A 56,336-nucleotide genomic window follows, 5' to 3' on the forward strand; every position below is an offset into this window, starting at 1 on the left:
TGACCGCTTGCTCTGGAAAGAAACCCTCGAACCAGAGGAAGCCGTCCTGCTCGAACGCTTCCAGTTGACGCCTGTCCAGCGGGCCACATTCCCGGCCCGGGCCCGAGCGGTGAACAACCGGCTCGCGGCGGGGAAACATGTCGGGGACAAAATCGTCCCGGGTTGGGTAGAAATCGGTTCTTTGTAGCATGGTGACCACTCCACATTCCCTGATGAATAAATCCGGCGCCCGAAGTCGGGGTCGGGCCCGGAAGAATGTAAGGGAACGTAACACCGACGGAATCAAGGTATTCATAACACAGGTTATGACGCCCCTGATTCACCAATAAAAAACGTCGATATTTCAAAAGATTAATGAGGCGGCAGACGCCCGGTAAATGTCAGTAGGGTTAACGGGAGGAAGTACGCCGGACCCTGGATGACCCGGCTCAGGATGCCGACTGGGCGGAAGGGGCGAACGTTCGATCGAGGATATTGCCGGGCTCTTCCGCCACCCGTTGCCGGATGTAGAAGTCCACCAGTTTTTCGATAACAAATCGGCGCACCGGCTTGTGATAGCAGGCCTGCATTCCGGCCCGCAGACACTGTTCCCGGAATTCCGGCGTATCATTGGTGGTAATGCCGATAATCGGAACATCCGCCGGCAACAGCTCCCTCAGACGAATTTCCAGGGCCGTCTCGGGGCCATCCAGCCGGGGCATCTGGCCATCCATCAGGATCATGTCCCAATGCCCCCGCTGAACGGTATCCAGGGCCTCCATGCCATCAGCGGCGCTCACCGGCTCCACGTTGAGCCTTAGCAGTTGCTTGCGCAGAATCATGCGATTGATGGGGTCGTCATCAACCACCAGCACACGTGGCATGCCGCCATCGGCAGGCTCCTGCTCGGCAGGATCCGGCAGGTCGTGGCCATGGGGGGAGACAGGAGCGGGAGATGGGAACGGACTCGATGGGTCGCCGGCTTTACGGCGCCGCCATACCCGCTCGTTGCCGAATTGCAGCATCTTGACCCAGAAGATCAGCGCCGTCTCCAGTACCAGGATACCACCAATCAACACCACGGGGCCGTGGAACGGCAGCGCTGGCTCATTCCAGGTATCACCGGGCACGCTAAGGCTGTTCCAGACCAGCGCCGGCATCACGGCCGCCAATACCACAACCGAGTAACTGACCAGCCGAAATCCCCGCGCGCCCCTGACCCAGGGGAGTCGGCGAAACAGACGCCAGAGATGCTCCGGCGCGAACGACTCGCGAGGGGTGCCGAGCTCGGATTTTCTGCGTGCCATACCCATCACTGTCCTCCGGGTCGGTCAGGGAGTGCGTCAAACCGCAGCATCCCTGACCACTCTCGACAATGGAGGAGCTATCTGTCTGAACCGGAGACTATCGGTGGGAATCCCACTCTTCCTGGGGCAGATAACATGTCCAAACCATGAAAAATGTTCCACACAAACTAACACCCCCACTCAAGGTGCGACATAACATAGGTTATGGTGACGGCTTTTCGTGGTTCTCCTTCCGGGATTATGGACCGTTTGTAATAGAGTGTGGAAGAGGAACTCTACAGAATTATGAAATCGGTGGACCATTCAACAACCAGAACGGGGTTACCATGACAACAAGCTGCATAATCCGCCACTTCCAGCATTACGCCGAGCTATCCCCGGAAGACCAGGAACTACTGAACTCACTCGAGAAAAGCCCCCGTGACTACGCCAGGAATACCGTGCTGTGGCAGCAGGGCGAGGTGACCGACCACTTTTACACCGTGCGCCACGGCTGGGCCTGCACATACCGTAACATGGCCGACGGCTCCAGACAGGTGCTTGATGTATACGTACCGGGGGATGTGATCGGCCTGCGGGAGTTTGCCTTCCGCAGACGGGTATCCAATCTGCTGGTTATCACCGATGCCAGTCTGTGTCCCTTTCCGAAGTCACGACTGGCGGAGGTCTTCGAGAGCTCGAAATTGCTGTGCAACCTGTTTTTCATGATCTCCGCCCGTGACCAGGCCATCCTGGTGGAACGGCTCATCAACCTCGGCCGCCGGACAGCAAGGGAGAAAGTTGCCCACTTCCTGCTGGAAATGGCACACCGGCTGGACAAGGCCTGTATCGATGTTCATGACTGCAACCACCTCCCACTGACCCAGGTATTGCTGGCCGACGCCCTCGGCCTGAGTAGCGTTCACATCAACCGGACCCTGAGCGAGCTCAAGCAGGAGCAAAGGGTGTCCATGGGTCCCGGTGGGGTTACCCTGCTTGATCGCGACAGCCTGGTGGAGGTAGCCGGGTTCGATCCCGAGTACCTGGAGGAAGACGTGGACGGCATGCTCAGGATGCTGGACACGGCGGATCCGACACAACTCGCCTGAGCCGATTTTATGAATTTATACATCAAGTGCCTTAATCAGACGGTAATGGCTTTTAAAGTCACACCCCTGTATACAAACTGTTACCTGGTCATTACTTTTATCAAACAGACGCGAGACGAGACTGCGTCTAGATTTTACCCATATACAACAACAATAGGCCGGAAATAACCACCATCCGGCACGGGAGCAGTTACACATGTCAGCACCTGTCGATCATCTTCAGGAGCGTGTTGTCGATGCCAGCGAACACCTGGCCGACATCATGCCTTCAGCCATCACCCTCGCAATGATGCTGCGCCACCGGAACATCGCCACCTGGCTCCGGGCGGAATTCGAAGGATACGACACAACGGCGGAATTGCCCGCCTACCGCCACGACGTCAACGGCCATATCGTCGCCAGGTCGCCCCAGTATGGCTGGATACCGGCACCCATCGACCAGCAGCAGGTGCGTCAGTTCGGCCACCTGGACCTGCGGGATGACATCACCAACCTGGAGCAGACCTGCCTGAACTGCAAGAAGGGCAACGGCCACCGCATTGCCCTGCCGGGTGACCAGTTACTGGACCTGCAACAGAAGATCAACCTGTCGGCGGAACTTGCCATCAACATCAGCCGCAGCACCTATTGCGAGGTGCTGAAAACCATCCGTGGCAGCCTGTACCTGTGGACCCGGGCGATCCTGGACGCCGGCCTGACCGGTGACCACAACACCTTTACCCGGGAAGAGAAGGAAAAGGTCGCCTGCCTGGACAATCCGGTCCGGTTCTGGCGCGAGGCCATGGACTCCCTGGAGTCCCTGCCCGTTCCCAATGTCCGTGAGGCCGGGTTCCTGGAGAGGATGTTCGGTCGGGCGGGTTAGCCAGGTTCGTGTCGCCACGGCGGGAACGGCCTCATATGAAATGTGATAAAGGTGTCAAAAGCCTTACCAAAAGGCTGCGGTTTTGCATTTCATGACGATTTGCGGGCATTCGCCACCTATACTGGGGACATATTTGATCGTATAGGTGGCCGCATAATGCGCCTGCAAGGGAAGATGTCACCAACGGTTGCCGGATCCCGTTCGGTACCCACAACACGAAAAGTGGATATCCCCGCCGTCCGGGCGACTGTCGGTATGCATGTGGTAGGACTCGACAGGCCCTGGGAGGAAGTGCCGCTCCTGTTCCAGAACTTTGTGATCGAAAGCGAGGAACAGGTGGATATCCTGTGTGACCACTGCGAGTGGATCACCATTGAGGAAACCGGTTGCGTGGACATGCCCTGGGAGCCGGCACCAACGCCCCGGTCCGCCAGTCCGGCACCGGGTTTCCGCGTCAGGCGCCCGCTGTCGGAAGAACTGCCCCAGGCATCCCGGCGTTACCACCAGGCCCGGGACTACGTGGATACCCTCCTCCACGATGTCGCCAACAACCGTGACACCTCCCTCGGGGAAGTCCGCGAGATCGTTCGCAACTGCGTCAGCAGCATCGCCAACAACGCCAACGCCATGTTCTGGCTGACCCGCATCCGTGACCAGCATTCCTATACTGCCGAACACTGCGTGCGGGTGGGGCTACTGGCCATTACCTTCGGGCGTTACCTCGGGCTACCCGGTAAAGATCTGGAAATCCTCGGGTTGAGCGGCATGCTGCACGATGTGGGCAAGATGCGCATTGCCCCGGAAATCCTCAACAAACCCGGGGCCCTGACGCGGTATGAATGGGCGCGGATGCGACGTCATGCGGAGTATGGCTTCCAGTTGCTCGGCTCGGACCATGAGCTGGAACCGGAAGTTCGTGAGGCAGCCCTGTCCCACCACGAACGACTGGACGGCCGTGGCTACCCCCGCGCCCTGCCGGCGGCGGACATCGGCAGGACTACCCGCATTATCACCATTGTCGACGCCTACGACGCCATGACCAGTGACCGGGCCTACCGCAAGGGAATACCCGCGTCCGATGCCCTGCGGGTGCTCTACCGCTACCGGGACATCCAGTTCGACAAGGCGCTGGTGGCGGATTTCATTCGCATGATCGGCATCTATCCGCCCGGCAGCCTGGTGGAACTGGACACCGGCGAAGTGGCCGTGGTGCTGGCCACCAGCCCGCAGCACAAGCTGCACCCATTGGTGGAGGTGGTACTCGACCGCGACGGCCAGTTGTGTGAACCACGCCCCATTGACCTGAGTGAACAGCCCACCGACGGCAGCCAGGGTGCCTGCGCCATCAATCGCGCCTTACCGGACGGCAGCGCCGGTTTCAGTCTGGCGGAGCACATCCGCCGCCTGAGCACCGCGAACAGCAGCGCTACACCAGTGCCCCGTTGACCATCGCCCGCAGCTCCTCCCGTATCGGATAGGAGGATGAGGGTATCAGTTGGGTCATGAATACCATGACCATCTCCTCCACCGGATCCACAAAGAAATTGGTGCTGGCCAGACCGCCCCAGCCGTATTCCCCGGCGGACCCGTTGGTGCGGGACTTGGCCACATCCGTCTTCACCGAGAAGCCAAGGCCGAAACCGTTCCCCTCATAGGGTGTCTCACTGAAGGCGCCAATGGACAGGCCGGGCAGGTCCTGGTTTCCGGGCAGGTGGTTGGTGCGCATGAACTCCAGGGTCTTGCGACCGATGATCCGCTGCCCGTCGAGGGCCCCGCCCTGGCACAGGGCCTGGGCAAACCGGAAATAGTCATCCACGGTGGACACCAGCCCCGCCCCACCGGACAGGAAGCTGGCCTGTTGCCGGTAGCGGGAGGTTTCCGGGTCATCCTGCAGTTTCATGGTATCACCGGGCTGGTACAGGTAGCAGGCCGCGAAACGGTCGATCTGGTCATCCCGTACCCGGAAACCGGTATCCGACATCCCCAGCGGCTCGAAGATATGCTCCCGGAAATAATCGTCCAGGGGCTGTCCCGACAGTTTCTGGACCAGGTAGCCCAGCACATCGGTGGCCACGGAATAGTTCCAGGCGGTACCCGGGTCGAACTCCAGGGGCATCTCCGCCAGGTGTTCCACCAGTTTGTCCAGGGTCAGGTCCTTGCCGCCATCCAGCTTCAGGGCCCGGTAGGCCGCGTCCACATTACTGCGGAACAGGAACCCATAGGTCAGCCCGGACATGTGGGTGAACAGGTCCCGGATGGTCATGGTGGTGGCCGCCGGGCGGGTGACGAAGTTCGGGTGGATGCCACTGTCGTAGACACCCAGGTGTTTCCAGGAGGGAATATACTTGTGTACCGGGTCATCCAGCAGAAACCGCCCCTGTTCGTAGAGCTGCATCATGGCGATGGAGGTCACCGGCTTGGTCATGGAGTAGATCCGGAACAGGGTGTCCCGCCGGGCGGGTTTGTTCCGTTCCACATCCATCATTCCCTGGGCATTGACCCAGGCCACCTCGCCCTTGCGGGCAACCAGCGTCACCGCCCCGGGAAGCTTGCCGGGGCGGATGTAGTTCTCGTCCAGGTGGTGACTGATATTTTCCAGGCGGTCCAGCGAAAGGCCTGCTACAACATTGGATTCTGCCATGAACGGTTCCTGTTGTTGTTGAGATGACGTTGAGGGATAGGCGGCGTTGAACCGACCCGGATCCGCCACCATAGTCCAGACTAAAGGCAGCTTATTCCATACCACCTGACAGGAGAAGCCCTTGCGCGTTGTTCTTACCCTCCTTTTGCTGGTCGTCACCCTGGGTGCCGCCGGCTACGCCCACAGGCAACTGTCCCGCCAGGTGCCCTCTCCCCGGCGATGGGTCGGCCATGGGCTGCTGGTCCTGGTGGCGGTGGCCTTTGGCTGGGTGGTATCCGGGGTCTACATGGGAGCCGAGGAAGGCGGTGGCCTGGCGGCCTTCCTGACCGCCTTTGGCGTGGCCCATATGCCGCCGGCGATCGTGCTGTTCCTGAAACAGAAGCAAAACGAATAACGCCGGCATTGCGGGGAAACGGACCTGCGCGTACCATCGAACACTGTATATATAGACAGTATCAGGTACCCCCATGAAAACCCGTGGCACGGCACTCAACCCCCACAACCGTTTCCAGCCCCTGGCCTCCGACAGGACCCGTGACGACGACTGGTACCGGGACCCGGAGGACGACCTGAACCCGGACTCCCTGGCCACCGAGGTGAGGGACGAGCAGGTCCGAACCATCATCAGCCGCAACCAGTCGCCGGATATCCCGTTTGACCGTTCCATCAACCCCTACCGGGGCTGTGAACATGCCTGTATCTACTGCTTTGCCCGGCCCACCCATGCCTACTGGGACATGTCACCGGGGCTGGATTTCGAGACCCGGCTGATCGCCAAGCCCAACGCCGCCCGGCAGTTACGTCGCGAACTGGATAAGCCAGGCTACACGCCTTCGCCGATCGCCCTGGGCATTAACACCGATGCCTATCAACCGGTGGAACGGGAGCGGCGGATTACCCGTGAGCTGCTGGAAGTCCTGCTGGAATACCGGCACCCGGTATCCATCATCACCAAGGGGGCGCTGATCCTGAGGGACCTGGACCTGCTCACCGAACTGGCAAGACTGGGGCTGTGCTCCGTCCGGGTGAGCCTGACCACCCTGGATAACCAGCTCAAACGGGTCATGGAACCCCGCACCGCCGCGCCCGCCACCCGGCTGAAGATGCTGCGGGAACTGTCCGCGGTCGGAGTTCCCACCGGGATCATCATGGGCCCGGTGATTCCCTTCATCAACGATCACGAGCTGGAACACATTCTGGCATCGGCCGCGGACGCCGGGGCAACGAGGGCAAGTTGGGTCATGCTGCGATTACCCCTGGAGCTGGACGGACTGTTCCAAGACTGGCTGCAACGGCATTTCCCACAACGGGCGGAGCACGTCATGAATCGCATCCGCGACCTGCGGGAAGGCAAGGTGTACCAGAGCGAGTTTGGCAAGCGCATGACCGGAACCGGGCCCTACGCGGACCTGATCCGCCAGCGGTTCAATCGACAGGCGCGGGCCGTCGGGCTTAACCGGGAAGCGGAACCCGCCCTGAGGACCGATCGGTTCCGTCGGCCATCGGGGGAGCAGATGGGATTGTTTTGAAACGCCTCCCGGCGCGGGGTGCGCCGAGAGGCCTGTCGGCGGGTTACCAGCGGTAGCTCAGGCTACCGATAACGCTGCGGGATTCGCCGTAGTAGCAGTAGTAATCACAACTGGCGACATACTCCTTGTCGGTTATGTTGTTAACGTTAAGCTGCGCACGCCAGTTGCGAGCAAAATCATAGCGGGCCATCAGATCAGCAACGGTGAATGAGTCAACCTCAAGGGTATCGCCCGCAAACGAATGGCCAACCGACTCACCGTTGTACCGTACGCCACCACCGACTTTGAGCCCCGGAACCCAGGAGCTCAGGTCATAGTCTGTCCAGAAAGCCGCCCGGTGTCGGGGAATCAGAGGCAATTGGTTCAGGGTATCGTCTTCCTTGTCCTCGGCATCAGTGTAAGTATAGGCCAAGGTCACTTGCCAATCGTCGGTGAGGTAGGCGTTACCCTCCAGTTCGAAGCCCTGACTCTCCTTTTCACCAGTCTGAACCGTCTGCGGACCGTCCTGGACAAGGCTGTTCTTCTCTTTCAGATCGAAAGCGGCGGCTGAAAGGTAACCATCGAACCAGTTCGGAGCGTATTTAACGCCCACTTCCCATTGCTTGCCTTCCAAGGGCTCGTACAGTTCACTATCAGTATCAGTTGCAAGCAGAGGTTGGAACGACTCGCTGTAGCTAACATATGGGGCCAAGCCGTTGTCCGCCAGGTACATCAGGCCACCGGACAGTGACCACTGATTGTCGTCTGACTTCTCGACTGTAGTGCCACCAGCGGCGGCAGTCGTCTTGGCCTCGGTCTCTGCCCAGTCGTGACGAGCGCTGGCAAGGATTACCCAGCGATCAACAATTCGCAGTTGGTTCTGGACATACAGGCCGACCTGTTCCTTGTCGGTTTCGATATCGTCAAGTTGAGCATCCGTCACAGGCGTGTAATTCCCGTACACGGGATCGAACATATCGACCATACCGAAGTCCAGGAAGTTATCGTATTGATCGCCCTCCCCCGAGAGGTTCTGGTAGTCAAGGCCCACCAATACCGTATTCTCCGTATGCTCGGTGAAAAAGTGGCCGGTAAAACGGTTGTCTACCGTCAGCCCGTCAGTTGTCCCCTCTCGATATACAAGTCCCTGGACCGCAATCCGAGGGTCGGCAGGGTCCTGATAGGACACGTAGGAGCTGCGTAGCTCAAGATCCAGACGGTTGTATCGAAGATTCTGGAGGAAAGACCAGTTCTCGTTCACGTCGTGTTCGAGCTCATAGCCAATGGCAGCTTGAGTACGTTCGTTCTTATCGTAATCGGGCTGTCCCAGATTGGTTGACGTATCAACCTTGCCATAGGGAGTGTCATCGAGCGTTCCATAGGGGAGTTTGAACGGATTGACCGGAATGGCATCATCCCTTTGGAAACTCGACAGCACGGTCAGGCGGGTCTGGTCACTCAGGTCGATGGCGACACTCGGGGCGATGTAATAGCGCTCATTCTCGGTATGGTCCAGATCCCCCTCCCGGTCCTTGTAGACCGCCACCAGGCGATAACTGGCGTTGTCGGTCAGGGCGCCGGTGGTGTCCAGATCCAACTGGCGATGCTCGCGGTTACCCAGCTGAAGCTCGATGATCCCGGATTTCTCGTCGGAGGGGCGCTTGCTGACCGCGTTGATGATACCGCCGGGAGGCGCCTCGCCGTACAGGATGGATGCCGGTCCCTTGAGCACTTCCACCCGTTCCAGGCCGAAGGGTTCGGGCAGCCACTGGAAATAACCCTCACGGTAGATCCGCAGACTGTCCTGGTAGGTGGACTGGTCAAAACCGCGGACCTTGAACCAGTCGGTATCGTTGTCGGCACCATAGTGCCCGGACACCACACCGGCGCGGTAACGGAAGCTCTCATCCAGGGACTGGACATTGCGGTCATCCAGTTCCTCCCGGTCCACCACGGAGGCAGGGCGCGGCGATTCCGCCAGGGGCACATCCACCTTCAGTACACTGCCGGTGACCTCAAGGGCCTGCAGCTCGCCGGGCTCCTGTTCCCCGTCGGTTGATTGCGCCATGGCCACGGGCGCCAGGCCCGCAAACATCATTCCCAATCCCGTGAGACGAACAATCCCCTTCAGCCGAAAACGGCCGCCAGCCTGATCAGGCAGCATATGACTTCTCCAGATGGTGAACTACCGGGACGGAATCCGTCCGTACTGAAAATCGTGAACAGATATTAATGAGAATTACTCTCTTCTGCAATGGTGACGGATTACAGGAACGCCTGGACCAGGCCCACCAGACTGACCACCAGCAGCACCGTACCCAGTACCCGGAAGAACACCGGGGTTTCCGCCTGCAGCATCCGCTGATGCATCCACAACCCGATGACATGGCCCACGGCCGCACAGGGCAGCAACCACAGATGATGGATGAGCTGCAGGTCGACATCGGCCAGGATAAAGGCCACCAGTTTGATGAGAACGAGGATGAACCAGAGGGCGAACAGCGTATCCCGCAGCTTGGCCTTGGGCAGGTGCTGGGCGGCAACGGCAATGATCAGCGGCGCCCCGATCAGCGACGTGCCGCTGATATAGCCCCCCACCATCAGGAACGCCATATCCACCACACGACTGCCGCTGCGGAAAGGCCGGTTGAAGATATAGGACAACGAGTAGACCGACACAATCACGAAGATAATGGCGCTGAGCACCTGTGACGGCAGTGTGATCAGCCCGAACACCCCGATCAGCTTGGGCACGATCATCACTGCCAGCAGGTACCCCAGGTAGCGCCAGTCCACGGTGCTCTCCGCCGGGACGCCCCCGCCTTTGCCCCCACGGTTGTTCATCCAGATGGTCAGGGACGAGAACACCAGCAGGTGAACCGCGATGATGGGCAGGAACACCAGCGGCTCGTTGTGTACCAGCAACAGGAACGGCAGTGACAGGACCGCGCCGCCAAACCCAAGTCCCGAGCGGACAAAGCCGCTCCAGACAAAGATCAGGGCAATCAGCACATACTGGTAGACTTCAAGGGACAACATCGGTCACGGCTTCCTGGACGCTGATAAGTCAGACTCTGGTAAAATGGCCCGCAATCATACCGATAATCCGTCCCCCTTTCAGGCTGCTCCACGGTCCGGTCCGGGTTTGACAGACTGACCGCTCCTCTGGAAGCGGTCACCAGTGGGCGGAAACCGACAACCATAATCACCCATACAGGATCCTGGGAGGCTCCATGAGCGAAGGCAAACCAGCCGGTCCCCGGCAACCGGAAAACGAGCAGGACGAGGACGCCATTGCCTTTGCCCAGGGCGTCTTCGATCTTGCCAGGAATGGCGGCACGAACATGCTGTCCCCGCTACTGGATGCCGGTGTTCCGGTCAATATGCGAACTAGCGAGGGCGACACCCTGTTGATGCTGGCCACCCGCAACGGCCACCTGGATACGGCCCGCCTGTTACTGGTCAAGGGCGCCGACCCGGACCGGCCCGACAACCACCAGCGGACGCCGCTGATGCAGGCAGCGATGGACAACCAGGCAGACATCACCGACCTTCTCCTGGGCTGCGGCGCCAACCCGGCGTTGACCGACGCCGAAGGCAACACCGCCCTGGACCTGGCCAGGACCCATAACGCCAGCGAGACCATCCGTATCCTCGAACCCCTGTCCTGAGCGCACGTGAGGACATCATGGTAATCTTTCTGTCATTTAAATTGTGCACAATATAGTTGCCAGCAATCAATTTTCGACGTATGGTGACCTTGTCATTTACACGGGCCGGTCATCCCGGCCCTGGCAATCACGGTTCCCATCAGATCGGCCCGGGAGCCACCCGACAATCCTCAACAGGAGAAACACCGTGTCCCTGGAAAAAGTACTCTATACCGCATCCGCAGAAGCCACCGGTGGCCGTGACGGCCGTGCCATTTCGTCCGATGGCGTGCTGGATGTCGCCCTGGCCACGCCCAAGGCACTCGGCGGTGCCGGTGGCGAAGGCACCAACCCCGAACAACTGTTTGCCGCTGGCTATTCCGCCTGTTTCATCGGTGCGATGAAAGCAGTAGCCGGCAAGGCCAAGCTGCCCATGCCGGAAGACGCTTCCATCGAAGGCATGGTGGGTATCGGTCCGGTTGGCAACGCCTTTGGCATCCAGGTGGAACTGCGCATCTCCCTGCCCGGCATGGATGACGAGCAGGCGCAACAACTGATCGATCTGGCCCACCAGGTGTGCCCCTACTCCAACGCCACCCGCGGCAACATTGATGTGACCCTGACCCGGGTGGACTAACAGTCGTTGCCGTACCCTTGAAATAACCCTGGCCAGCCAGGGTTATTCCTCCCGCCTTACCCCATTGCCTGCAAACCGCTACACTCAACGAATCCCGTCAATAGTCCGCTTGGAGGCACATACGTCATGTCATGGATCAAGGCATTTATCAGCGGTTTCCTGGCCACACTGATCTTTCACCAGGGCCTCTTCGGCCTGTTCTACCTCGCGGGAGTGGTCCCGAGCGGGCCATTCAACCTGAGCCCGGTACCACCGCTGGGAGTGCCTGCCGTGGTATCATTGGCCTTTTTCGGCGGGCTCTGGGGCATCCTGCTCTGGGCCCTTCTGGGGCGGCTGAAAACCCTGGCATTCTGGAGTCTGATGATCATCCTGGGAGCCATCGGCCCCACGGTTGTCGCCATGCTGGTAGTCTTTCCCCTCAAGGGGATGGAGGTGTCAGCGCAAAGCTGGTTTGGCGGCCTGATACTGAACGGCTTCTGGGGACTGGGCGTAGCCGTATTCCTGACCCTGCTGGGAGCCCGTCGAACGAGGACGACTAACGGAAACCTGCTATGACCCTGACCACCTGGCTCACTGTTGTCACCATCTGCGCCCTCGGGGCCATGTCCCCCGGCCCCTCACTGGCGCTGGTTCTCAGGCAGACCGTGTCCGGTGGCAGACGCAACGGCATGACCGCCGCAGTGACCCATGGCCTGGGCATCGGCCTGTATGCGTTCCTGAGCATTATGGGCCTGGCGGCAATCATCATCGCCTCGCCGCTCCTGTTTACCGGCCTGCAGTGGCTCGGGGCCGCCTACCTGGCATGGCTCGGCGTTAAGGGACTGATGGCAAAGCGGTCACAGCATGACGAGCTGCCGGAGGTTCCGACCACCACCAGCGCGGCGCGGGATGGATTCATGCTGGCCTTCCTCAACCCCAAGGTGGCGGTATTCTTCATCGCCCTGTTCAGCCAGGTGGTGGGGCCGGAAACCCCGACACTGGCGAAACTGGGTTATGCGGCGACCGCCATGGTGATCGATACCGTCTGGTATCTCACGGTGGCCTGGCTGTTCTCCAATCGCCGGATGCTGGGCGGACTCCAGCGTAATGTGGTGTGGCTGGAACGGTTCTTCGGCGCCCTGCTCGTCGCCCTCGCCGGTCGGCTGGCCGTCGGAATCCTCAAGACCTGAGTCCCCAGATCACCCCAACATGGCCAGGTACTGGCGCAATACCACGGCGTTGTTGCGTTCCCGATCCTTGGCGCTGAACAAGAGGGTGACCGTTTCCCTGGATGCCCGCTCGGCCAGCGGTCTCAGTCTGTCCCGCTGTTGCTTCAGCTCGCCGAGGTAACCACGTCGGAACTCGCCCCAGGATAGCCGGCCCTTGTGAAAGTCCTTACGGAGATCGTCGGACGGGGCGACCTCCCGCAGCCACTCATCCGCCTGCAGTTCCTCCTTCGGGATACCCCTGGGCCAAAGCCGGTCCACCAGTACCCGATAGCCATCGTTACCCAACGGGTCATAGGCACGCTTCAACTGGACAGACATAACGTCGCTCCTTTCACAGTCCTTCTCTGACCTTCGCCATCATCCTGGGCCAGGCAATGGGCAGTGTCTTTTCCAGGCTCCTGAGTGATGGCTCCGTACCGGGCAGCAGCGGGACCCGCTGCCTCGACGCCAGCAACACCGTGTTGTTGGATTTGCTGGTGTAACTGAACAGGCTGGCGAACTGCTGCCGCAACTGACGGAAAAGACGTCCCTCCGGATCCGGCGGACGATGGTAGTTCACCGCCAGCCAGCCGCGATCCGACAGGACCCGATGGCACAGCTCGATAAAATGCCGGCGGGACTGGGCGGGGCTCATGCGATCCGCCCCATAGAGATCCGCCAGGATCAGATCGGTGCTGCCCTCGGGCATATCCTCCAGGGCCTGGCGCGCTTCCGCAATGGTGACCCGCACCCGCTCGGTCTGTGGCAGACTGAAGAAATCCCGGGCCACCTGGACGACCTCAGGGCGAAGGTCCACCCCATGGATATGACAGTCAGGCAGCAGGTGATGTAACGCCCCCACCAGCGTTCCACCACCAACACCAAGCACCACGGCCCTGGCCGGACGCCGCCAGGCCACGGGCAACAGCATGGCCCGGTTGTACTCGTGCACGGGCAGCCAGGGCCGGCGGCGGTCGATCTTGCTCTGTTCGAACACGGAATCGAACGTCAGTACCCGGTGGCGGCGGTAGTCGAGTACCATAATCGGCCCCATACGATCCCGGGTATGGTGAACCAGCTCGCCCGACAGCGACGGTCTCAGCATATCCGGTCACGCCCATCATGGCGGTTGGAGCAGCCGGTTTCAGCGTCAGTATTGCCCAACTTTAATTCGTCCTCCGGGTTTTATTGCTAATCTTCATCACAAGATTGGGTAGCAAGCTGGATGTCCTGAAACCCTGGCAGCAAACCAAGGCACCGGCCCACCCAACCATCCGACATAAGCTGTTAAAGGAGTTGTCCATGGACCTGATCCGAATCCTCATCGCTATCATCCTGCCACCGCTTGGTGTTTTCCTCCAGGTCGGTATCGGCAAGCATTTCTGGATCAATATCCTGCTGACCCTGCTGGGATACATTCCCGGCATCGTCCATGCGGTGTGGGTGATCGCCAAAAAGTAGCCCGCCCCCAAAGACGATTCAATAAAGGCGGGGCGCCCTGCGCGGCCCTGCCCTTTCCCCTGCCATCCCGCAGGCATCGGCAATCGCCGCGCTCTCGTATACAGTGACGTCATAGCATCCCGTCCGGGACCATCCATTAACGTCAACGAGAGCCCCATGACCAACCTCCAGATCAATATCGTCTCCGACATCGCCTGCCCCTGGTGCGCCATTGGCTACGCCCGGTTGCAGCAGGCCATGGACAGGCTGGCCGACGACGTCAGCTTCCAGATCCAGTGGCAGGCCTTTGAACTGAACCCGGATGCCTCCGGCGACGGCGAGCCCATCCTCCAGGCCCTGTCGAGGAAATATGGCCGCAGTCCCCAGGAAATGGAAGCCGCCCAGGCCGACATGATGCGCATTGCCGAAGGACTGGGCCTGAACTTCTCCCGCATGCAGGAACGCTATACCCGGAATACCTTCGACGGCCACCGGCTGGTGAAGTGGGCGGCTGAGTCCGGCCTGCAGACCGAGATGAAAATGGCCCTGTTCGATGCCTACTTCGGACACGCCGCCAACATTGCCGACCACGACGTACTCCGGGCACAGGCCGAAAGCATCGGGCTGGACGGCGACCAGGCCCGGGAACTGCTCGCCTCCGATCGCTACGCCGACCAGGTGCGCCAGGAGGAGTCCTACTGGCAACAGGCCGGCGTTACCGGCGTCCCGGCCTTTATCGTCAACCAGCGATACATGATTTCCGGCGCCCAGGAGCCGGATACCCTGGTGGCCGCCCTGCGCAAGGTTGCCGCAGAAGCCACCGACAGCCAGTGACGGCGTAACGGTCATGAAACCAGTTGCACAAAAAACCAGCCACTGGTAATTTTATGCAACTGGTTGCACCAAGTAGAGCCAACCGACTCCTGGTGGAACTGTCAGACTATGTGCCAAACCCTCCATCGCCAGCACCCGTGACCTGGCGGTGGCCTGACTCAGGAGCTGTCATGTCGTTACCCGATAACCTCAAGGGCCTGTCGCTGCCGGCGGTGGCCTCCCCGCTGTTCATCATCTCCAATCCGGACCTGGTCATCGCCCAGTGCAAGGCCGGTATCGTGGGATCCTTCCCGGCCCTGAATGCCCGCCCGGCCCACGTGCTGGAGGAATGGCTGGACCGGATCACCACCGAACTGGCGGAGTACAACGCGCAGAACCCGGACAGGCCGGCGGCACCCTTTGCCGTCAACCAGATCGTGCACCGTTCCAACGACCGCCTGGAGCACGACCTGGACCTGTGCGCCAAGTATAAGGTACCCATCATCATCACCTCCCTGGGCGCCCGGGAAGACCTGAACCAGAAGGTCCATGAATGGGGCGGCATCACCCTCCACGACGTCATTAACAACCGCTTTGCGAAAAAGGCCATCGAGAAAGGCGCGGACGGCCTGATCGCCGTGGCGGCCGGTGCCGGCGGCCATGCCGGTACCCAGTCACCGTTTGCCCTGGTCCAGGAAATCCGCGAGTGGTTCGACGGCCCGCTGCTGCTGTCCGGCTCCATCGCCAATGGCAACGCGGTACTGGCGGCCCAGGCCGCTGGCGCCGACCTGGCCTACATCGGCTCCGCCTTCATTGCCACCCGGGAAGCCAACGCCGACGATGCCTACAAGCAGATGATCGTCGACAGCGGCGCCGAGGATATTGTCTACTCCAACCTGTTCACCGGCGTGCATGGCAACTACCTGAAGAAGAGCATCGAGAACGCCGGCATGGACCCCAATGCGCTGCCGGAATCCGACCCGTCGAAGATGAATTTCGGTTCAGGCGGTGAATCCAAGAGCAAGGCCTGGAAGGATATCTGGGGCGCTGGCCAGGGCGTGGGCGCGGTCAAGGACGTGGGCGACGTGAACACCCTGGTGACCCGTCTGATCCGCGAGTATGGCCAGGCCCGCCAACGCCTGGGTCTGACGGAAACTAACACGGCTCCCGTTGCCGAACCTGCCTGATTGATTCCACCGGGGGCATCCCAGGCCCCCGGTTCAGGCCCTTCAGGCTCTGTACAGCGACAGCCATCGCAAAACCGGCTTAACAGAGCCTGAATTTTTCGTCACTGAATTCCTCCCCCAACCTCACCCTTTTTGCGAACCACCCCGCGTTTTTTCGCCAGATCGTGAAAGCCGGGACACCGCTCTTTGGTTACCTTTGCCGCCGGATCCTCCGATCAACACCGGATCCTCAGGGTAGGCGCTACCCCGAAACAACAAACCAAGAGAACGTCTCAGGGAAAATTCATGATGAAAACAGGCATCAAATCGGCATTATCCATCTTCGCGGCAGGATCCCTGCTGTTTTCCGTCTCAGCCATGGCCGTCGGGACCGGGGGCGGGGGTAATGGTACCCCTCCCGATAGCTGCCAGACTGACTGTGGCTACGAGCGGGGCCCCGACCCCACCGAGTCCTTCCTGGAAGGGCGCGAAGGCCACCTGTCGGTTCGTAGCGATCGGGTCTCCGGGCTGGCGGCAAGCGGCTTTGGCGGTGGCACCATCCACTACCCCACCGGCACCAGCGGCACCATGGGCGCTGTGGTGGTTATCCCGGGGTTTGTCTCCGCCGAATCCTCCATTGACTGGTGGGGCCCGAAACTGGCGTCCTATGGTTTTGTGGTCATGACCATCGACACCAACACCGGCTTCGACCAGCCACCAAGTCGGGCCCGTCAGATCAATGCCGCACTGGATCATCTGGTGGATGAAAGCGGCTCTACCACCAGCCCCATCAGCGGCATGGTCGACACCGACCGTCTTGGCGTGATCGGCTGGTCCATGGGCGGCGGCGGCACCCTGCGCGTGGCCACCGAAGGTCGGCTGAGCGCTGCCATTCCCCTGGCACCCTGGGATACCTCCAGCATCCGGTTCCGGGATGTTACGACACCGACCATGATCTTCGCCTGTGAGGCCGATCTGATCGCGCCCGTGGGCCTTCACGCCGCCCCCTTCTACGACGCCATCCCGGATTCCACACCCAAGGCGTTCGTGGAGATCAACAACGGCTCTCACTACTGCGGCAATGGGGGTGGTTTCAATAACGACGTCCTCGGTCGACTGGGCGTTTCCTGGATGAAAGTCCACATGGACAAGGATGCCCGGTACAGTCAATTCATCTGTGGTCCGCGCCACGAGTCCGACCGGGACATTTCCGAGTACCGCGGTAACTGCAACTAGCTTACAACAACAAAACGCCGACACGCCGGGCCCCACGTATATGGGGTCCGGCGAGCGGGTATTCAGAGCAGACAGGGATCGAAGAACCCCGGACCGAGGATGGCCACCAGACACAATAAATCCAGCCCACACCCCCGACCGGTACCACGATTTTACGTATGGCACCGGGAACTCCTCTACCTGGCGACCACCCCTTCCCAACCGACACCGCATCGTTTAGCCCATGACAGGTTGATGGTCAGCCTGTGCGGCGATTTCGGCATCACCCTCGACGGGCGATCCATACGCACCAGGAGTTGCCTGCTGACAACCGGGCAATGGCATGATCCGGCTACCATAGACACCAGCGACGCGGTCACCGCCACCTGGTTGCTTGCCCCCTTCTCCCAGGATGCCCCCGCCCTGGCCCGGGTGATGCAACGCGCCGGGTCAGGACTCTACTATGACCATCCACAGGAAGACGCGCTGATAAACGCCCTGCTGGAGGCTCGCAGGACCAGCAATACTGAGGGAGAAAGTGTCCGTCCGGAATTGCGACAACTGCTGTTACCATCGGAAGTGAGAGCCCAGGTCTTCCGGGTTTTCGACCCCAGGGTCATTGAAGTGGGACGCCGGGTCCGGCAGACCATCAACCTCAACCTGCCCATCGACCACTATGCATCCGGGGTTGATCTCTCGGGTTCCTACCTGGAAAAGCTGTTCAAGGAACATACCGGGGTGCCCATTACCCAGTTCCGGCTTGGCTACCGGACCTACGTGTCGGCCATCCTGCTGGGCATGGGGTACTCCATCACTGATGCGGCCCTGAAGGCGGGATTTTCCAGCTCATCCCACTTTTCACGGACTCACCGCGCGCTGACCGGGGAGACAGCTTCAAAGCTGTTTATCCGGTCCGGCACGGAAACCATCATTGAGCGAAAGGCTCTCCGATCGGCACTTCAGGTCGTCCGGGCGGGAAAAACAACCGGAGCGCCTCCCGAACCGGAGCCGTCCTGACACCCCTCAGGCCGGCGCCAGTTCCGACAACAGTGGCAGGGTGCCCCGGGCCCACTGCAGCCAGTCCTCCTCGGCGGAAATGCCCTTGAGCAAGACCCGATGCTGGAGACGCTGACCCCGGGTCAGGTCCGGCCCCGAAAAATCCCGGGCCTCGATGTCCCGGTAGTTGGCCAGCCGTTCCTCATGCCAGCCGATCAGTCGCTCAAGCTCCTGCCGCACCCCAATGGGCCCCAGTACCGCCTCTGCCCGGATCTTCACCATCAGGGCCTCGTTGCTCTCACCGGAGCTGCCGGGCTCCGACGCCCAGCGCACCAGCTCGTCCCGGCCATCGGGAAGCACATGGTAGACCTTGCGCTTGCGACCGCCATCATCCCCCTTTGCTTCCACCTCGACCCAGCCCGACGACGCCATACGGCGCAGCTCCCGGTAGATCTGCTGATGGGTGGCCTGCCAGAAATGACCGATGGAGCGGTCAAAGCGCCGGGCGAGCTGGAAGCCGGTGGACGGTTTCTCGAGGAGTGAGGTCAAAAGGGCATGTTGGATCGACATGAGGGTGATTCTATCCACTACCGACCGGCTCGCCAATCCGGAAATCATCCGTTGCCCTGGTGTTGCCGTTTCCAGTAACGCCCCGTAACCCCAGTGTCGAAATATCGATTACAACGGTACCTGACTCCCCTTTGACCACACCATTTCTGTGATGCAGGCCCAAATGAGTGCCAATTCGTGAAAGCCGGCTTCCCGTTGCTGAACTACAGCTTGCGCCTACATCAGAACCACAAGACCAATAAAAACAAAAAGTTATAATAAAGCCTCCAGTAGCGGTGACGAGCCATACAGGAAACCCGTGGGCCATGCCTCCAAAGAAATGCCTCCGGCACGGGAAGCTTCAGGAATTGTGAACTGCATTACTCAATCGGAGGCACCATCACCGCAAGCTACTGCTATTACTGATAACAGGGTGGCGCGGTTGGGCGCAGAACATTTGGCTCCACAACGGGCACCAACCATGGCAGCCGCTGATGACATAGAGGGTTTCCCGCTGGTCGGCATTCAGCAGGGTAAAAACATGACCAACAAGAACAATCACATTCCATGCACAACGCCAAGGTTACTGGTATGGAGTCACGACGTGCTGTTCCTGGGCACCTGTCCCAGCCGTCAGGAACCCTATCGGACCACCCAGGAACTGATGGTGGTCTGCCTCGAGGGCAGCCTGACCATCAGGCCCGGGAGGGACGCCCCGGTATCCACCCGTAGCTGCCTGATACCACCAGGCGCCTGGCTGGACAGGACGCTTATAGAAGGACACAAGCCAGTGCTGGGCATCTATTTCCTGGCACCGTTCTCCCAGGACTACCCGGCCCTCGCCAGCCGGATGACCCATCTGGGTAACGGCCTGTACTGCCACCACCAGGAGGAAACCGCCGTTATCCGGGCCATGACCGAGGCCAGGAACCAGCCAGTCATCACACCGGGTGAAGCCCGGACGCTGGTTCGGGACATACTGATTCCCCCAGCCCTTCAGGGCCTGACGTTCCGGGAATACGACCCCCGCGCCCTTACCGTTGCCAGGCGCATTCGGGAAGACCTGCACGACACGCCCAGTCTCAACACACTGGCGAACGAGGTAAACCTGTCCGAATCGCGCCTGGAAAAGCTGTTCAAGGAACAGGCGGGCCTGCCCATTACCCAGTACCGGGTTCGCTATCGGGTCTTTATCAGTACCATCATCATGGCGCTGGGCTATTCCATCACCGAGGCGGCCCTGCTTGCCGGGTTCTCCAATTCCGCGCATCTTTCCCGCTGTTATCGCCAGGTCAACGGCGTCACTCCGTCGTCCACCTTCCTGAACCGACCCTATCTGGACTCGGTGCTCGACAAGTCGGCCACGGCATTGGTCACCCCGCTCCTTGAAGGTCAGCCCGCCGTCTGAGCCCTCGCTTTGAGGTCATGTTTACGACATGCCGTACTTCCATGAAATAAAGGCGTTTTTCTGACTTTCAGGACCTGCATCACAGTACAGTCAGCCAACGGCATTACCGCCCTCAAATGGGTGGACCACTGCACATAAAACCCGTGGCAAATAGCGGTCACTCGATTACTGAACAATCCATTAAACCCGAGACAGAAATGCCGTCATCCGCGCCGGTTTTGTGACCCTCGCAACACTCCTGGATTACCTCAACCCGCGGCTATCATCGGTTGCAAGCCGCACGGCATCCAGCGCTATACCGTTTCCCCCGTTCTCCGGCGTTACGTCCATACGCCCGGCAGCCGCCCGGTACCGTCTGTATCACCTCCGGGCATATACATATTCAGGATGAAGTGTTCGACACGCGAGTGTCCCGTCTGGTGGATTCGCCGACCTGCTGCGAATCAACCAGACGGGACACTGATGCTGTCCGCGTCGACATCAAGAGCGAGGAAAGGAAAATGACCGAACAATCCCCCAGATCCCGCCGTCTCACCGCCCGGTTCGCCCCGTTGCACCGCATCCATATCCGTCAGGTCAAGGAGATGTACGCCATCTTCAACGCCCATTACGAGCACACCGACCTGGAGACCTTCATGGCCGACCTGAGCAGGAAGGACGGCGCCATCCTGCTGCGGGAGCCCGACAACGGCCGCATCGTGGGTTTCTCCTCCATCGTGACCATGCCCATGGGCGACAATGGCGACAAGGGGTCCGGTGTGTTCAGCGGCGACACCATCGTCATGCCGGAATACTGGGGCTCACGGGCCCTGCACTTCGCCTTCATGCGCTACATTATCCGCCAGAAGCTGCGCCGGCCCGCCACGCCGCTGTTCTGGCTGCTGATCAGCAAGGGTTACAAGACCTACCTGCTGATGGCCAACAACTTTGATCAGTACTACCCCCACCCGGACGACCGCCATCCGGAACTGGAGCCGCTGGTACAGTCCTATTGTGAGCGCCTGTTCCCCGGCTACTACGACCCGGAAAACAGGGTGCTGGACTTTGGTGAATCCGCCCAGCACCTGCGCCAGGGGGTGGCGGGCATTACCGAGGACCTGGCCCGGGAAGTGCCCAAGATCGGCTTCTTTCGGGACCGCAACCCCACCTGGGACCGCGGTACGGAGCTGCCCTGCATTGCCCGGCTGACCTACCCGTCCATCATGCGGGCCCTTTCCAAGTGGTGGCTGCAGTCCACCGCCAAATCCCTGGGCAAGATGGGTGGTCGCCTCAAGGCGCTGGGGGCAAGATGATCAGTACACGCCTCGGCCACGGCGTCCTGCGGCAGATCCTGCGCCCGGGAGAGCGGCGCTTTCGCGCCCGGCAACACAACCTGGAGACCGCCCAGCGGGATCGGCTGGCCCGGATCCTGCGCCAGGTCAGTGCCGTGAGGGACCAGCAGGCCCTCTGGCACGGCGGCTGGCGTTGGGAAGACTTCGCCAGCACCGAGCCGGTGACCAGCTACGCCCACTGGCGGGATCCGGTGTCGGATCAGATCAGCACCGGGCGCCAGCGTCTGACCAGCTCGCCGACACGGCGCTACCAACCCACCAGCGGCTCCAGCTCGGCCATCAAGTGGATCCCCTACACCCGCCAGTTCCTGCAGGAGCTCGACGGCGCCATTGCCCCCTGGATGTCAGACCTGTATCGACAGTTTCCCGGTATTGCCCGGGGCAAACAGTACTGGTCCCTGTCCTGGCTGCCATCCTCCATGCGACAGCAGGGCAGCGATCACCTCAATGACGATATGAAGCTGCTCAGTACTGGCAAACGCCTGCTGATGGGCCAGACCCAGGCGGTGCCGGAAGGGGTGGCCCTGGCGCCCACCTCCGACGACGCCATGTTCGCCACCGTCGCCTGTCTCGCGGCCACCCCGGACTTGGCCGTCATTTCCGTGTGGAGCCCCACCTTTGCCCTCGGCCTGCTGAGCAACCTCGGTCGCTGGCGGGAGGAACTTGCCGAGGTGCTACGTACCGGCTCCTGGGGCCGCCGGCGGCATGCGCTTAACCATCTGGAAACCCCACAGAACCCGCACGCAGCGGCACAACTGACGGCCTGGGACGGGCACTCGGATCCTGCCTTCTTCCGTGAGCTGTGGCCGGAGCTGGCGTTAGTCAGCGCCTGGAGCACGGCATCCGCCGGTCCCTGGGCCAACGAACTGCGCCGGAAGCTGCCCCAGGCGGGGTTCCAGGGCAAGGCCCTATGGGCCACCGAGGGCGTGGTCACCATTCCCTATGGCGACCAGCATGTGCTGGCGGCCAACTCCCATTTCTATGAGTTCGAGGATGCGGCCACCGGCAGGATCCACCCGTCCTGGGACCTGCGGGACGGTCAGCAGGTATCACCCCTGATCACCACCGGATCGGGCCTGTTGCGTTACCGGCTGGGGGACCTGGTGGAGGTGACCGGCCACATGGGCCAGTTGCCGTGCCTCAGTTTCCTGGGCCGCAGCAACACCGTTGACCTGGTGGGCGAGAAGATAGACGCCGTCACCGTCCAGCAGTGGCTGGATGACACCCGCTGGCCCGGGGCACTGCAACCGGTGACCGTACTGGGAGCCGCCAGGGGTGGCTACGGGAATCGTCCGGCCTACGTCCTGATCGTCAACCTGCCGGACAAGGAAGAGCCGGCAAGCTGGTTCGACCAGGCCCGGGAGTGGGCCCGTTCCCTGGACGCCTGGCTGTGCGAGAGTTTCCACTACCGGCTGGCCCGGGACCTGGACCAGCTTGAGCCGGCCCGCTGTGTCTGCATCCACAGCGCCCACGACCGTTACCTGGAAGCCTGCAAGGAGCGGGGCATGATTGAGGGCGATATCAAGGTGGAGTCCCTGAAGCACTGGCCCGGGGCACTCCCCACCGCCTTTACCGCTTCCCCTGTCACCCGGAAGGAGGAGGTTGCCCATGAAGCTTGAAGTCAGCCGCGCCCGGCCCGACGACAACGGCGATATCCTGTCGTTACTGTCCAGCAACCCGCAGCCCGGGGCCATCAGCCTCAGTTTCGAGCGATCCCCCAACTATTTTCACGGGGCGGCCATCAGTGCCGAGGACCCGGATGTCTATATCCTGCGCACGCCGGAAACGGACGCACGATCGACCCTGGGCATCTTCAACATTGGCACCCGACGCCTGTTCATCAATGGCGAACTCCGGCGGGTGCGCTACCTGCACGACCTGAGGCTGGACCCCAGGGTACGGGGCACCCGGGCCCTGGGCATGGCCTTCCAGACCACCCGCGAGCTGATGACCGAGGATGAACTGTTCCAGGCGGTGGTGCTGGAGGAAAACCACAGTTTCCTGGCCACCATGATGCGCCCCCGCCGGATGATGCCGGACCTCACCGCCCGGGGCAGCATCGAGACCAGCCTCATCCATGGCCGCGCCTCCCGGAAGTTCCGGTCGCCGTCGGTGGAGATCCGGCCCGCGACCCTGGACGACCTGCCCGCCATGCAGGCGCTACTGGACGAGGAGGGCCCCAGGCGACAGTTCTTCCACTACCATGACCTGGACGAACTCAGGGATCCTTCCCCATGGTATCGGGCACTGTCCGTCAGCGACTACTACCTGATCTTCGAGGATGGCGCGCTGGCGGGGCTTGCCGGCACCTGGGACCAGAAGCCCTTCAAGCAGACCCGGGTTGCCGGGTACAGCAAACCGGTCAGACTGAGCCGCCCCCTCTACAACGTCTGGGCCAGGGTCACCCGGGGCATGCCACTCCCTCGGGTGGGTGGCTGCCTGAGCTACCTGACCCTGCACACGGTGGTGATTCGCGACCACAACCGGGCACTGCTGCAAATGCTGATCAATGCCCTGCTCCAGGGTCCGGGGCGACACTACGATGCCCTGGCCTGCGGCTTCTTTACTGCCGACCCCCTGAGCCACGGCCCCCGGGCCTTCCCCCGCCGGACACTGCTGAGTCATCACTTCATCGGCACCTGGAGCCGGGATCACCGGCCCTGGATCGATCCCGCACGGGTACCCCATGCCGATATCGCCCGGCTATAGCAGCGCGGGCGGCATGGACTTCGTTGCCTGCACCGATAGTCTCCTTCGCTGCCCAAGATGATCCGAACGACTACGGGACGGCTGCAAGGCCATCACTGACTCCGGCTTCCCAGCTCGCCCGCAGGACATCGTTGTGGTATGGATTGGTGCCGGGATCGCTGTCGGCGGCCTGCAGTCCGACCTGGTAGGCCTCCTCCACGGAATCCCGCTCCGATACCTGGTGGCGCCTGGCCCGCAGGCGGCGCATCAGCCGGACCGCATCCTCCGCCGTCATGATCATGGCCGGTACCATGAAGATGGTGGTCAGGCTCGCGAACAGCACCCCGAACCCCAGGGATATGGCCATGGGTACCAGGAAGGCCGCCTGGGGACTGGTCTCGAAGGCCAGGGGCGCTACCGCCAGCGAGGTGGTCAGGGTGGTCAGCATGATCGGCCGGATGCGACCGGCGAGGGCTTCCAGCAACGCCTCCCGCTGGCTGTCGAAACGGGCCCTCAGGTAGTTGGCGTGGTCGATCAGTACCAGGTTGTCGTTAATCACCACGCCACTGACCGCCACCACGCCGATAATGGACCACAGGGTCAGCTCGAAACCCAGCAGCCTATGGCCCAGGAAGGCGCCCACCATGCCGAAGGGCACCGCCATCAGGATCAACAGCGGTTGCCAGTAGCGACCGAACATCATGGTCAGCACGAAGAACATGGCCAGCAACGCGGCCCCGTAGCCGACGGTCAGGTGATTGACGAACTTGCCAATGCTGATGGGCTTACCGGCCACCGACCAGCGTGCGCCGGGCCAACGATTGGCCAGCTCCGCGAGGAACCCGTCCTGCAGGAAGCCCATGACTCGCCCGGGCGAGGTCAGGCGGGTGTTCACGTAGGCCGTGACCGACACACTCCGGTTGCGATCGTAATGCTGGATCACCGCCGGGCGTTCGCGCCGCTGGGGAGACGCCAGGGCCGCCAGTGGCGCCACGGAGCCCTCGGACAGGCGGATCGGCAACTGCTCCAGGTGCCCCAGGCTGTCGCTCTCCTCTTCCGGCAGGCGCAGCACCACCGGCACGTCGTGATCCCCCTGGGGCAACTGGTCAACAACGATGCCCTGAAACGCCGACTGCACCTGGTCCCCCAGTTCCGCCTCCGTCAGGCCGCCCAGACGGGCGCCGGGGCGCACCTGCAGGTTGATTTCCGAGAACCGGGAGCTCATGCCATTGGCCACCTCGAACACCCCGGTGATTTCCCGGAGTTCCTGCTCCAGGGCCCGGGCCATGGCCTCCAGACGATCCAGGTCCGGGTGGTAGAGGTTGATATGCAGGTCCGGCAACACCCGGTTGATGGTGGAGTGGAAGCGCATGGAGACAGCCCCGGCCATCTCCGGCTGCAGCCGGCGCCACTGCTCCCTCACCTGGTCCGGCGTAACCGGCAGTTCGCCCGGGGCCATGGCCACGGTGACCCGGGCCCGCAGGTAGGCGCCGGGGTCGTGGGCGGTGGAGTGGTTATTGCGACGCCCCTGTTCCACATAGATATCGTCGATGATGGCCTGGCCATGGGCGTCACCCAGATTGCGCCGCAGCGTCTGCGCCGAGGCCTGCAGGGTTTCGGTGGCCCGCAGTACCCGCTGGCTGCTGGTACCCGGGGGAAACTCCACGTCCACCATTACCTTGTTGCCGGTGACCTGGGACTGGAAGGTCACGCTCAGCCAGCCGCTGTGGAGCAGCGCCACGCAGAGCACGAACATCGACAGGAACAGCAGCAGCACCAGGGGCCTGGCGTTAAGGGCTGCGCCCATGAACGGCAGTATCCGCCGCCGGACCTGACCGTCGAACCAGCGATTCACCCGTTTGCTGAAGGTCCCGGAAACCGCCGGGGCCCGGGACATGGAGTGGGCCAGGTGGGACGGCAGTATCCACAGGGACTCCACCAGTGACAGGGCCAGCACGGTAATGGCCACCACCGGCACCACCCGCATCAGGTCCCCCTCCGGCCCGGGCAGGAACATCATCGGCAGGAAACCGATGGCGGTGGTCACCACGGCCACGGTGATGGGCAACGCCACCCGTCTTACCCCCTCCAGCACCGCATCGATACCGGGCCCCATTCGCCGGGCCTGGTCGTCAACGCTCTCACCGACAATGACCGCGTCGTCCACCACAATGCCCAGCACCAGGATGAAGGCAAACAGGGAAATGGTGTTAAAGGAAAAGTCCGTCAACGGCAGGATGATACAGGCGCCGACCATGGCTACCGGTATGCCCAGGCCCACCCAGGCCGACAGGCGCAGCCCGAAGAACAACGCCAGCAGCAGGATCAGCATGATCAGCCCCTGCAGGGCATTCTTCCAGAGCAGGTCGGAGCGGTCCCGGTACTGGCGGGAATCGTCCCGCCACAGGATCAGTTCCATGTCCCGGGGCAGGGTCGCGTCCCGGACAAAGCGATGGACAGCTTCGGCGGTTTCCACCACGTCCTGGTCGCCGATGCGGTAGACATCCAGGGCCACGGCGGGGCGGCCATTGAACCAGGCCGCCATGGCGTCGCGGCTGAAGCCGTCCCGTACAAAGGCGAAATCCCCCAGGGTGAGCCGCTCCCCCTCCTCGGTCCGGCGGACAGTCACGTCCCGGTAGTGTTCCGGATCGGTCACGGTCTCGCCGGACAGGATCAGCGAATTGGCACTGCTGCCCCGGAGCATGCCCCCCGAGGCACGCCCCAGGTTGCGGGACAGGGCGTCGGCCACGCCGGCAAAGGTGAGGTCATAGCGGTAAAGGTCCTCCCGTGTCACCTCCAGGGCCACCTCCCGCTCCGGCAGGCCCTCCAGCCCCACATCCACAATGGCGGGATAGTCCAGCAACTGGTCCCGCAACTGCCACGCCACCTGGTGCAGCGCCCGGGGCTCGGCGTCCGCCACCACCAGCAGCCGCGCGACCCGGTTGCGGTAGACCGCCTCCTCCACCACCGGCTCCTCGGCATCCGGAGGAAGGGTGTCGAGGGTTTCCACCCGGGCCGCCATCCGGTTACGTACCTCACCGGACTCATAGCCCTCCACCACGTCCACGGTGATGGAACAGAGGCCCTCCCGGGACTCACTGCGGACATTGTCGATGCCCTCGATGGTGTAGAGGGCGGTTTCCAGCGGCGAGCACAGGGTCTGTTCAATCACCTCGGGGGCGGCGCCCTGCAGCTTGGCCACCACACCGATCCGGTCCAGCGGGAGATTGGGGAGGGTTTCCTGACGGGTCTGGGGAATGGCCAGGAAGCCGCCCACCAGCAGGAGCAGGGCCAGCAGGTTGGCAACCGCCGGGTTGCGGGTGAACCATTCGATGCTCCGGAACATCACACGTCCCTGACGATGCGGCCGGAGCGGGGACCACCCCGGGCGGGTTGCGGCTCACCCCTGACCCGGATTTCCGCCCCCTCCAGCAGGTGATCCGATCCCTGCTCCAGCACCCGCTGACCGGATTCCAGGCCCTCGGTGACATAGACCGACTCGTCGTCACGGTAGACCCAGCCCACTTCCTGACGACGGATATGGTTGGCCTCATCCACCACCCAGACCTCGTTGTTGGTGATCAGGGCGGAGCGGGGAACGGCCGCCACCTCCGGCAGACGCCGCCCCTGGATCTCCGCCTCCACATATACCCGTGGCTCCAGAGGTACCGAGCCGGACTCCGGATCCACCTCCGCGATCAGCCAGCTCATCTGGTTGCTGCTCACGCCGCTCTCCCGTCGGGTGATCATCCCGTCCCAATGGCGCTCCCGGCCTCCGAAGCTGCCCCTGAGCCGGACCGGGATATCCAGGGCCTGTTCCGGCTCCTGTGGAAACACCGCCATCAGGTCAAGCCATTCGTTACGCACCGGCAGCCGAACCTCCATGCGACGGGAACTGAACAGCTCGCCCACGGATTCCCCCCCGCCCACGGTCTGCCCCTCCGACACCCGAACCTGCTCCAGGCGACCACTGAACGGCGCCTTCATGGTGGCCCGTTCCAGGTCGCCAATCGCCTGGTTGAGGGCGGCCCGGGCCATCTGGACCCGGGCCCGGGCTTCCCGCAACTGGGGTACATTCAGGGCAAAATCGGTGGCATTCCTGCTGGGGCTGCGCCGGGCAATGGTGGCCTTGGCCTGGGCCTGTTCCAGGTGCAGCTTGGCCGATTCCACGTCATGGCGTCGCTGGGCCACCTCCAGCTCGAACGGCTCAGGGTCCAGCCTGACCAGCAACTCGCCCTTCTCCACCCAGTTGCCGCTGGCCATGCTCTCCGATACCTCCACAACCTCGCCGCCGGCGCGAAAGGTCAGCGCCAGGCGGTCCCTGGCCCGGGCGGTGCCCTGACTGTGGAGCGTCAGGGTGACGGGAGTCCGTTCAACGGTGTGGACGCGGAATTCCGGCGATTCCAACCTGGGTGTGTGGGTGACGGTGTCCGGAGCCCCCCGGTAGATAAACACCAGCGCCAGCACCAACAGCGCCAGCACCCAGGCGGATGCATAGCGGGGGTCACTGACCCAGCGGCTGAAAAAGGATCTTCCCTGGCTCATTGCCGTGCAGACTCCTCCATGACACGCCAGGAGCCTGCCCGGGCATTATCGGTCCCGGGATGTCGGCGCCTGGCTGGTTTCGATCATCCGTTGAATCCCCCAGGGGCACCGGACAACTCCGGAAATGCAGGGGGCCGAACGGGCCTCCGGAGTCAGGGCGGGTGCGCCGTCAACAGGTTGCCGGGCCGCCTGGGAGTGAGGCGATAACATAGCAGGACAGCCACGGGAACAGCATCCCCCGACCGCCGGAAGTGCGGACCGGTTCCACATCCTTCACCTCCCATCCACCTTGACTGGCCAGGGGGCATGTGGCGCATTTCACAACAGTCGAGAATACTGACGGGCATTTTGCGATCCACTTCACCAAACGGACTACCCATAGCTAACGGGCCCGTGACCATCTGGTAACCCCCGGTCTGTTAACCAAACGCTGCGATGGATGCCACAAATCCGGTTGGCCCCTCCATGATACAACCTGCCGCGATCATCGTTTCCAGGGACAAACGCCAACCAGGAGCCTCCGAAGTGTCCTGATGCATTGCTCGGAGGTCACCAAACCCAAAGGAGGTGGGTCATGCCCCAGGTATTAAGAACCCTCGTGTCGCGAGGCTATCTCTACGTTTTCCTGCTACTGGCCATCGTGGCCATTGCGGCGTTCGATTATGACAGTGGCCAGTTGTTCCTGTGGTTCCTGCTGCCCTACTACACCATCGGACTGTTGCTGCAGTTCGTCATGCCCAGGCACCGCAAGCCCCTGGAAAAGGGTGAGTTGTTCACCGATGTGGTGTCCAACGGCTTCATGTTCCTGTTGAGCAGTGTGCAGAACCTGATGGTCACCCTGTTCTTCGGACTTGCCTCGTCCAGCCTGCTGATTCACTTCGGCCTGCTGAGCCCGTCCTTCGGCCTGTCCAGCCTGCCCATGTGGGCCCAGGTGATCGGCGGGTTGCTGATCTTCGACTTCATGTTCTACACCACCCACCGCCTGGCCCATACGGTACCGGCCCTGTGGAAGCTCCACTCGGTCCACCACAGCGCCCACCGGGTCACGCTGATGAATGCCTACCGGGTGCATCCGCTGGATGTGCTGGTGCGTCGGTTCATCCCGGTATTCGTGCTGCTGCAGTCCGGCATCAGCCAGGAAGGTTTCGTGGCCGTGGCGGTGATCGGCAGCGTACTGGCCACCATCACCCACCTGAACATTGACCTGAAGCACGGCTACCTCAACTACCTGATCGGCACCAACGAAATCCACCGCTGGCACCATTCCACCAAAATGCGGGAAGCGAAGAACTTCGGGGGCATCATGATCTGGGACCACCTGTTCGGTACCTTCTACTACCCGAAGGACCGGGACATGCCTGAAAAGCTCGGCCTTTCCCATGAGGAGGGCTACCCGCTAAACAACTACTGGCAGCAGTTGCTGTACCCGTTCCGCCGGTCCAGGCGCAAGCCGGAAGCGGCTGGCAACACAGCTTCCGCCAGCCACACCCGGAAGGTGACAGCCACGGACGAATCGCGCCAGGCGGCCTGACAGCCCGTTAAAAAACGGAGCCCCGGCACCAGGCCGGGGCTTTGTGCATACAACAGGGGTGACGATCAAAGACGGGCAAACAGCTTGCGGAACGCCCGCAACTCCCTGCGACCGAGGATCAGGTGAAGGTCCACGGTGTTGTCATCACCGGCCGTGGGCACGATCTTGACCATCCGGAAGGGTGCGGCGGTCGGTGTGTACCACGTGGGCGGCCCCGTGCCCAGGTCGGCATCGTATACCGGCATGGCGCAATAGTTGTTCTGCATGAAGCCGCCTTCCAGCCCCCTCAACACCGAGCGGGGAATCACGCTGCCCAGCTTTTTCTCCTGGCGTTGACGCTCCATGAACCCCAGGTAGCCGCGCCAGTCATCGGTGCCGGGCCGCTCCTCCGGCTGCCGCAGTTTCAGGGTCAGGGCGGGCACCGAGCACTCCTGCAGGTCCCTGGCGGAAAATGCCCGCTCCTCCTGGCCAATGGCCACGCCGAACAGGCGACGGGGAATCTCCAGTGCGCGCTTGAACCGGAAATCCACCACCATCCCCACATGCAGGTCACGGCGATAGCCCTGCACCCGGGCAATCTCCTTCAGGCAGCGGGCGGTGAGCAGGTCCACGTCACTGACCCGGGGGCCATTGGGACAGACCTTGTCGTAGTCTGCCCGGAGCCGGTCCAGGTAGCGACCGGGTATCCGGTGAACCTCCAGCCGGTTGCCAATTACCTGTAGCGCCAGCCGGGCATAGAGCCCAAGCCGCTGCCACAGGCCGAACACCTGCACATCCCGGCGGGCGTAGAGGCGGTCGGTGTATTTCTGGCTGCGCTCAAGCAGGAAATCCCGCTCCACGATGGCCTCCGGCTCGCCCAGCCCCCGGGCCACCCGGGACCAGTCCTGCACGAACATCCACACGCTGCTGCCGTCGATCAGGCAGTGCACCGGCGCCATGGTGCAGATGGCGCCACCGTCGGCAAAACGGAACACCTTGACCCCGAACAGTGGCGTGTCCGGTCGGTAGATGGTCCAGGGGAAGACCTTGTCATAGTACTGGCCAATGAACGACTGGTGGGGGTAATCCGGGCCATAGTCCGGCGTCGGCCCGTCCACCTCATAGACGGCAAAGGGGACCCCGGCGTCGTTGGCGTCAATATACGGATAGCCTTCGGCGTCCTTCTTCAGGCGGCCGGCCACCAACGGGTACTTGCGGAGGGTGATGGCCAGGGAGCGCTCCATGGCATCCGTGTCCAGACCCTGGGGATACACGTAGAACAACGGCACGGTCACCATGCCGCCGAAGATATCCGGGCCGGTCAGGTACTGGCGTCCGGCGGTGGTGCCGGCACGGACCTGTGTCTGTGATACCAGACGCTTCCTGATCTTCTCCATGTCTGATCCTGCACCTCGTCCTGGGTCGATGGGCCGTAGCGGAAGGCGGAATATCGTCGGGTAAATCCGGGAGTGCCTTCCGTCAGTGGGCCAGTAGATTAACGAATTCTCGTGGCCACTGCCGGTTCACGAACAATTGGTAATGGGGACTCTGGGACCTGGCGCACTGATACCCGCGCCGTCTGTTGTTGGAATGCGCGTTCACACCCAAGGACCGGACGGGACGCTCGCCAATGGATTCCATGACAGCGGTAAAACTCATCTCCCCCACCCTGCTGTTCCTGATGACCCTGGGCATGGGCATGACCATGACCTGGCAGGATGTGCAACGGATCGTCCGCTACCCGAAGGCCATCGGGGTAGGCGTCGTCAACCAGGCGGTGGTGCTGCCACTGGTGGGCTTCGCGATGGTACAGGCCTTCGACGTGAGCCCGGAGATTGCCGTGGGCGTGATGCTGCTGACCTTCTGCCCCGGGGGTGTCGGCTCCAACATCTCCACCCTGCTGGCACGGGGGGATATCGCCCTGTCGGTCAGCCTGACCCTGGTAAGCGGTTGCCTGATCGTTGTTACCCTGCCGGTGCTGACCAATGCCGCCATGGGGTATTTCCTGGGGGAAGCGCTGCCCCGGACCCTGCCGGTGGGGGAAACCGCCCTGCGGCTTGTGCTGATGGTGCTGTTGCCGGTGGCCCTGGGCATGCTGATCAACCACCGCTGGCCCGACTTTACCGCCAGGGCCGAACGCTACGTCAAGGCCAGCGGTTTCGTGCTGCTGTCGCTGATGATTGTCGCGGTGCTGGCCAAGGAATACCAGACCTTCGTGGCCTACAGCCAGCAGGCCGGCGCCGTGGTCACCGCCCTGTGCGCCAGCACCATGGCCATCGGATTTGTCAGTGCCCGGCTGTTCCGCCTCAACCGGGCCCAGAGCACCAGTATCTGCATTGAGGTGGGCATCCAGAACACCCTGCTGGCCCTGGTCATTGCCGGGCTGCTGGAACGGGCCTACCTCTCCATTCCCGCCGTGATCTACGTGGTGGTGAGTTCCGCAATGCTGCTGGTGGTGATCGTCTGGGCCAACCTGCCCACCCGGCGACCGGCACCGGCATCCCGGTCGGCCCGGGAGCATTGACCGTTACCAGGGCAGCTCATCACCGTTGCTGTGCCAGAAGCCGCCGGTGTTCTCCAGGTTCAGGGCGTCGATACGATCCGCCAGGCCACGGGCAGCTTCCTCCGGGGAGATCAGGCCGCCGAAGTTGACCATTCGGGTTTTCACATAACCCGGGTGGAGCTGGGCCACGGCGATGCCCCGGGGCTTCAGGTCCACCGACAGCGACTTGCCAAAGGCATTGAGGGCCGCCTTGGACGCCCGGTAGCCATAGCGACCGCCGGAGTCGTTATCGGCAATGGACCCCATGCGGCTGGTGATATTGGCAATCTTGCCGCCCTCCGGGATCAGGTCCACCAGGGCCTCCACCACCCGTAGCGGGCCGTAGGCGTTGACTTCCATCTGGGTGCGGATGGAGTCAAAGTCGATGGTTCCCAGTTGCTCATCCTGCAGCAGCCCGGCATTGTTGATCAGCAGGTGGATCTGCTCGCCGGCCAGGGCCTGTTTCAGCTCCAGCACGTCCGCCTCCCGGGTTATGTCGATGCGGTCAATGACACGGGCTGCTGTCTCCTCCAGCTCGGTGGAAGATTGCCGGCAGACGCCAATGACCTGCCAGCCATTGGCCGCGTACAACCGGGCCAGCTCGAGCCCGATGCCCCGGTTGGCGCCGGTGATCAGTACCTGATTCATGATGTCGCCTCCTGTGTGATGTATCGTTGAGTGTCTACCGCGCAGGATAAGGAACCCCAATGCACGATCCAACCGCTGAATGGAAGGACCTGACGCCACAGCAGGCCATCAGACTCCAGCAACAGGCCGCCGGCGAGGTGATTACCCGGGACGATCTGCCCATGGTCACTACCGTGGCCGGCGTGGACGTGGGTTTCGAGGGCCCGGACATTGCCCGGGCAGCCATCGTGGTCCTGCGGCTGTCGGACCTGAAACCCGTGGACCATGCCATCGCCCGCCAGCCGGTACCCATGCCCTACATTCCCGGCCTGCTGTCGTTCCGGGAGTGCCCGGTGATCCTGGAAGCCCTTGGCAAACTCAGCCGCAAACCGGACCTCCTGCTCTGTGACGGCCAGGGCACCGCCCACCCCCGGCGGCTGGGCGTGGCGTCCCACACCGGCATCCTCAGCGGCCTGCCCACCATCGGCGTGGGCAAGAGCCGGCTGACCGGTCGCCATGGCCCGGTGCCGGAGGAGAAAGGGGGCTGGACCGCACTCGAGGATCGGGGCGACACCATCGGTGCGGTCCTGCGCACCCGCGAGGGTGTGAAACCGCTCTACATATCACCGGGACACCGGATCAGCCTGCCCACGGCCATCCATTATGTAATGGCCTGCGTCACCCGCTACCGGTTGCCGGAAACCACCCGCTGGGCCGATGGTATCGCCTCCCGTCGTGGCCAGCGCTGGCTGGACCAGTTGCCGGCAAGACCGCAGTGGACGGAGTGATCGTTACCGGGACAGCCGCTCCCGGGTGGCCAGCCGCCCTTCCCGGCGGATTTCGGCGTTGTCGTAACGACGCTTCTGGTGGTCGGTTTCCGGAATGACCGCCGGTACATCCACCGGCTTGCCGTCATCATCCAGGGCGACAAAGGTAAAGAAGGCGGAGAGGATATGCCGGACGTCACCGGTGTAGCTGTTCTCCGCCTCGACCCTCGCGCCGATTTCCATGGACGACCCCCAGCTCCGGTTCAGTGACAGGCTGAACAGCAGGGTATCGTTGCCCTTGGCCGGGGCCCGGAAATGGATCGAGTCCACTGCGGCCGTGACACAGACCCGCGCCGAATGCCGCTCGGCCACCACCAGCGCCAGGCGGTCGCACTTGGCCATGATCATGCCGCCAAACACCGTGTCCTGGGCATTCATGTCGTTGGGAAAGACCTTGTAGACGTGCTTGTCGATGGCGGACGCCGCCACCGTCTTGCGGGTTGTCTGGGGCATTGTGGCTCCTGCTCGGGCTATTGGGATTCGTTAATTCCTGCACCTACTATAACCCAGTGCGCCCACTCCCTGTCCTCAACCACGACGTCATTACCGTTTTGACATGCCCCATCCGGAAAGTAACCCCACAAGCTCACTTCAACGCCTTCAGGCTTTTCGGGTACCCCGCCCTTACTTATCCGTGATCGATGCACGTTCGGGTGCCAGTTTGTGAAAGCCCATTCCGTAACCACGGGGATACGGTTTGCCTCGGGGAATGCGGTTCCCCGACAACAAATCCAATAAAGTACTGCAAACAGGAACAACAATATGTTTAAGCATCTTGCCAACAACCCGCTGCGGTCGCTGATCGCAGCCGGCTCCCTCCTGCTATCCGCGTCTGCCTTCGCCGCCGGTGGTGGCGGTGACGATGGTGGTGACGGCTGCACCAGCGACTGCGGTTACCAGCGCGGCCCGGATCCCACGGTGTCCTTCCTGGAGGCCTCCAGTGGCCCCTATTCCGTGCAGACCGACAACGTGTCCAGTTTTGTGGGCGGCTTCGGTGGTGGCACCGTGCACTATCCCACGGGTACCAGCGGCACCATGGCCGCCGTGGTGGTGATACCGGGTTTTGTCTCCGCCGAATCCTCCATCGAGTGGTGGGGCCCGAAACTGGCCTCCTACGGTTTCGTGGTCATGACCATCGATACCAACAGTGGCTTTGACCAGCCACCCAGTCGTGCCACCCAGATCAACAACGCACTGGACTATCTGATTGAGGAAAACGGCAGCAGCACCAGCCCCTACAGCGGCATGATCGACACCAGCCGCCTGGGCGTCATTGGTTGGTCCATGGGCGGTGGCGGCACCCTGCGGGTGGCGTCCGAGGGCCGTATCCAGGCGGCCATTCCACTGGCCCCCTGGGACACTTCCAGCTTCCGCTTCCGGGATATCGAGACGCCAACGCTGATCTTCGCCTGTGAGTCCGACATTATCGCACCGGTGGGTAGCCATTCTGACCCGTTCTACGAGGCGATCCCGGATTCCACCGACAAGGCCTTCTTCGAGCTCAACAATGGCAGCCACTACTGCGGTAATGGTGACAACAGTTACAACGACGAACTCGGCCGGCTCGGTGTGTCCTGGATGAAGCTGCATCTGGACCAGGATCAGCGTTACAACCAGTTCCTCTGCGGGCCTGACCACGAGTCCGAATACCGGATTTCCGAGTATCGCGGCACCTGCCCCTACTGAGCAGGGACGTACCGAAAACCTAGTCATATAGGACTGATCGTATCCGGCTGGTTTTCCCTGTCAGCCTCAACGGGTCATGGTTCACCATGGCCCGTTTCTCTGTTGCCCCCCGATCAACGCCACCGACAATCAGCGGACATCAGTCCGCCAAGAGTCCGACCGGAATATCTCCGAGTACCGGGGCATCTGTGCCTCCCAGGCGTCAGTTCCTGAAAACCGCAGTACTGTCACTTGCGGACTCCGTAGTCTGAGGGTCCGAACCGGGCTACGGTCTATCCGTCGCCCGGTTTTTGGTTCCGGGACAGCAACCTTACAACCGCCACCGCTGCGGATGTTGCTGCCTCAACATTCCCTGCTCATCCCAGTCATCCCAACCGGTAAAGGGGATGGCACTTTCCCCGTCCAACCCGGCCAGGCGGGCACCCCAGTCACTCTTGGCCTGTTCCAGGTGGTCAAGGAACACGGACTCATCCTGATAACGGATACCACCACCCTGGACCCCGTAGGTGACCTGGGGCGGTAACACGTCATACCCCACGTAATACAGTGACGAGTGAACCGGCCAGAGCCACTCCACCATGTTGCCCGCGCGGCCGTATGGCATGAACGCCTGCTCAGGTGAGGCGGCGGTCACGGAGCAGATCGCCCTTTTGCCCCGGAAATGCCCCCGGTCGTATCGACGTTGGCCGGAATAGAGCCCGCCATAGACCAGCACCCGGTCGAACCAGCCCTTCAGGATGGCGGGCTGGGCGTGCCACCAGAGCGGAAACTGCAGGATCAGCAGGTCCGCCCACTCCAGCCGACGGATCTCCCGTTGGATATCCTCGGGCAGGGCCTCCTGTTCATAGTGACGGCGCTGTTCGGTGAGGGGGGCGAAGTAGTCCGCATCACGCCGGGGGTAGAAATCCGGACGCTCCACCGGGTCGAAACCTTCACCGTAAAGATCGTCCAGCAGGACCTCATGCCCCTGCTCCTGCAGGGTCGCTGCGGCCACATCCGCCAGACCACCGTTAAAAGACTGTCGTTCCGGATGGGCCAGTACGATCAGTATGTTCATGCCGCTGTCTCCTGTCCTGTATCTATTGAAGAACAGACTAGACTTCCCAGGAACGGGCAACCATTCCAAAAAACTGACAGCAAAGCTTGCAGAAACGAACAGAAGATACGAAGGGAGGTAACCGACAACAAAAAAGGCGCACGGGGGAGGCCATCCCCCATGCGCCTTATCCGTGGTCAAATAACCTGAAGCCTATCGACGCTCCCGGTTTGTGACGTCAGAACGCTGAAAGGCCGGCTGGCCACAACTACCGCTGAAACAGTCGTCGGTGGTGCCAAAACCGATGGCGCCGTTACAGTGCAGCCACTCGGAATAGGAACCCCCGCCACAGGAACCACGATAGGCGCCGGTGTTGTATTCCATGTTCTCGGCCTGGCGGGTTTCGTTGTTGACGTTAATGTAATCAACCTGAACGTCGCGGCCGCTGGCGTCGTTGTCGAACCGGACCTGGATATCACCGGACGCACTCCCCCGGTAGACATAGTCCGCAGGACTGGTACCAATGGTCCAATCCGCGACAACTTCACCACCGATCACCAGATTGATGTGTTCGTCACCCTGGGTGCCCCTGGCCCGGACAACCACCCCACCATTACCGTCGCCCGGTGGTGTGGGATCGGCAGACTGGCGGACGTACTGTTTGAGCCAGGACAACGCCGGACGCTCAACACCGTTACCGTACATCAGGCCAGAGTTGTCCATCCAGGTCTCACCCGCGATGTAGCCCCAGAGCGTGACACCCACAACCGACGGGTGCTCCCAGAAAATCGGGAACTTCTGCTGATACTGACGCAATTGCTCCTGGTCGCTGGCAGCGTCTACGTCCCATTCCGAGATGTACACCGGAACACCGGCTTCCGCGATATAGTCCAGATTGCTGCGCAAGGTGCTGGCGGGATAGTCCACGATACTGAAGGAGTGCGACTGCAGACCAACGCCATCGATCAACCCGCGATCACGAAGCAGTTCCACCATCTGGCGGTATTCGGTCGCCTTGCGACGATCATTGATAATGCCGTACTCGTTCAGCAGCAATTTGGAGTTCGGGCAGTACTGACGAGCCAGCTCGAAGGACCGGATGACCCAGTCCCAGCCGGTGGCACCACTGCCACCCAGGCCCCAGCGGGCGTTGGATGGGGCACTGATCGGCTCGTTCACCACGTCGATCATTTCCATGTCGGGATACCGGCGGCAGGTGTCGCGAATCAGCTCTTCCACCTCCTGGGCGCGTTGATCGTTGGGGATTGAGCCAAGCCAGGCCGGCTCCTGATTGCCCCATACAAAGGTGTGGGCCTTGTATGGATAACCGTTCGCCCTGGCAAAATTATAGCCCTGATCCATCCCGCTCCAGTTGTAGCGGTCACGGCTGGGCTCCACCGATTGCCACTTGCCTGAATTCTCCGGCGTCACCTGGTTCCAGAGCTCCGTGAAGCGCGTCCGGCTGTTGTCGACAATGTTACCGAGGAACTTGCCCCGGGGCTGATCCGGTTCGATGACCGGACCCTCGACTCCGGCAAACTGGAACCAGTCCAGGTTGTGATAGGCGGTGGAACGCAGGTACACGTCATGAACGCCAGTAACGGTGTCGAAAGAGGCGGACTGGGTCTGCCAGGTTTGCCATCCTCCGGTCGCGTCAAGTTGCATGGATACCAAAGGCTGGCTGTTTACGTCGTCCAGCACGACCTCCATGGAGGATCCGCCTTCTGTCGCAACCCGGGCCCTGATCTCATTGGCACCATCGCCAAAATCCACATTCGAGATTTTCACCCAGTCGCCATAGCTCATCATCAGGTTCTGGGAACCCTCTTTCGCGGGCTCGGTTTTTATGCCGCTTTGCTGGTCGAAGGTTTCCGCCTGGTTGACGGCGAATGCGTCCACGTTCCTGACCGGCGGCACGCCAGCAGGACCGGCATTCACACGACGAATGGAACCATCGCTATTGTAGGAAAGACGATCAACATTGATCGAGCGCTGATAGGTACTCGCACCCCGGGCATTAGCCACGGCCCGGTTGTGGTAGAAGATGTACCACTGGTCCTTGAACTCGACAATCGATTGATGGTTATTGTTGTTATTGTTTTCCCATGGGTTGTCCAGCACCGTGCCACGGTAGGTGAAGCCGCGCATCGGATCATTGCTGGTCATGTAGTCGATACTCATGCCCCCGGTCGAATTGGTGGAATACGACAGATAGTAAGTACCGTTGTGCTTGTGCATGTGCAACGCTTCGAAAAAATTCGGAGCATTGATGTTCACGGCTGCACCCTCGGTGCTGATCATGTCGTCGCTGAGGCGAATGACCCGCGCATTGCCGGGACCGCCTCCACCGAAATACAGGTAGGCCTGGCCGTTATCATCAATGAAAACACCAGGATCAAAGATCCATTCAACGTTGCCGTTGGGTGTGCTCCTGTCCACCAGCGGGCGACCGATGGGATCGCGGTAGGGCCCCTCCGGATTGTCCGCCACGGCAACGCCAATGCTACCGCCACCATCCGGGAAATACAGATAGAATTTTCCATTGCGCTCTATCAGATCCGGTGCATAGGCGAGATTGGCCCAGGAAGAGTCCTCACGGGAATTCCAGATGATCCCGTGGTCCTGCCAGTTGACCATGTCATCCGATGAAAACAGGTAATAGTCAACCAACTGGCTGTAATCAGTCTGGCCTTCCTGGTCGTGGGTGACCACAACATAGACCCTGCCATCGATAACCGTTGCCGCCGGATCAGCGGTGTACACATGTGACACCAGCGGGTTGTCGGCAAAGACCGGGGCGGCCCCCAGAACAGCCAGTCCACCGAGCACAAAAGCGCTGCCCAGGTTCCTTATTCGTTTCCTTCCAATGATATCCATAACGTTTCCCCGACGCTTCATGCGAAGTTTCCTTAAAAGCTTTCATTAATATCCGTTGGGACATCGGGCATTACGCCCGGCGCCTGTATAAATGCTGACAGAGGGGGGAAATGCAAATTAATGGACACAAATACGACACATTAGTCGCCACATCGGACCAGAGGAAACAGGAAAACCGAAATCCAGTAACAGCCGAAACCTCAGGTCATAAATGAGCAGGAATGTGTGATTTCCGGCACATAGAGAATGAACCCAAAATATGAAGCCATCATCATTTCATCCAATATTATGAAGCGGAATTAAATAAAGTGAATGTTCATTCCTGAATGAGGCTTTCACTAATACCAGTCTGACTTTGGTAGCTCAGAGACTACCCAGTACTGAAAGAAGGCACCATGACCGGCTACCCGACCGCCTGATTCCGGCCTTCACTCTTGGCCTGATACAGGCGTTCGTCGACCCGCTTGAGGAAATCGGTCAGGTTGTCGTCACGCCCCGGAATGATGGTGCCCAGGCCGATGCTGACCGTGACCAGTTGCCCCGCCCCGGATGCGCCGTGGAGAATCTGTTCCTTCAACAACAGGGTACGGCAGCGTTCGGCCACCTTGGTTGCAGCACTCCTGTCGGTTTCCGGCATCACCACAACGAACTCTTCTCCGCCAAAACGGGCCACGAAATCCCTGGAGCGTCGCGCTGCGGACTGCAGGACCCGACCGACACGGCGGAGGCACTCATCCCCTGCCAGGTGCCCATGAAGGTCGTTGTACTGCTTGAAAAAATCAATATCCAGCAGCAGCATCGACAGTGACTGCCGGCGACGCAGGGCATCGTTCCAGCTTTCCTCCATCACCCTGTCGAACATTCGCCGATTGGCGACTCCAGTCAGACCATCCTTGAAGGAGTACTCCTCCAACTGCTGCTGGAGCGCCGCCAGTTCCTGCTCGGTCTTCTTCCGTTCGCTGATGTCGAACATGAAGCCGACCAGGGCTTCCACCTCACCATCGTCATTTCTCAATACATGGACGACGTCCCGGATCCACACATAGCCGCCATCACGGGTCAGGGCACGATAATCGGCTTCATGATCAATGCCGGATTCAGACTGGGACACACAGAAATTCACCACCCACTCACGGTCATCCGGGTGCATGCGCTCAGCCCAGTCCTCCACACTCACCCAGCTGTCCGGCGCCCATCCCAGAAGCGGCTCAATCTGGGGGCCGATATAGGCAAATTGCATGGTTTTCCAGTCGATCTTCCAGGGAATTGCCTTGGTGGACTCGAGGAGGGTCCTGTAGACAGAGTTGGGGACTTCAGGGTTGTTTACGGTTCCGGTCATACATCCACCCCGGTATCAGACTTGGTAAAGCCACCGGCGCTGGACGCTGCGACTGTCGCTGACCGGTTCCCTGAATCAACCATAATCGATTGCCGATGCCATGGGAACGGTTTCCCGGGTTCCGGTACGGGCAGGGGCCAGATAATCGATTCCCAGATCACCTGGTGGCACCAAAATCAAGCATCCGTCCTCAAAACAAACAAGAATTTAAATAATACATGTCGATGAGCTTTCCAAGCATTGGCAATATGCACCTGCCACTAACAAAGCCATTAAATGTTTGTTTTTTATTTTATTTTAATAACATCAATATTTCACCATTCCATAACCCCCCTATAGTGGTGACGCTTTATGGCCTACTTCTGGGCCTTAACTGTCGAAGTGCTTTGCGCCGCCTTCAGCTCCATAGACCCACAATTCATTGTTTATTAATGATTTTTAGCATAGGCACGATTATCGCTTAACAGAATGACAAATGGCCTGAACATCCTCTGGCCATTACATCCAGCCCACCTCATCGGGTTGCCAGACAAAGCCAAGGATCTCTGAAGTACGGAAGTGGAGACAGCCTGGTTGTGAAATCAAGCTAATGGATACGGTGCTTAACAACTGGAGAATTGCCATGAAAACGAAACTGATCGCCGCGGCAGTTGCGCTGTCTGCCTGGACGGGCGCCGCTAGCGCCGTCGTTGTTGAATCCACGGGGAACGATCTTAATGTACGTCTGAACCTTCTTGGTGCATCGGTTGACGCCAATGCGGACCAGCTGGACGACGCCTTTGACAGCTACTGGAACATTGTCGGGGGCGGATCCACGACCACCCTGATCCTGGAACTGGCCGGCAGGAGCGGCTCCAATACCTTTGGCATCTATGACCGGGATAATCCGGCCAGCTATGTGGAACTCTTCGCGGGTTCGGACTCACCGTCGGATCAGGTCGACCTGACCATTGCCGGCGACGGCTCCGTGTTTACCGGCGGCGTTGACACCCTGATCGACTTTACCGGCGACCAGTTCGGGTTGTACCTGGGCAGCGGAGGAACCATGTTCTACTCGGACAGCGCCCTCAATCCCGCCGGTTCCGACCAGATGGCCGCCTTCAAGGGCAATGGTACGGATGTACTGAATCTGCCGGGGCTTGGTGCCACCCCCTGGGCGGAGGATGACTACATTGTCTCCTGGGAAGACCTTCACTACCCCGGCTCCGACAAGGATGTGAACGATCTGGCCGTCTACATCCAGTCCGTCGCCCACGTGCCGGAACCGGGCACCCTGGCCCTGCTGGGACTCGGCCTGGCGGGCCTGGGGGCGGCCCGTCGCCGGAAGCTCTGAAACGTTATCGGAATGCCCCCGGTACACACCAAAGCCATAGGGCAGCCGCCCTATGGCTTTTCTGTATCGCGATAGCAAGGAACACAGAGAGAATCACACCCCCTACCCCAACTACGGGCTGGTCGGTAGTATCCAGCAAACCCTGCGGGAATATGGTCGTTACCATGGGGCGAGGTCGACAACAGCACCTTCTACCTGCGATTCCGCCAGGCCTTCAGTCACAGGATGCCAAAACCATTAAATAACGATCATCTTACTGACGACCACATCGACTACATTGAGTTTGTAAGGGGTCGAAGAAACCGGTTCCGACAAACACCCTTGGCATACTTCCCCAAGTTTCTATAGACTTTAAATGCTATTGATTCACATTTGCTTTTAAGTGTATTTAACTTATTACCCAGCAAAACAGAAGGAGCGCCTCATGATACGCAAGCTACTGGCATGGTATGACCGTAAGGTTGGCGTGGAAACCGTCGCCGCCCACTGCGATATCCCCTGCAAGATCTACGATCCCATCGGCGCCCAGATCGCGGCACTCAGCGTTATCCGCTTCATGGACCTGATCGCCGACCTGGACGCCAAGGATTCGCTGACGGTGGCCGACCAGGCCCAGCTCAGCCGCCTGGTGCGGGAAAAGGAGGATCACGCCGAAAAGGCCAAGCATGAGGTACGGGTGATCTGGGGTGACTACTTCAAACAACCCCAGTTCGACAAGTACCCGGATGCCAGCGAGCTGGTCCACAACATCATGCTTGCCGGTTCCGCCTGCAAGCAGGGCATCGAACGGGACAAGGGCGAAAAGCTGCTGGCCCTGGTCAATGAATTCGCCGAGGCTTTCTGGACCACCAAGGATGTGGGCACCTTTCGGGCCACCTGTCCATATCCGCCCCAGGAAACTGTGGTCTACCCGAAACTGGACTGATGCGACTGAAACTCTACCGGGTAACCGGTGACAGCATGCTGCCGGACCTCACAGCGGGTTCCTTCGTCGTGACCCTGAGGCATCGCGCTCAGACCCTGCGGGTAAACGATGTCGTCGTTGTGGAGCACGCCATTCACGGGCGCATTATCAAGCGCGTGATAGGCATTGGACAGGACGGAGCCCTGTCGCTGGCGGGTGATAATGCCGCCAGTAGTACCAGTACCGAGGCCCTGGGGGCCATCCGCCGGGAACAGGTGCTGGGAAGGGTGATCTGGCGTATCCCCGGCATCACCGGGAGCACGCCTCGCACCCCGTCCTCCCTGCCCTGACCAGGGCTATTGGCGACACGCGGCATTAACGGAGTTCAACAGATCCAAACAGGTTGGAGACACACTATGAAACCAAGTCAGAAAATCCTGATCACTATCGCACTGATGCTGACCGCCACCACCGCAATGGCCCATCCCGGGCATGCCGAAGGCGGCTTTCTCAGTGGTCTGCTGCACCCACTGATGGGCCTGGACCACCTGCTGGCCATGGCGGCCATCGGCTTCTGGAGCATACGCCAGTCCACCGTCATGAAACGCGGTACGCCGCTGTTCGTCATCGGCGGCATGCTGCTGGGTGCAGTGCTGGCCTTCAGCGGCCTGGGTCTGCCCTTCGCGGAAATGGGCATTACCCTGTCCGTGCTGGTAGCGGGCATCCTCATTGCCACCCTGGCAAAGCTGCCTGCGGTGGTCGGCGCCACGCTGGTGGGGGCCTTCATGATCTGCCACGGCTTCGCCCATGGCGCTGAGATGCCGGCGGGTGCCACCCTGGCTGCCTACATGGCCGGTTTCTCCATTGCCACGCTGGGCATCACCCTGGCGGGAAGTGGCCTGGGCGCCCTGCTGATGAAGGCCGACAACCGCATCACCCGCGGCATTGGCGCTGCCCTGGCGGTCACCGGCGCCGTACTGGCCTCCTGAAACCGGACCCAAACGGTACAACGTGCCCAATCAGCCCTTCAGAGCCCCGGCCCGCCCGGGGCTCCGTTATTAAAGACGTCACAAAAGCCCGATTTATTGCACCTTGGCAACATCAGACCTGTCCACCTTGAAATCACACCTTCCCGGCATAAGCTCAATAGGTACACGCAACATCTTTCCACCATGAATTCACCGCGTATTCGTTACGGAGAGCAACATGGCAGGTGCAAGCGACAGTTATCATGAGCCCATTGAGCAACTGACCGACCGGACCCGGGACATGCATCGCGCCCTGGTTTCCGTACAGGAAGAGCTGGAGGCAGTCGACTGGTACCAGCAACGGGCGGACGCCACCACCGACGAGGAACTCAAGGGCCTGCTGCTCCACAACATGCGGGAGGAGATCGAACACGCCTGCATGGTGCTTGAGTGGCTGCGACGCAACCATCCGGATTTCTCCGCCCAGATGGACATCTACCTCTATAGCACCAAGCCGATCCTCGAGGCGGAGGAAGAGGATGCCAACCTCAGCGGCGCAAGCCAGGACACCTCCTCCACCAGGTCGCTGAACAAATTCACCATCGGTTCCATGAAGGGTGAGTAAACGCCATGAACTATCTCAACCGGGGAAATGCCTGCTTTTCAAAAGAGATCTGGGAACGGATTGACGAAGCCGCCGTTAGCGCAGCCCGGGAGGTTCTTACCGGGCGCCGCTTCCTGGAAGTGGACGGTCCCTACGGCGTGGGTCTGACCGCCATTGAGGTGGGAGAAGAGGACTACTGCCGCCAGCCCGCGCCGGAAGAAGCCGGTGCCGTGCTCAGTCGCGCCAGCGCCATTCCCATGTTGCGCAAGAGCTTTGGCCTGAGCGTCCGCCGGATCGAGGGTCACGAGTCCATGGGTCAGCCCCTGGACCTCCGCTCCGTGGAGGACGCCGCCGAGGCAGTAGCCCGCCGGGAAGAGGAATTCATCTACTACGGCCAGCCGGATTTCGGGCTGGAAGGCCTGCTCACCGCCAAGGGCCGCAACGAGGTCAAGTGCGACGACTGGAGCAAGGTGGAACAGGCCCTCAACAATGTGCTCGCTGCGGTTAACCACCTGGATGAGAATGGCTTCCACGGCCCCTATGCGCTGGCCCTGTCCCCGTCCTGGTACAACCTGCTGTTCCGCCGGTACGAGGGCACCGACATGTTGCAGCTCGAACACCTGAAGCGGCTGTGTGAGGTGGGCGTCTTCAAGGCGGAAATCGAAGGTGGGGTACTGCTGGATCCCCGGGTTGGCCGCATCATTATCGGTCAGGACCTGATGACCGGCTATTCCTCCAACGATGGTATCCATCACCAGATGTTTGCCAGCGAAAGCCTGGTCATGCGGGTGGAGGAACCCGGTGCCATCTGCACCCTGACCCGCAAGAAATAACCGCCATGACCACGGAGTCGGACCTCTCCCGGGCACGCCAGGCTACCCGACAGGCGCTGACGGAGGTGGAGAGACTGAACCAGCGCCAGTCCCGATGCAGTGACGACGCCCTGCGTTCGACCCTGCACGACATTGGCCGGCGCAGGTCGGAACAGACCTGGCGAATGCTGGCCTGGTTGCAACACCATGAGCAGCGCACCATTGCGACATCGACTCCGGAACCAGGCCCGCCCGACCTGCCAGGGCAGTCAGCGGATGCCGTACAGCCGGACGCCCGGGATTCCGTCCAAGGCGATGTGCCGCCGGCCAACACCAGCGATGCTGTACCGGTGATCGAACGACGGGAGGTCACCCCGGACCTGATCGTGTTCAGGGCCTCCCGACCGGCGGGGTTCGGGTTTTCGCCAGGCCAGTCGGTCAAGGTGGGGCTGGGCGACCTGCGACGGTCCTACTCCATCGTGTCCGCTCCCCATGAGCCGTTCCTGGAATTCTTCGTGGAACTCACCCCCGGTGGCCGGATGTCCGAGCGGTTGCAAGGCCTTCAGGTGGGAGACTCGCTGACCCTGGGCACCCCCAAAGGGGGATTGCGATTCGAGGACGGGGTGCAGAACCACCTGATGATTGCCACGGTCACCGGCATCAACCCGTTTATCAGCATGGTGCGGGACTACCTGCATCGCGGGCTGCGGGGCCACCGCCTCCTGCTGATGCACGGCGCCAGCTACCAGGATGAGTTCGGTTACCGGGAGGAACTGGCGGCACTGGCAAAGGCCCACCCCAACCTGCTGACCTACCTGCCCACCGTCAGCCGGCCGGACGAGGCCCGGAACCAGGGGTGGACAGGACACACCGGTCGTGTCGACACGCTGGTGGAGGACGTTCTGGAGCACCACGGACTGAGCCCCCGGGATACACTGGTTTACGCCTGCGGTCATTCGGGCATGCTGGACGCGGTCGCCGGCCAGGTCCAGCCTCTGGGTTTCCGCCTGGAAACCGAGAGTTACGACTGAGGGATTCCCAAACGCTACAGGGGTTCCATCACGGACAGGGTCCGGAATTCATCCAGCGCAAACTGGTCCGTCATGCCGCTGACCATGTCCTGCATCAGGCGACAGCGGCAGTAACGTTCCCACAGCTCGTCGCTGGCATCGTCCGGGGTGTTTTCCCTCAGTGTCAGGTAGGCCCTGACATGCTTGTCGGGCAGGCGCTTGAACAGCCGACTCTCCACCAGCAGCCCCTTGCGGTCACCCGCCACCAGCCGGCCAAAATCCGCTCTTGGCAGCACCAACAGCGGCCGGTAGTGCTCCAGCAGACCGGAAATGATGCAGTACCCCTGCAGCTCCAGGGTTTCCACCTCCGGCACCGAAAACACCTTCTGTACCGCCACCTGCTTCAGGGTATCGATGACACTGTGACAGGGAGACTCGTCCTCCAGTAGCGCCCGGTTCAGGCGGCCGTGGAAGACATCCTCCATATTGTCGAGAAACGCGCCCGCGGCATGGTCCACCAGCGGATGGATCAGGTTGACCCGCAACCAGACAAAGAACTCGTGGTCGGCATTGATGGGCTCCGCCCTGGCCATTTTCAGGGCGCCGTCCACCAGTTCTGCAAAGGACCTATCCTTTTTCGGGTCCCGGAAGTGGCGTTCCTGGTGATCGTCCGGCCGCAACTCGGCAAACGCCGATGTCAGTGCCTCCGCCATGGCCGGAAACGTCATGATGCCCTTGTCGACACTGTCCTCCAGATCCGCCAGGCAATAGGAGATGTCGTCCGCCGCCTCCATGATGTAGGCCAGTGGATGACGGTGCCCGGGTTCCATCCCCAGGGCCTGTTGCATGTCCGATATGAATCCCGCTTCCGAGAAGTAGTAACCCGGTTTCTTCTTGAGATAATGAAGCGGGTCCTCTTTCCCGGGCTTGGGTTCCGTCGCCTCACGGGTGTACTTGAAGATGCTGGCGGCCTGGACGTAGGTCAGGTTGAGTTTCTGCAGGTGGCTGATCAGCCGCATGGCCTGGGCATTGCCTTCAAAACAGGACAACTCCCGGAGCAACGGTTCCCTGAGAGGGCCGCTGTCGGCGTCCCCGGCGAACGGCTCAAGGTCCGGGAGGTTGTCCGAGAACCAGCGGGAGATGGCCGCCTCGCCGAAGTGGCCAAAGGGCGGGTTGCCCACATCGTGCATCAGGCAGGCCATTTCCACCAGGGTTTCCACGGCACGGTCCAGCCCCTGAAGGCCATAGCGCTCAGCGTTCCGGCCCAATCGTTTGAACACCGTACGGGCAATGTACCGACCGGTCTGCTGCACCTCCAGGGAATGGGTCAGGCGGCTGCGCACCGCCGCATTGCGCTCCAGGGGGAACACCTGGGTTTTCTGCTGCAGCCGCCGTACCGCCGCCGAGTTGATGATCCGCCCCCGGTCGCTCTCCAGCTGGTTCTCCAGCTTCCCGATACCACAGACCTTCAGGCTGAAACCGGACGGGTCATCCTCCCTGGCAAGGCGGTTGTAGGGACGCTCCAGGGAAAACCGGGGGGCAAAATCAATGGCATCGGTCATGCAGTGGCTCCGTGGCGGGCTTCAACAAATCGCGGTAAGAATTTACCGGCTCGCCTCCTTCATACGGTAACCACGGGCCAAGGTCAAAGTCGTCGCATAACCAATAGTCCCAACCCCATCACGCCAGCAAGGAGCAACGGTATGGTGGCTGGCTCCGGCACCGGGGCCGAGGAGCCAAAGTACAGGTCGTCCATGATCACCGGTGTTGACCGATGGCCGTAGAAGCTGCCGATATGGACTTCCTCAATATCCTCCCCATGGAACGCCAGTTTCTCCCTGAAGGGCGGGGGATCGAAAACCGTCAGTTCACCATCCTCGATTTCATAGCCCAGGTTAATGCTCTGCTCAACCCCATTGCTCTGGGTGACCCTGGCGTACATCGGACCGGGAACGGAGCTGACATGGAAACTGACGTAATCCGGCAGGTCATCCCCGATAAACCGGAAATCGAAGAAACCCGGCTGGTACCAGCTATGCACCGCCTGATTTCCCGATACGGCGAACCGGGTGTCAGGCAGGATAGCTGCCCCCAGGTTGTTACCTATGGGTGGATAGCTTGCGATGTCCACCGGGTCGCCCTCACCGAAGGACACGCCCAGATGGGCGTACTGGTGGGTGAGGGGCATATAGTTGACCTGGGACTGCTCCCAGGCATCGCCGAGGTCACGCTCTTCCCAATGCCAGACGTAGGGATCAAGATCCTCAAAGGTAATGAGCGTGGCCCGGACGGGCGTTGCAAGGATAGTAAGCAGGCAGAGTATTCCGATACTCACCCAGAGTGTTGCGGCTTTCATGGCTCTCTCCTTCCTGAAGAAAGCTGATCATTTACTGATCGACCAGCGCGTCAACGACAGTATACGGTATCGTTCAGCTTGCGATATATATCGCCAGAAAGGTCAGACGTTAACCGGCTGTCATGAAACATACCGCTATATCGGATGACGGCCCTGCCCCATGCCAGCCACCGGCCTCAACGGTCCGGTACCGCAACCCGCCTGACCGCGCCGCCATAGCCATGGTCCTGGTCCCTACCCTCGACAATCACGTCGGTGATCCCGGGAGGGATTTCCACATTGTTCAGGCTGCGGGTGAACGGCTGCTCATTGGCGTGATGATGTAGCAATTCCCTCACACCCAGGGTCTGCCCCTCCACTGTCTTGACACGGAAGGCATCGGCGTAGCGTTCCGGGGTGTCGTAAGGGGATGACAGAGTAACCTCGAAGCGGTAGCGATTCTCGCCGGTTGATGTCACCTGTACGTCGATCACGTCCGGGTATTGCTGGTCATTTGGCTGGGCCAGGACACCAACGGACACCAGCAAAAGCAGCAGGACGGGAAATCGGAAAGAAAAGCCCGGCATTTGCATAGCTAACTCCTGCCTTGGTGATTTTCGGACCAGTCACGATAGTGTGGTCAATCAGTCGGCCGAATGACAGGCTTCCAGCGGATATGGAGCAACATGTCCGAGATCGGGATACCTTGGCCTCAGGCACGACCGGCCAGCAGGTGATCGACAAACTGGTGCACGCCCGGCACGGGGAACGGGGTTTCCCGCCAGGTCACGAAAACCTCCTTCTGCAATTCGGCACCGGCGACGGGAACGGCGCACAGACTGCCTGCCCGGACCTCTTCCTCAACGGCGGAGGCCATCACCAGAGAGATCCCCAGCCCCGCCCTGACGGCCTGTTTGACCGCCTCGGTACTCCCCAACTGCATGGTGACCGTTGGCAGAGGACCGCCATCGGCAAAGAACCGGGTCAGCAACCGTCCCGTACCCGTGCCGGGTTCGCCTCCCAGCAATGACAGACCAGCCAACTGATCGCGGGATATCGTCGCCTGCCTCGCCAGTGGATTGTCCGGATGAACGATAAGCACCAGTGGTTCCTGCCGCCAGGTGGCTGACTTCAGGCCCTCTCCCGGCTCAAACCACTCCATGACCGCCACATCGATCTCGCCCCTTTGCAACCGGTCGGCGATCATGGGGTTGCGGTCGATCTGCAGTTCGTAACCGTGATCCGCAGCCAATTGCCCATAGCTGTGCAGGTAAGGCTGTAGCAGATAGATACCCACATTGGAACTGGCGCCCACACGCAGGGTATCCCGCACCATCGCTGCCCTGGCCTGCTCCTCCAGGCGTAACAGACTCTCGGCATAGGGCAGCAGGCGGTTGGCGTCGGGCGTCGGCATGCATTCCCGGCGACTGCGGGTGACCAGGACCATGCCCAATTCCTCCTCCAGCCGCTGTACATGCTGCGAGACGGTGGGCTGGGAAATGTCCAGGGCCCGGGCCGCGGCCTGGAATCCGCGATAGCGGACGACGTACACCAGACTCCGTAACCAGACCAGGTTCAGCATGGCGTTTCCTGTTCCGGCGACCGGGAAACCGGACTGTTGACTGCGTCCGGGGGTGTCCTCCCGGCCAGTGCATCCAGGATATTGCGGGCCGCGCGGCGCTCAATGGCCAGCCTCACATTGGCCACTGCAGAACCAATGTGAGCCGTGAACAGCGTGTTCGGATGCTCCAGCAGGACGGGGTCTATCCCCTGCGGCCGGTCTTCCCGGGCCCAGTCTTCCATCTCGAAGACATCGGCGGCATAACCGGCCAGGCGGTGGGTTCTCAAGGCAGCCAGTACGGCCTGTTCATCCACCACCGACCCCCGGCAGGGATTCACCAGGAAGGTACCGGGCTTCATCTGATCCAGGGCATCGTAGCTGATGGTGTGCAACGTATCCTCGTTCAACGCCAGAGCCAGGATGACAACATCCGACACGGACAGCAGCTCATCCAGTGACCGGTACGACAGGCCCAGCCTGGTTTCCTCCTCCGCCGTCAGACGAGAGGATTCCGAATAGAGCAGAGTCGCATCCCAGCCGCCAAGCCGCTTGGCCACCGCCCGGCCAATCGCTCCCATGCCGATGATGCCGATGGTGGAGCCCTCGATGCCGGTTCCGTAGAACTCCGGGCGCCAGCCCCGGAACTGACCCGACCGGACAAACCGGTCCGCCGGGCGAACGTTTCGCATCAGGCCGATGGTCAACCCGACGGTCAGCTCCGCGGTGGGCACGGTCAGCAGGTCCGGCACGAAGGTCAGCCACACGCCATGACGGGTGCAGGCCTCGACATCAAAGTTGTCGAATCCCTTGAGTGCGGCGCCAATCACCTTCAGGTCCGGACAGCGGGAGAGAAAGTCCTCTCCCACCCGGTCCGGCATGAACGCCATCATGGCATCCGCCCGGGAGACCCGCGCCAATACCTCATCATCGCTCAAGGTATCAGGCGTCTGGTTGGTGATCAGTTGACAATGGGGTGCCAGGTCCTCCAGCACTGCATCGTGGACCCGATGGGTAATCACAACCCTTGGCTTCATTGTTGTTCCCTATTTGAATCGCTTGCGCAGACGTCCACTCAGGCCATCCACCAGGGTGACCATCACCAGGATCACGATCAGGATGGCACTGACTTCCTGATACTGCATGATCCGCAACGAGCCCATCAGCTCGAAGCCGATGCCTCCGGCGCCCACCATGCCCATCACCGTGGAAGCGCGGAAGTTATACTCCCACCGGTAGATGGACACGTCGGCAAACTGCGGCAGCACCTGGGGCAGCACCGCGTGATACAGCACCTGCAGACGGGTAGCCCCTGACGCTTCTGCCGCCTCCACCGGCGCTTCGTCCACGTGTTCGATGGCCTCGGCAAAGAACTTGCCCACCATACCGATGGAATGCAGTCCCAGTGCCAACACCCCCGGCAATGCGCCGAAGCCCACCGCCGCCACGAAGATAATGCCCATGATCAGTTCCGGAATGGAGCGAAGGCCATTCAGTACCGTTCGTGTGAGGTGGTAGATCACCGGATGGGGCGAGGTGTTGCGGGCCGCCAGGAAAGCCAGGGGCACGGAGGCGGTCACCGCGATGGCAGTGCCGGCAATGCTCATGGCCAGGGTATCCAGCAGCGGCGACATCCAGTCCATGACATTGCGAAAATCCGGCGGAAAGGACTCCGACATCAGGGTCGCAATGGCAGGGATACCATCCGCCAGGGTACCGAAATCCAGCAGATCCACGTACCAACTGGCAAACAGAATGACCGCCAGTACACCAGTTGCCTGCAGCAATTTGTGTTTCCAGGCCTGGCGATGGCGGTCCAGGAGTTCCTGGCTGGAGGCCGGCAGCACTGCTGCCGGCCCGGATGACTTCAAATCCATGAGGATGTCCTTATAACTTCGCGAAATCCAGGTTCAGAAGACCACCCAGCTTGCGGACAATATCGTAGGCCTCGTCGTCAATCGCCACGAAGCCCTCCGCCTTGAGGTTGTCCAGGATCGCCGGGTCGTCAATCGCGATGAAGGTGTCCTGGATCTTCTGCTTCAGTTCCGGATCCAGGTTGGAACGCATGGCCCATGGGTACTGGGGGTATTCATCGCTATACCCCAGAACGACAACATCATCGCGATCGATCAGGCCGCGATCCAGCACATGTGCAAAAATGACTTCCGACAGACCGCCCGCATCGGCATTACCATTGGCCACGTTCACCGCTACCGCATCGTGGGTACCCACGAAATGCTCCTCGTAATCCGAATCCGCTTCCAGGCCAGCCTGCTCCAGCAGCAACGTTTTCGGAATCAGATGACTGGAGGTGGAAGCCCGGTCACCGTAGGCCATCTTCTTGCCCTTGATATCGCTGTAGGACGCCACGCCGGCCTCGGCATTGGCAATCAGGATGGAGCGATAGGTGGGCTTGCCATCCACCAGCATGGCGGCGAAGGGCTCGATATCACTCTTGCTCCTGGCCATCACGTAGGAAAGCGGGCCGAAATAGCCGAGGTCGATACGGCCAAAGCGCATGGCTTCAATCATGGAGGAATAATCGGTGGTGACGATCAGTTCAATATCCTTGCCCAGGGATGCTTCCAGATAATCCTTCAGCGGCTGGTTACGCTTGATCAGCTCGGAGGCATTTTCATCGGGAAGCAGGGCCACCTTCAGTGTATCCGGGTCACTGTCCGCGGCATGGGACAGGGCGGTACCCAGCATCAGGCCCAGGGCCAGCATCAGTTGAATCAGTGTTCTCATGGTGCAATCTCCAGTGATGGTGTGGATGTCGGTTCAGGCGTGTGGTTACGGGAGGACTCCTCCGGTCTGTCACCGCTCTCCGGAGCCCCGGTGGCGGCGCCCTGGTAGATGCGGCCCACTTCCGTTTCAGTCAGCTCCGAAGGGGCGGCATCAAATACGATTTCCGAGTTGGCGAGGCCAATAATCCGGTCTGCAAAGGTCCTGGCGTATTCCAGTTGGTGCAGGGAAACCACGGCGGCAATGCCGTCTTCCCGGCAAATCCGTCGCAGCAGAGACAGCACCCGGTGCGATGTGGCCGGATCCAGGCTGGCCACCGGCTCATCGGCCAGGATCAGATCAGGCTCCTGGGCCAGGGCACGGGCGATACCCACCCGTTGCTGCTGGCCGCCGGATAGTTGATCGACACGGGACAAGGCCTTATCCGCCAGGCCCACGCGGTCCAGGCACTGCAGTGACAGTTCCATGTCGCGCCTGGGCAGGGGAAACAGGCTGCGCCAGGTACTGTGATAGGCCAGCCGCCCTGTCATCACGTTATCGAGGGCGGTATGTCGTTCAATCAGCTGATGGTGCTGGAACACCATTGCCGTGCTACGACGATGCGAACGCAGCTTCCGACCCGGCGCCAGGGAACCGTTCGATGAGGAGACCACCCGGCCCACGGTGGGTTTCACCAGCCAGTTCAGGCTTCGTAGCAAGGTGGACTTCCCGGCACCGGACAACCCCAGGAGGACCGTGAATTCCCCCCGGTGAAATCCGGTGGTGGTGGGTTTCAGGGCTTCCACGCCCCCGCGATAGGTAACGCCCAGCCCCTCGGTATGGAGCATGACCGCTGGCTCGGATGTGGCTGTCATTGCATCACCTCTTCCAATATATCGGGCCGTTGAATTACGAATCCCAATTAAAGGCTAGGCCGTTCAAATGACAGCCCGGTGGCGGGCGGATGACAGCGCCATGAAGTATTAATGACCAGCATAGGATGAGCGACCTGCTCAGGCGGAGCTTGGCTGGTTCCGCTCCCCGGACATGTTCAAACCGGCTGATCAAATCGGGCGGATCTATTCGTTATCGCCCCGGAAAATCAGTGGCTATAGTGATAGGAGTTACATCGCTTCCATCCGGGAAGCCCCATCCAATAGCCATGCTGAAAGGAAGCCCTACCATGACAATGAAGCTCCAGACCATTATCTGCAGCACCCGCCCCGGTCGTATCGGCCCGCCCATCGGCCAGTGGTTCAACGATTACGCCAACCAGCAGGGACAGTTCGAGAGCACACTGGTTGACCTGGCCGACTACAACCTGCCGGTGTTTGACGAACCCAACCACCCGGCGATGCAGAAATACGAGCACGAACACACCCTGAAGTGGTCCGAGACCATTTCAAAGGCCGATGCCTACGTGTTCGTCATTCCCGAGTACAACTTCTTCCCGCCACCCTCATTCGTCAATGCCATTGACTACCTCTATAAGGAATGGAACTACAAACCCTGTGGTTTCGTGAGCTATGGCGGTGCCGGGGCTGGCCTGAAGTCCGCCCAGACCGCCAAACAACAGGTGACGACCGTGCGGATGATGCCCATGGTGGAGGCGGTCATGGTGCAGATGGCGTGGAATCTGCTCGACGACAACAAGCACTTTCAGGCCCAGGACGTTCACACCGGTTCCGCATCGGCCATGCTGGAGGAGCTGGAGAAATGGGCCATCGCCCTGAAGCCCATGCGTCAGTAATGGACGGGAGCGGCCGGTGGCAACCGGTCGCGCCCTACCCCAGCAGGAACCGAATCAGTGCCGCGGCGGCAATGCCCGCACCAATAGCCGGCAGCGCCCGTTGCGAGACCAGCATGATCACCGCTGTCGTTACCAGGGCGGCAATCGCGCCGGCATCACCGCTGAACGCCATGGGCACGATGATGGCGATGAGCACGGAACTGGCCATGGTGTTGATAAAGCTTTCGATTCGGGGATTGATGCGCACGAAGGACATGATGAACACGCCACCCCAGCGGGTGGCCAGGGTCACCAGCGCCATCAGCGCGATGATGATCAGTATTCCGGTGGTCGAGGTTTCCAGTGTCATTGCGCCTGGTCCTCCGCATGGTCAATGGTCCGGCGTGGTTCCAGCCAGAAGAACCCGATAACCCCACCAGCCAGCGCGCCCACCACCACATGGGTGTTTGGCGGCAGCCAGTACCAGGCAGCCAGCGAAGCCAGGGCCGCCACCGCCCAGGCCACCAGGGTCCTCGGCGTTTTCCGCCCACCCAGGGCCATGGCCAGCAGGAAGCAGCCCAGCACCATATCCAGCCCCAGGCTGTGGGGGTCCCTGAGCAGACCGCCAAAGTAGACCCCAAGACCGGTGCCAAGCACCCACGCCAGCCACAGGGCAAGACCGCCACCCACAATAACCTCCAGGTTGCGACGGCCGTTCTGGTACTCCTGTGCCGACACCGCCCAGTTGGCATCGGTGAGCAACAGCAGCAGCGCATAGCGTCGTCCGGGTGACATGTCCCGCAACATGGGATACAGGGAGGCCCCCATCAGCAGGTGCCTTGAGTTGATGGCAAACACCACCGCCATCATGGGAACCAGCGACACCTCGGCGCCCCACATGTCCA

At 61.2% G+C, this 56,336-nt stretch carries 55 protein-coding genes and 1 pseudogene (2 of these 56 cut by a window edge); 30 read left to right on the plus strand and 26 right to left on the minus strand.

The features are described from left to right. Window positions 1–190, minus strand: the 5' portion of a protein-coding gene (gene thpD / locus RO069_RS05635; protein WP_328185842.1) for an ectoine hydroxylase. Its footprint begins 722 nt before the window's first position; the window shows 190 of its 912 coding nt (coding positions 1–190); it begins with the start codon at window positions 188–190; the stop codon falls past the left edge of the window. A 238-nt stretch (window positions 191–428) separates the two neighbouring features. Further along, window positions 429–1,286: a response regulator gene (locus RO069_RS05640; RefSeq protein WP_328185844.1), complete on the minus strand. Its 858-nt coding sequence runs from the start codon at window positions 1,284–1,286 to the stop codon at window positions 429–431. A 326-nt stretch (window positions 1,287–1,612) separates the two neighbouring features. Here RO069_RS05640 and RO069_RS05645 point away from each other — a divergent pair, with 326 nt between their 5' ends. The 3 genes from RO069_RS05645 (at window position 1,613) to RO069_RS05655 (ending at window position 4,682) form a co-directional block, all read left to right on the plus strand. Beyond that, on the plus strand, window positions 1,613–2,374 hold the full coding sequence (locus RO069_RS05645) for a Crp/Fnr family transcriptional regulator (RefSeq protein WP_328185845.1): 762 nt from the start codon (window positions 1,613–1,615) through the stop codon (window positions 2,372–2,374). A 196-nt stretch (window positions 2,375–2,570) separates the two neighbouring features. Next, the gene (locus tag RO069_RS05650) at window positions 2,571–3,236 is read left to right on the plus strand and encodes an AbiTii domain-containing protein (protein WP_328185846.1); all 666 of its coding nucleotides are present in this window, start codon (window positions 2,571–2,573) and stop codon (window positions 3,234–3,236) included. A gap of 255 nt (window positions 3,237–3,491) precedes the next feature. After that, window positions 3,492–4,682, plus strand: a complete 1,191-nt coding sequence (locus RO069_RS05655) for an HD-GYP domain-containing protein (RefSeq protein WP_328185847.1) — start codon at window positions 3,492–3,494, stop codon at window positions 4,680–4,682. Here RO069_RS05655 and RO069_RS05660 read toward each other — a convergent pair. Next, the gene (locus tag RO069_RS05660) at window positions 4,663–5,877 is read right to left on the minus strand and encodes a serine hydrolase domain-containing protein (RefSeq protein WP_328185849.1); all 1,215 of its coding nucleotides are present in this window, start codon (window positions 5,875–5,877) and stop codon (window positions 4,663–4,665) included. The genes RO069_RS05655 and RO069_RS05660 overlap by 20 nt on opposite strands. A 121-nt stretch (window positions 5,878–5,998) precedes the next feature. Between RO069_RS05660 and RO069_RS05665 the strand changes: the two genes are divergently transcribed. Next, a complete protein-coding gene (locus RO069_RS05665) occupies window positions 5,999–6,271 on the plus strand; it encodes a hypothetical protein (protein WP_328185851.1) in 273 nt (90 codons plus the stop codon). A 73-nt stretch (window positions 6,272–6,344) separates the two neighbouring features. Further along, complete coding sequence (locus RO069_RS05670; protein ID WP_328185853.1) at window positions 6,345–7,406, plus strand: PA0069 family radical SAM protein; 1,062 nt, start codon at window positions 6,345–6,347, stop codon at window positions 7,404–7,406. A gap of 43 nt (window positions 7,407–7,449) precedes the next feature. Here RO069_RS05670 and RO069_RS05675 read toward each other — a convergent pair whose 3' ends face one another. Then, on the minus strand, window positions 7,450–9,483 hold the full coding sequence (locus tag RO069_RS05675) for a TonB-dependent siderophore receptor (RefSeq protein WP_328185855.1): 2,034 nt from the start codon (window positions 9,481–9,483) through the stop codon (window positions 7,450–7,452). A 167-nt stretch (window positions 9,484–9,650) separates the two neighbouring features. Beyond that, entirely contained in the window at window positions 9,651–10,424 is a 774-nt protein-coding gene (locus tag RO069_RS05680) for a sulfite exporter TauE/SafE family protein (RefSeq protein WP_328185856.1), read from the minus strand. Window positions 10,425–10,618: 194 nt separating this feature from the next. Here RO069_RS05680 and RO069_RS05685 point away from each other — a divergent pair, with 194 nt between their 5' ends. From RO069_RS05685 to RO069_RS05700, 4 genes are all read left to right on the plus strand, one after another. Continuing rightward, window positions 10,619–11,056: an ankyrin repeat domain-containing protein gene (locus RO069_RS05685; RefSeq protein ID WP_328185858.1), complete on the plus strand. Its 438-nt coding sequence runs from the start codon at window positions 10,619–10,621 to the stop codon at window positions 11,054–11,056. A 187-nt stretch (window positions 11,057–11,243) separates the two neighbouring features. Next, window positions 11,244–11,672 carry an organic hydroperoxide resistance protein gene (locus tag RO069_RS05690; RefSeq protein ID WP_328185859.1) on the plus strand — a complete coding sequence of 143 codons (429 nt, stop codon included), beginning with the start codon at window positions 11,244–11,246 and terminating at the stop codon, window positions 11,670–11,672. A 126-nt stretch (window positions 11,673–11,798) separates the two neighbouring features. Continuing rightward, on the plus strand, window positions 11,799–12,227 hold the full coding sequence (locus tag RO069_RS05695; RefSeq protein ID WP_328185861.1) for a hypothetical protein: 429 nt from the start codon (window positions 11,799–11,801) through the stop codon (window positions 12,225–12,227). Continuing rightward, window positions 12,224–12,841: a LysE family translocator gene (locus RO069_RS05700; protein WP_328185862.1), complete on the plus strand. Its 618-nt coding sequence runs from the start codon at window positions 12,224–12,226 to the stop codon at window positions 12,839–12,841. The genes RO069_RS05695 and RO069_RS05700 overlap by 4 nt, the downstream gene beginning before the upstream one ends. A 9-nt stretch (window positions 12,842–12,850) precedes the next feature. On the opposite strand, the gene RO069_RS05705 is transcribed toward RO069_RS05700, so the two are convergent. Together RO069_RS05705 and RO069_RS05710 are read right to left on the minus strand one after the other, a co-directional pair. After that, window positions 12,851–13,198, minus strand: coding sequence for a DUF488 domain-containing protein (locus RO069_RS05705; protein ID WP_328185863.1), 348 nt, complete (start codon window positions 13,196–13,198; stop codon window positions 12,851–12,853). 13 nt (window positions 13,199–13,211) lie between these two features. Further along, window positions 13,212–13,964, minus strand: a complete 753-nt coding sequence (locus tag RO069_RS05710) for a spermidine synthase (protein WP_328185864.1) — start codon at window positions 13,962–13,964, stop codon at window positions 13,212–13,214. Window positions 13,965–14,161: 197 nt separating this feature from the next. On the opposite strand from RO069_RS05710, the gene RO069_RS05715 reads away from it, so the two are divergent. From RO069_RS05715 to RO069_RS05735, 5 genes are all read left to right on the plus strand, one after another. Next, complete coding sequence (locus RO069_RS05715; RefSeq protein WP_328185865.1) at window positions 14,162–14,320, plus strand: YqaE/Pmp3 family membrane protein; 159 nt, start codon at window positions 14,162–14,164, stop codon at window positions 14,318–14,320. 156 nt (window positions 14,321–14,476) lie between these two features. Beyond that, complete coding sequence (locus RO069_RS05720) at window positions 14,477–15,133, plus strand: DsbA family oxidoreductase (RefSeq protein WP_328185867.1); 657 nt, start codon at window positions 14,477–14,479, stop codon at window positions 15,131–15,133. A 170-nt stretch (window positions 15,134–15,303) separates the two neighbouring features. Beyond that, window positions 15,304–16,299 (plus strand): NAD(P)H-dependent flavin oxidoreductase, encoded by a 996-nt coding sequence (locus tag RO069_RS05725; protein WP_328185868.1) that lies wholly within the window; start codon window positions 15,304–15,306, stop codon window positions 16,297–16,299. Between the two features lie 285 nt (window positions 16,300–16,584). Then, window positions 16,585–17,514, plus strand: a complete 930-nt coding sequence (locus tag RO069_RS05730) for an alpha/beta hydrolase family protein (RefSeq protein WP_328185870.1) — start codon at window positions 16,585–16,587, stop codon at window positions 17,512–17,514. A gap of 234 nt (window positions 17,515–17,748) precedes the next feature. Next, window positions 17,749–18,510, plus strand: coding sequence for an AraC family transcriptional regulator (locus tag RO069_RS05735; RefSeq protein WP_328185872.1), 762 nt, complete (start codon window positions 17,749–17,751; stop codon window positions 18,508–18,510). Window positions 18,511–18,516: 6 nt separating this feature from the next. Here the strand turns inward: RO069_RS05735 and RO069_RS05740 are convergent, their stop codons facing one another. Next, entirely contained in the window at window positions 18,517–19,059 is a 543-nt protein-coding gene (locus RO069_RS05740; protein WP_328185873.1) for a PadR family transcriptional regulator, read from the minus strand. A 520-nt stretch (window positions 19,060–19,579) separates the two neighbouring features. Between RO069_RS05740 and RO069_RS05745 the strand changes: the two genes are divergently transcribed. From RO069_RS05745 to RO069_RS05760, 4 genes are all read left to right on the plus strand, one after another. After that, entirely contained in the window at window positions 19,580–20,446 is an 867-nt protein-coding gene (locus RO069_RS05745) for a helix-turn-helix domain-containing protein (RefSeq protein WP_328185875.1), read from the plus strand. 500 nt (window positions 20,447–20,946) lie between these two features. Then, on the plus strand, window positions 20,947–21,738 hold the full coding sequence (locus RO069_RS05750) for a hypothetical protein (RefSeq protein WP_328185876.1): 792 nt from the start codon (window positions 20,947–20,949) through the stop codon (window positions 21,736–21,738). Next, a complete protein-coding gene (locus RO069_RS05755; protein ID WP_328185878.1) occupies window positions 21,735–23,396 on the plus strand; it encodes a GH3 family domain-containing protein in 1,662 nt (553 codons plus the stop codon). The genes RO069_RS05750 and RO069_RS05755 overlap by 4 nt, the downstream gene beginning before the upstream one ends. Beyond that, window positions 23,386–24,486 carry a hypothetical protein gene (locus tag RO069_RS05760; protein WP_328185880.1) on the plus strand — a complete coding sequence of 367 codons (1,101 nt, stop codon included), beginning with the start codon at window positions 23,386–23,388 and terminating at the stop codon, window positions 24,484–24,486. The genes RO069_RS05755 and RO069_RS05760 overlap by 11 nt, the downstream gene beginning before the upstream one ends. Before the next feature lie 70 nt (window positions 24,487–24,556). On the opposite strand, the gene RO069_RS05765 is transcribed toward RO069_RS05760, so the two are convergent. Together RO069_RS05765 and RO069_RS05770 are read right to left on the minus strand one after the other, a co-directional pair. Continuing rightward, entirely contained in the window at window positions 24,557–27,811 is a 3,255-nt protein-coding gene (locus tag RO069_RS05765) for an efflux RND transporter permease subunit (RefSeq protein ID WP_328185881.1), read from the minus strand. After that, the gene (locus tag RO069_RS05770) at window positions 27,811–29,010 is read right to left on the minus strand and encodes an efflux RND transporter periplasmic adaptor subunit (protein ID WP_328185882.1); all 1,200 of its coding nucleotides are present in this window, start codon (window positions 29,008–29,010) and stop codon (window positions 27,811–27,813) included. The genes RO069_RS05765 and RO069_RS05770 overlap by 1 nt, the downstream gene beginning before the upstream one ends. Before the next feature lie 574 nt (window positions 29,011–29,584). On the opposite strand from RO069_RS05770, the gene RO069_RS05775 reads away from it, so the two are divergent. Then, the gene (locus RO069_RS05775; protein ID WP_328185883.1) at window positions 29,585–30,541 is read left to right on the plus strand and encodes a sterol desaturase family protein; all 957 of its coding nucleotides are present in this window, start codon (window positions 29,585–29,587) and stop codon (window positions 30,539–30,541) included. Window positions 30,542–30,606: 65 nt separating this feature from the next. Here the strand turns inward: RO069_RS05775 and RO069_RS05780 are convergent, their stop codons facing one another. Further along, complete coding sequence (locus RO069_RS05780; RefSeq protein ID WP_328185885.1) at window positions 30,607–31,917, minus strand: acyltransferase; 1,311 nt, start codon at window positions 31,915–31,917, stop codon at window positions 30,607–30,609. Between the two features lie 233 nt (window positions 31,918–32,150). Here RO069_RS05780 and RO069_RS05785 point away from each other — a divergent pair, with 233 nt between their 5' ends. Then, the gene (locus tag RO069_RS05785) at window positions 32,151–33,044 is read left to right on the plus strand and encodes a bile acid:sodium symporter family protein (RefSeq protein WP_442915341.1); all 894 of its coding nucleotides are present in this window, start codon (window positions 32,151–32,153) and stop codon (window positions 33,042–33,044) included. Between the two features lie 3 nt (window positions 33,045–33,047). On the opposite strand, the gene RO069_RS05790 is transcribed toward RO069_RS05785, so the two are convergent. Further along, window positions 33,048–33,710 carry an SDR family oxidoreductase gene (locus tag RO069_RS05790; protein ID WP_328185887.1) on the minus strand — a complete coding sequence of 221 codons (663 nt, stop codon included), beginning with the start codon at window positions 33,708–33,710 and terminating at the stop codon, window positions 33,048–33,050. A gap of 59 nt (window positions 33,711–33,769) precedes the next feature. On the opposite strand from RO069_RS05790, the gene nfi reads away from it, so the two are divergent. Then, on the plus strand, window positions 33,770–34,477 hold the full coding sequence (gene nfi, locus RO069_RS05795; RefSeq protein WP_328185888.1) for a deoxyribonuclease V: 708 nt from the start codon (window positions 33,770–33,772) through the stop codon (window positions 34,475–34,477). A 3-nt stretch (window positions 34,478–34,480) separates the two neighbouring features. On the opposite strand, the gene RO069_RS05800 is transcribed toward nfi, so the two are convergent. Beyond that, on the minus strand, window positions 34,481–34,969 hold the full coding sequence (locus RO069_RS05800; protein ID WP_328185890.1) for an acyl-CoA thioesterase: 489 nt from the start codon (window positions 34,967–34,969) through the stop codon (window positions 34,481–34,483). A 309-nt stretch (window positions 34,970–35,278) separates the two neighbouring features. On the opposite strand from RO069_RS05800, the gene RO069_RS05805 reads away from it, so the two are divergent. Further along, complete coding sequence (locus RO069_RS05805; RefSeq protein ID WP_328185892.1) at window positions 35,279–36,202, plus strand: alpha/beta hydrolase family protein; 924 nt, start codon at window positions 35,279–35,281, stop codon at window positions 36,200–36,202. A gap of 310 nt (window positions 36,203–36,512) precedes the next feature. Here RO069_RS05805 and RO069_RS05810 read toward each other — a convergent pair whose 3' ends face one another. The 3 genes from RO069_RS05810 to RO069_RS05820 all read right to left on the minus strand — a co-directional run bounded on the left by RO069_RS05810 (window position 36,513) and on the right by RO069_RS05820 (window position 41,454). Further along, entirely contained in the window at window positions 36,513–37,259 is a 747-nt protein-coding gene (locus RO069_RS05810; RefSeq protein ID WP_328185894.1) for an NAD(P)H-dependent oxidoreductase, read from the minus strand. A gap of 192 nt (window positions 37,260–37,451) precedes the next feature. Then, window positions 37,452–40,115: an endo-1,4-beta-xylanase gene (locus RO069_RS05815; protein ID WP_328185895.1), complete on the minus strand. Its 2,664-nt coding sequence runs from the start codon at window positions 40,113–40,115 to the stop codon at window positions 37,452–37,454. 403 nt (window positions 40,116–40,518) lie between these two features. Beyond that, a complete protein-coding gene (locus RO069_RS05820) occupies window positions 40,519–41,454 on the minus strand; it encodes a GGDEF domain-containing protein (protein ID WP_328185897.1) in 936 nt (311 codons plus the stop codon). Between the two features lie 622 nt (window positions 41,455–42,076). Here RO069_RS05820 and RO069_RS05825 point away from each other — a divergent pair. From RO069_RS05825 to RO069_RS05855, 7 genes are all read left to right on the plus strand, one after another. Then, window positions 42,077–42,787, plus strand: coding sequence for a PEP-CTERM sorting domain-containing protein (locus tag RO069_RS05825; protein ID WP_328185899.1), 711 nt, complete (start codon window positions 42,077–42,079; stop codon window positions 42,785–42,787). A gap of 424 nt (window positions 42,788–43,211) precedes the next feature. Next, window positions 43,212–43,712 carry a superoxide dismutase, Ni gene (gene sodN, locus RO069_RS05830; RefSeq protein WP_328185901.1) on the plus strand — a complete coding sequence of 167 codons (501 nt, stop codon included), beginning with the start codon at window positions 43,212–43,214 and terminating at the stop codon, window positions 43,710–43,712. Then, entirely contained in the window at window positions 43,712–44,041 is a 330-nt protein-coding gene (locus RO069_RS05835; protein WP_328185903.1) for a S24/S26 family peptidase, read from the plus strand. Before sodN ends, RO069_RS05835 begins: the two co-directional genes overlap by 1 nt. 66 nt (window positions 44,042–44,107) lie before the next feature. Beyond that, a complete protein-coding gene (locus tag RO069_RS05840) occupies window positions 44,108–44,680 on the plus strand; it encodes a HupE/UreJ family protein (RefSeq protein ID WP_328185904.1) in 573 nt (190 codons plus the stop codon). Window positions 44,681–44,897: 217 nt separating this feature from the next. Then, window positions 44,898–45,284, plus strand: coding sequence for a ferritin-like domain-containing protein (locus tag RO069_RS05845; protein ID WP_328185905.1), 387 nt, complete (start codon window positions 44,898–44,900; stop codon window positions 45,282–45,284). A gap of 5 nt (window positions 45,285–45,289) precedes the next feature. Continuing rightward, a complete protein-coding gene (locus RO069_RS05850; RefSeq protein ID WP_328185906.1) occupies window positions 45,290–46,096 on the plus strand; it encodes a family 1 encapsulin nanocompartment shell protein in 807 nt (268 codons plus the stop codon). A 5-nt stretch (window positions 46,097–46,101) separates the two neighbouring features. Then, on the plus strand, window positions 46,102–47,106 hold the full coding sequence (locus RO069_RS05855; RefSeq protein ID WP_328185907.1) for an FAD-binding oxidoreductase: 1,005 nt from the start codon (window positions 46,102–46,104) through the stop codon (window positions 47,104–47,106). 14 nt (window positions 47,107–47,120) lie between these two features. On the opposite strand, the gene dgt is transcribed toward RO069_RS05855, so the two are convergent. The 8 genes and pseudogenes from dgt to phnC form a co-directional block, all read right to left on the minus strand. Continuing rightward, the gene (gene dgt, locus RO069_RS05860) at window positions 47,121–48,647 is read right to left on the minus strand and encodes a dGTPase (RefSeq protein ID WP_328185908.1); all 1,527 of its coding nucleotides are present in this window, start codon (window positions 48,645–48,647) and stop codon (window positions 47,121–47,123) included. Between the two features lie 83 nt (window positions 48,648–48,730). Then, complete coding sequence (locus RO069_RS05865) at window positions 48,731–49,441, minus strand: PEP-CTERM sorting domain-containing protein (RefSeq protein ID WP_328185910.1); 711 nt, start codon at window positions 49,439–49,441, stop codon at window positions 48,731–48,733. A 176-nt stretch (window positions 49,442–49,617) separates the two neighbouring features. Then, window positions 49,618–50,007, minus strand: a complete 390-nt coding sequence (locus tag RO069_RS05870; protein ID WP_328185911.1) for a hypothetical protein — start codon at window positions 50,005–50,007, stop codon at window positions 49,618–49,620. 125 nt (window positions 50,008–50,132) lie between these two features. Next, the gene (locus tag RO069_RS05875; protein WP_328185912.1) at window positions 50,133–51,002 is read right to left on the minus strand and encodes a LysR family transcriptional regulator; all 870 of its coding nucleotides are present in this window, start codon (window positions 51,000–51,002) and stop codon (window positions 50,133–50,135) included. Beyond that, window positions 50,996–52,015, minus strand: a complete 1,020-nt coding sequence (locus RO069_RS05880) for a phosphonate dehydrogenase (protein WP_328185914.1) — start codon at window positions 52,013–52,015, stop codon at window positions 50,996–50,998. The genes RO069_RS05875 and RO069_RS05880 overlap by 7 nt, the downstream gene beginning before the upstream one ends. Window positions 52,016–52,024: 9 nt before the next feature. Then, window positions 52,025–52,855: a phosphonate ABC transporter, permease protein PhnE gene (gene phnE, locus RO069_RS05885; RefSeq protein WP_328185915.1), complete on the minus strand. Its 831-nt coding sequence runs from the start codon at window positions 52,853–52,855 to the stop codon at window positions 52,025–52,027. Window positions 52,856–52,865: 10 nt separating this feature from the next. Continuing rightward, entirely contained in the window at window positions 52,866–53,726 is an 861-nt protein-coding gene (gene phnD / locus RO069_RS05890) for a phosphate/phosphite/phosphonate ABC transporter substrate-binding protein (RefSeq protein ID WP_328185917.1), read from the minus strand. Then, window positions 53,723–54,570, minus strand: a pseudogene (gene phnC / locus RO069_RS05895) (phosphonate ABC transporter ATP-binding protein); the annotation flags it as partial. The pseudogene phnC and the gene phnD, both read right to left, overlap by 4 nt. Window positions 54,571–54,885: 315 nt before the next feature. Here phnC and RO069_RS05900 point away from each other — a divergent pair. Further along, the gene (locus RO069_RS05900; RefSeq protein WP_328185921.1) at window positions 54,886–55,452 is read left to right on the plus strand and encodes an NADPH-dependent FMN reductase; all 567 of its coding nucleotides are present in this window, start codon (window positions 54,886–54,888) and stop codon (window positions 55,450–55,452) included. 34 nt (window positions 55,453–55,486) lie between these two features. Here the strand turns inward: RO069_RS05900 and RO069_RS05905 are convergent, their stop codons facing one another. Both RO069_RS05905 and RO069_RS05910 read right to left on the minus strand, forming a co-directional pair. After that, window positions 55,487–55,801: an AzlD family protein gene (locus RO069_RS05905; protein ID WP_328185922.1), complete on the minus strand. Its 315-nt coding sequence runs from the start codon at window positions 55,799–55,801 to the stop codon at window positions 55,487–55,489. Next, a protein-coding gene (locus RO069_RS05910; RefSeq protein WP_328185924.1) for an AzlC family ABC transporter permease crosses the window boundary here: on the minus strand, window positions 55,798–56,336 show its 3' portion. 199 nt of this gene lie beyond the right edge of the window; 539 of the gene's 738 nt are visible here — the last part of the coding sequence; its start codon lies off the right edge, out of view; its stop codon occupies window positions 55,798–55,800. The genes RO069_RS05905 and RO069_RS05910 overlap by 4 nt, the downstream gene beginning before the upstream one ends.

The sequence above is a fragment of the Marinobacter sp. OP 3.4 genome, assembly GCF_036224885.1.
In the GTDB taxonomy this organism is placed as follows: domain Bacteria; phylum Pseudomonadota; class Gammaproteobacteria; order Pseudomonadales; family Oleiphilaceae; genus Marinobacter.

Bases quoted from the DNA above. Each gene is read 5' to 3' on its own strand.
- RO069_RS05640 (WP_328185844.1), bottom strand. From the start codon at position 1,286: ATGGCACGCAGAAAATCCGAGCTCGGCACCCCTCGCGAGTCGTTCGCG.
- RO069_RS05645 (WP_328185845.1), top strand. From the start codon at position 1,613: ATGACAACAAGCTGCATAATCCGCCACTTCCAGCATTACGCCGAGCTA.
- RO069_RS05650 (WP_328185846.1), top strand. From the start codon at position 2,571: ATGTCAGCACCTGTCGATCATCTTCAGGAGCGTGTTGTCGATGCCAGC.
- RO069_RS05655 (WP_328185847.1), top strand. From the start codon at position 3,492: ATGCATGTGGTAGGACTCGACAGGCCCTGGGAGGAAGTGCCGCTCCTG.
- RO069_RS05660 (WP_328185849.1), bottom strand. From the start codon at position 5,877: ATGGCAGAATCCAATGTTGTAGCAGGCCTTTCGCTGGACCGCCTGGAA.
- RO069_RS05670 (WP_328185853.1), top strand. From the start codon at position 6,345: ATGAAAACCCGTGGCACGGCACTCAACCCCCACAACCGTTTCCAGCCC.
- RO069_RS05675 (WP_328185855.1), bottom strand. From the start codon at position 9,483: ATGATGTTTGCGGGCCTGGCGCCCGTGGCCATGGCGCAATCAACCGAC.
- RO069_RS05680 (WP_328185856.1), bottom strand. From the start codon at position 10,424: ATGTTGTCCCTTGAAGTCTACCAGTATGTGCTGATTGCCCTGATCTTT.
- RO069_RS05685 (WP_328185858.1), top strand. From the start codon at position 10,619: ATGAGCGAAGGCAAACCAGCCGGTCCCCGGCAACCGGAAAACGAGCAG.
- RO069_RS05695 (WP_328185861.1), top strand. From the start codon at position 11,799: ATGTCATGGATCAAGGCATTTATCAGCGGTTTCCTGGCCACACTGATC.
- RO069_RS05700 (WP_328185862.1), top strand. From the start codon at position 12,224: ATGACCCTGACCACCTGGCTCACTGTTGTCACCATCTGCGCCCTCGGG.
- RO069_RS05705 (WP_328185863.1), bottom strand. From the start codon at position 13,198: ATGTCTGTCCAGTTGAAGCGTGCCTATGACCCGTTGGGTAACGATGGC.
- RO069_RS05710 (WP_328185864.1), bottom strand. From the start codon at position 13,964: ATGCTGAGACCGTCGCTGTCGGGCGAGCTGGTTCACCATACCCGGGAT.
- RO069_RS05715 (WP_328185865.1), top strand. From the start codon at position 14,162: ATGGACCTGATCCGAATCCTCATCGCTATCATCCTGCCACCGCTTGGT.
- RO069_RS05720 (WP_328185867.1), top strand. From the start codon at position 14,477: ATGACCAACCTCCAGATCAATATCGTCTCCGACATCGCCTGCCCCTGG.
- RO069_RS05725 (WP_328185868.1), top strand. From the start codon at position 15,304: ATGTCGTTACCCGATAACCTCAAGGGCCTGTCGCTGCCGGCGGTGGCC.
- RO069_RS05730 (WP_328185870.1), top strand. From the start codon at position 16,585: ATGATGAAAACAGGCATCAAATCGGCATTATCCATCTTCGCGGCAGGA.
- RO069_RS05735 (WP_328185872.1), top strand. From the start codon at position 17,749: ATGGTCAGCCTGTGCGGCGATTTCGGCATCACCCTCGACGGGCGATCC.
- RO069_RS05740 (WP_328185873.1), bottom strand. From the start codon at position 19,059: ATGTCGATCCAACATGCCCTTTTGACCTCACTCCTCGAGAAACCGTCC.
- RO069_RS05745 (WP_328185875.1), top strand. From the start codon at position 19,580: ATGACCAACAAGAACAATCACATTCCATGCACAACGCCAAGGTTACTG.
- RO069_RS05750 (WP_328185876.1), top strand. From the start codon at position 20,947: ATGACCGAACAATCCCCCAGATCCCGCCGTCTCACCGCCCGGTTCGCC.
- RO069_RS05755 (WP_328185878.1), top strand. From the start codon at position 21,735: ATGATCAGTACACGCCTCGGCCACGGCGTCCTGCGGCAGATCCTGCGC.
- RO069_RS05760 (WP_328185880.1), top strand. From the start codon at position 23,386: ATGAAGCTTGAAGTCAGCCGCGCCCGGCCCGACGACAACGGCGATATC.
- RO069_RS05765 (WP_328185881.1), bottom strand. From the start codon at position 27,811: ATGTTCCGGAGCATCGAATGGTTCACCCGCAACCCGGCGGTTGCCAAC.
- RO069_RS05770 (WP_328185882.1), bottom strand. From the start codon at position 29,010: ATGAGCCAGGGAAGATCCTTTTTCAGCCGCTGGGTCAGTGACCCCCGC.
- RO069_RS05775 (WP_328185883.1), top strand. From the start codon at position 29,585: ATGCCCCAGGTATTAAGAACCCTCGTGTCGCGAGGCTATCTCTACGTT.
- RO069_RS05780 (WP_328185885.1), bottom strand. From the start codon at position 31,917: ATGGAGAAGATCAGGAAGCGTCTGGTATCACAGACACAGGTCCGTGCC.
- RO069_RS05785 (WP_442915341.1), top strand. From the start codon at position 32,151: ATGGATTCCATGACAGCGGTAAAACTCATCTCCCCCACCCTGCTGTTC.
- RO069_RS05790 (WP_328185887.1), bottom strand. From the start codon at position 33,710: ATGAATCAGGTACTGATCACCGGCGCCAACCGGGGCATCGGGCTCGAG.
- nfi (WP_328185888.1), top strand. From the start codon at position 33,770: ATGCACGATCCAACCGCTGAATGGAAGGACCTGACGCCACAGCAGGCC.
- RO069_RS05800 (WP_328185890.1), bottom strand. From the start codon at position 34,969: ATGCCCCAGACAACCCGCAAGACGGTGGCGGCGTCCGCCATCGACAAG.
- RO069_RS05805 (WP_328185892.1), top strand. From the start codon at position 35,279: ATGTTTAAGCATCTTGCCAACAACCCGCTGCGGTCGCTGATCGCAGCC.
- RO069_RS05810 (WP_328185894.1), bottom strand. From the start codon at position 37,259: ATGAACATACTGATCGTACTGGCCCATCCGGAACGACAGTCTTTTAAC.
- RO069_RS05815 (WP_328185895.1), bottom strand. From the start codon at position 40,115: ATGGATATCATTGGAAGGAAACGAATAAGGAACCTGGGCAGCGCTTTT.
- RO069_RS05820 (WP_328185897.1), bottom strand. From the start codon at position 41,454: ATGACCGGAACCGTAAACAACCCTGAAGTCCCCAACTCTGTCTACAGG.
- RO069_RS05825 (WP_328185899.1), top strand. From the start codon at position 42,077: ATGAAAACGAAACTGATCGCCGCGGCAGTTGCGCTGTCTGCCTGGACG.
- sodN (WP_328185901.1), top strand. From the start codon at position 43,212: ATGATACGCAAGCTACTGGCATGGTATGACCGTAAGGTTGGCGTGGAA.
- RO069_RS05835 (WP_328185903.1), top strand. From the start codon at position 43,712: ATGCGACTGAAACTCTACCGGGTAACCGGTGACAGCATGCTGCCGGAC.
- RO069_RS05840 (WP_328185904.1), top strand. From the start codon at position 44,108: ATGAAACCAAGTCAGAAAATCCTGATCACTATCGCACTGATGCTGACC.
- RO069_RS05845 (WP_328185905.1), top strand. From the start codon at position 44,898: ATGGCAGGTGCAAGCGACAGTTATCATGAGCCCATTGAGCAACTGACC.
- RO069_RS05850 (WP_328185906.1), top strand. From the start codon at position 45,290: ATGAACTATCTCAACCGGGGAAATGCCTGCTTTTCAAAAGAGATCTGG.
- RO069_RS05855 (WP_328185907.1), top strand. From the start codon at position 46,102: ATGACCACGGAGTCGGACCTCTCCCGGGCACGCCAGGCTACCCGACAG.
- dgt (WP_328185908.1), bottom strand. From the start codon at position 48,647: ATGACCGATGCCATTGATTTTGCCCCCCGGTTTTCCCTGGAGCGTCCC.
- RO069_RS05865 (WP_328185910.1), bottom strand. From the start codon at position 49,441: ATGAAAGCCGCAACACTCTGGGTGAGTATCGGAATACTCTGCCTGCTT.
- RO069_RS05870 (WP_328185911.1), bottom strand. From the start codon at position 50,007: ATGCCGGGCTTTTCTTTCCGATTTCCCGTCCTGCTGCTTTTGCTGGTG.
- RO069_RS05875 (WP_328185912.1), bottom strand. From the start codon at position 51,002: ATGCTGAACCTGGTCTGGTTACGGAGTCTGGTGTACGTCGTCCGCTAT.
- RO069_RS05880 (WP_328185914.1), bottom strand. From the start codon at position 52,015: ATGAAGCCAAGGGTTGTGATTACCCATCGGGTCCACGATGCAGTGCTG.
- phnE (WP_328185915.1), bottom strand. From the start codon at position 52,855: ATGGATTTGAAGTCATCCGGGCCGGCAGCAGTGCTGCCGGCCTCCAGC.
- phnD (WP_328185917.1), bottom strand. From the start codon at position 53,726: ATGAGAACACTGATTCAACTGATGCTGGCCCTGGGCCTGATGCTGGGT.
- RO069_RS05900 (WP_328185921.1), top strand. From the start codon at position 54,886: ATGACAATGAAGCTCCAGACCATTATCTGCAGCACCCGCCCCGGTCGT.
- RO069_RS05905 (WP_328185922.1), bottom strand. From the start codon at position 55,801: ATGACACTGGAAACCTCGACCACCGGAATACTGATCATCATCGCGCTG.